At 69.9% G+C, this 57,671-nt stretch carries 45 protein-coding genes and 3 pseudogenes (1 of these 48 running past the window's edge); 26 read left to right on the top strand and 22 right to left on the bottom strand.

The features are described 5' to 3' along the window. On the top strand, positions 1-822 hold the 3' portion of the coding sequence (locus ACIRPT_RS37070; RefSeq protein ID WP_403835613.1) for a hypothetical protein. Its footprint begins 132 nt before the window's first position; only the last 822 of its 954 coding nucleotides appear in the window; its start codon lies off the left edge, out of view; it ends in the stop codon at positions 820-822. Positions 823-1,013: 191 nt separating this feature from the next. Here ACIRPT_RS37070 and ACIRPT_RS37065 read toward each other — a convergent pair. After that, positions 1,014-1,498: pseudogene (locus ACIRPT_RS37065) on the bottom strand (IS5 family transposase); the annotation flags it as partial. 209 nt (positions 1,499-1,707) lie between these two features. Between ACIRPT_RS37065 and ACIRPT_RS37060 the strand changes: the two are divergent. After that, on the top strand, positions 1,708-2,373 hold the full coding sequence (locus tag ACIRPT_RS37060; RefSeq protein WP_403835611.1) for a nitroreductase: 666 nt from the start codon (positions 1,708-1,710) through the stop codon (positions 2,371-2,373). Between the two features lie 31 nt (positions 2,374-2,404). Here the strand turns inward: ACIRPT_RS37060 and ACIRPT_RS37055 are convergent, their stop codons facing one another. Then, positions 2,405-3,625: an MFS transporter gene (locus ACIRPT_RS37055; RefSeq protein ID WP_403835609.1), complete on the bottom strand. Its 1,221-nt coding sequence runs from the start codon at positions 3,623-3,625 to the stop codon at positions 2,405-2,407. 67 nt (positions 3,626-3,692) lie between these two features. On the opposite strand from ACIRPT_RS37055, the gene ACIRPT_RS37050 reads away from it, so the two are divergent. Next, positions 3,693-4,850, top strand: a complete 1,158-nt coding sequence (locus ACIRPT_RS37050) for an ArsR/SmtB family transcription factor (protein ID WP_403835607.1) — start codon at positions 3,693-3,695, stop codon at positions 4,848-4,850. A gap of 58 nt (positions 4,851-4,908) precedes the next feature. On the opposite strand, the pseudogene ACIRPT_RS37045 reads toward ACIRPT_RS37050, so the two are convergent. Both ACIRPT_RS37045 and ACIRPT_RS37040 read right to left on the bottom strand, forming a co-directional pair. Then, positions 4,909-5,528: pseudogene (locus ACIRPT_RS37045) on the bottom strand (IS21 family transposase); the annotation flags it as partial. 70 nt (positions 5,529-5,598) lie between these two features. Then, a complete protein-coding gene (locus tag ACIRPT_RS37040) occupies positions 5,599-6,663 on the bottom strand; it encodes a LacI family DNA-binding transcriptional regulator (protein ID WP_403835605.1) in 1,065 nt (354 codons plus the stop codon). 435 nt (positions 6,664-7,098) lie between these two features. Here ACIRPT_RS37040 and ACIRPT_RS37035 point away from each other — a divergent pair, with 435 nt between their 5' ends. From ACIRPT_RS37035 to ACIRPT_RS37020, 4 genes are read left to right on the top strand one after another with little or no spacing between them, the layout of a single operon-like run. Beyond that, on the top strand, positions 7,099-8,403 hold the full coding sequence (locus ACIRPT_RS37035) for an ABC transporter substrate-binding protein (protein ID WP_403835602.1): 1,305 nt from the start codon (positions 7,099-7,101) through the stop codon (positions 8,401-8,403). A gap of 18 nt (positions 8,404-8,421) precedes the next feature. Then, on the top strand, positions 8,422-9,438 hold the full coding sequence (locus ACIRPT_RS37030) for a carbohydrate ABC transporter permease (RefSeq protein WP_403835600.1): 1,017 nt from the start codon (positions 8,422-8,424) through the stop codon (positions 9,436-9,438). After that, positions 9,435-10,268, top strand: a complete 834-nt coding sequence (locus ACIRPT_RS37025) for a carbohydrate ABC transporter permease (protein WP_403835598.1) — start codon at positions 9,435-9,437, stop codon at positions 10,266-10,268. Before ACIRPT_RS37030 ends, ACIRPT_RS37025 begins: the two co-directional genes overlap by 4 nt. 57 nt (positions 10,269-10,325) lie before the next feature. Then, positions 10,326-11,966, top strand: a complete 1,641-nt coding sequence (locus ACIRPT_RS37020; protein ID WP_403835596.1) for a glycoside hydrolase family 13 protein — start codon at positions 10,326-10,328, stop codon at positions 11,964-11,966. 391 nt (positions 11,967-12,357) lie between these two features. Here the strand turns inward: ACIRPT_RS37020 and ACIRPT_RS37015 are convergent, their stop codons facing one another. Next, positions 12,358-12,780 (bottom strand): ATP-binding protein, encoded by a 423-nt coding sequence (locus ACIRPT_RS37015; protein ID WP_403835593.1) that lies wholly within the window; start codon positions 12,778-12,780, stop codon positions 12,358-12,360. Positions 12,781-12,943: 163 nt separating this feature from the next. On the opposite strand from ACIRPT_RS37015, the gene ACIRPT_RS37010 reads away from it, so the two are divergent. From ACIRPT_RS37010 to ACIRPT_RS37000, 3 genes are all read left to right on the top strand, one after another. Further along, the gene (locus tag ACIRPT_RS37010) at positions 12,944-13,711 is read left to right on the top strand and encodes an IclR family transcriptional regulator (RefSeq protein ID WP_403835590.1); all 768 of its coding nucleotides are present in this window, start codon (positions 12,944-12,946) and stop codon (positions 13,709-13,711) included. 37 nt (positions 13,712-13,748) lie between these two features. Continuing rightward, the gene (gene glpK / locus ACIRPT_RS37005) at positions 13,749-15,263 is read left to right on the top strand and encodes a glycerol kinase GlpK (protein ID WP_403835587.1); all 1,515 of its coding nucleotides are present in this window, start codon (positions 13,749-13,751) and stop codon (positions 15,261-15,263) included. A gap of 138 nt (positions 15,264-15,401) precedes the next feature. After that, positions 15,402-15,755, top strand: a complete 354-nt coding sequence (locus ACIRPT_RS37000; RefSeq protein ID WP_403835585.1) for a hypothetical protein — start codon at positions 15,402-15,404, stop codon at positions 15,753-15,755. A gap of 95 nt (positions 15,756-15,850) precedes the next feature. Here ACIRPT_RS37000 and ACIRPT_RS36995 read toward each other — a convergent pair whose 3' ends face one another. The 6 genes from ACIRPT_RS36995 to ACIRPT_RS36970 form a co-directional block, all read right to left on the bottom strand. Next, a complete protein-coding gene (locus ACIRPT_RS36995; protein ID WP_403835584.1) occupies positions 15,851-16,750 on the bottom strand; it encodes a TauD/TfdA dioxygenase family protein in 900 nt (299 codons plus the stop codon). A 111-nt stretch (positions 16,751-16,861) separates the two neighbouring features. Continuing rightward, positions 16,862-18,217: an LLM class flavin-dependent oxidoreductase gene (locus ACIRPT_RS36990; RefSeq protein ID WP_403835582.1), complete on the bottom strand. Its 1,356-nt coding sequence runs from the start codon at positions 18,215-18,217 to the stop codon at positions 16,862-16,864. 41 nt (positions 18,218-18,258) lie between these two features. Continuing rightward, positions 18,259-19,224 (bottom strand): ABC transporter permease, encoded by a 966-nt coding sequence (locus ACIRPT_RS36985; RefSeq protein ID WP_403835580.1) that lies wholly within the window; start codon positions 19,222-19,224, stop codon positions 18,259-18,261. Next, entirely contained in the window at positions 19,221-20,072 is an 852-nt protein-coding gene (locus ACIRPT_RS36980) for an ABC transporter ATP-binding protein (RefSeq protein ID WP_403835578.1), read from the bottom strand. The genes ACIRPT_RS36985 and ACIRPT_RS36980 overlap by 4 nt, the downstream gene beginning before the upstream one ends. A 4-nt stretch (positions 20,073-20,076) precedes the next feature. Next, complete coding sequence (locus tag ACIRPT_RS36975) at positions 20,077-21,174, bottom strand: ABC transporter substrate-binding protein (RefSeq protein ID WP_403835575.1); 1,098 nt, start codon at positions 21,172-21,174, stop codon at positions 20,077-20,079. A gap of 422 nt (positions 21,175-21,596) precedes the next feature. Further along, positions 21,597-21,677, bottom strand: a complete 81-nt coding sequence (locus ACIRPT_RS36970; protein ID WP_403835731.1) for a putative leader peptide — start codon at positions 21,675-21,677, stop codon at positions 21,597-21,599. A 1,143-nt stretch (positions 21,678-22,820) separates the two neighbouring features. On the opposite strand from ACIRPT_RS36970, the gene ACIRPT_RS36965 reads away from it, so the two are divergent. Together ACIRPT_RS36965 and ACIRPT_RS36960 are read left to right on the top strand one after the other, a co-directional pair. Next, positions 22,821-24,203 carry an NAD-binding protein gene (locus tag ACIRPT_RS36965; protein ID WP_403835572.1) on the top strand — a complete coding sequence of 461 codons (1,383 nt, stop codon included), beginning with the start codon at positions 22,821-22,823 and terminating at the stop codon, positions 24,201-24,203. Between the two features lie 530 nt (positions 24,204-24,733). Further along, positions 24,734-26,983: a protein kinase gene (locus ACIRPT_RS36960; RefSeq protein WP_403835569.1), complete on the top strand. Its 2,250-nt coding sequence runs from the start codon at positions 24,734-24,736 to the stop codon at positions 26,981-26,983. Positions 26,984-27,406: 423 nt separating this feature from the next. Here the strand turns inward: ACIRPT_RS36960 and ACIRPT_RS36955 are convergent, their stop codons facing one another. Continuing rightward, the gene (locus ACIRPT_RS36955) at positions 27,407-28,300 is read right to left on the bottom strand and encodes an NADP-dependent oxidoreductase (RefSeq protein WP_403835566.1); all 894 of its coding nucleotides are present in this window, start codon (positions 28,298-28,300) and stop codon (positions 27,407-27,409) included. 70 nt (positions 28,301-28,370) lie between these two features. On the opposite strand from ACIRPT_RS36955, the gene ACIRPT_RS36950 reads away from it, so the two are divergent. The 4 genes from ACIRPT_RS36950 (at position 28,371) to ACIRPT_RS36935 (ending at position 32,412) form a co-directional block, all read left to right on the top strand. Beyond that, positions 28,371-28,946: a TetR/AcrR family transcriptional regulator gene (locus ACIRPT_RS36950; RefSeq protein WP_403835564.1), complete on the top strand. Its 576-nt coding sequence runs from the start codon at positions 28,371-28,373 to the stop codon at positions 28,944-28,946. A gap of 180 nt (positions 28,947-29,126) precedes the next feature. Further along, positions 29,127-30,830, top strand: a complete 1,704-nt coding sequence (locus tag ACIRPT_RS36945) for a cholesterol oxidase substrate-binding domain-containing protein (protein ID WP_403835561.1) — start codon at positions 29,127-29,129, stop codon at positions 30,828-30,830. Between the two features lie 68 nt (positions 30,831-30,898). Further along, complete coding sequence (locus ACIRPT_RS36940; RefSeq protein WP_403835559.1) at positions 30,899-31,213, top strand: LuxR C-terminal-related transcriptional regulator; 315 nt, start codon at positions 30,899-30,901, stop codon at positions 31,211-31,213. A 611-nt stretch (positions 31,214-31,824) separates the two neighbouring features. Beyond that, positions 31,825-32,412: a response regulator transcription factor gene (locus ACIRPT_RS36935; protein WP_403835557.1), complete on the top strand. Its 588-nt coding sequence runs from the start codon at positions 31,825-31,827 to the stop codon at positions 32,410-32,412. A gap of 73 nt (positions 32,413-32,485) precedes the next feature. On the opposite strand, the gene ACIRPT_RS36930 is transcribed toward ACIRPT_RS36935, so the two are convergent. The 5 genes from ACIRPT_RS36930 to ACIRPT_RS36910 all read right to left on the bottom strand — a co-directional run bounded on the left by ACIRPT_RS36930 (position 32,486) and on the right by ACIRPT_RS36910 (position 40,194). Next, entirely contained in the window at positions 32,486-34,345 is a 1,860-nt protein-coding gene (locus ACIRPT_RS36930; protein WP_403835554.1) for an ATP-binding cassette domain-containing protein, read from the bottom strand. Further along, positions 34,342-36,102: an ABC transporter ATP-binding protein gene (locus tag ACIRPT_RS36925; protein ID WP_403835551.1), complete on the bottom strand. Its 1,761-nt coding sequence runs from the start codon at positions 36,100-36,102 to the stop codon at positions 34,342-34,344. Before ACIRPT_RS36925 ends, ACIRPT_RS36930 begins: the two co-directional genes overlap by 4 nt. Before the next feature lie 128 nt (positions 36,103-36,230). Continuing rightward, entirely contained in the window at positions 36,231-36,359 is a 129-nt protein-coding gene (locus ACIRPT_RS36920) for a SapB/AmfS family lanthipeptide (protein ID WP_403514085.1), read from the bottom strand. Positions 36,360-36,420: 61 nt separating this feature from the next. Then, entirely contained in the window at positions 36,421-39,021 is a 2,601-nt protein-coding gene (gene lanKC, locus ACIRPT_RS36915) for a class III lanthionine synthetase LanKC (RefSeq protein WP_403835549.1), read from the bottom strand. A 504-nt stretch (positions 39,022-39,525) separates the two neighbouring features. Continuing rightward, on the bottom strand, positions 39,526-40,194 hold the full coding sequence (locus ACIRPT_RS36910; RefSeq protein WP_403835546.1) for a TetR/AcrR family transcriptional regulator: 669 nt from the start codon (positions 40,192-40,194) through the stop codon (positions 39,526-39,528). Between the two features lie 58 nt (positions 40,195-40,252). On the opposite strand from ACIRPT_RS36910, the pseudogene ACIRPT_RS36905 reads away from it, so the two are divergent. The 6 genes and pseudogenes from ACIRPT_RS36905 to ACIRPT_RS36880 all read left to right on the top strand — a co-directional run. Further along, positions 40,253-40,624 (top strand): annotated as a pseudogene (locus ACIRPT_RS36905) (MFS transporter); the annotation flags it as partial. Between the two features lie 86 nt (positions 40,625-40,710). Then, complete coding sequence (locus tag ACIRPT_RS36900) at positions 40,711-41,106, top strand: cupin (protein ID WP_403835728.1); 396 nt, start codon at positions 40,711-40,713, stop codon at positions 41,104-41,106. A gap of 262 nt (positions 41,107-41,368) precedes the next feature. Beyond that, entirely contained in the window at positions 41,369-41,710 is a 342-nt protein-coding gene (locus ACIRPT_RS36895) for a VOC family protein (protein WP_403835544.1), read from the top strand. A gap of 495 nt (positions 41,711-42,205) precedes the next feature. Further along, on the top strand, positions 42,206-42,694 hold the full coding sequence (locus ACIRPT_RS36890; RefSeq protein ID WP_403835725.1) for a hypothetical protein: 489 nt from the start codon (positions 42,206-42,208) through the stop codon (positions 42,692-42,694). 977 nt (positions 42,695-43,671) lie between these two features. After that, entirely contained in the window at positions 43,672-46,122 is a 2,451-nt protein-coding gene (locus ACIRPT_RS36885; RefSeq protein WP_403835722.1) for a DNA/RNA non-specific endonuclease, read from the top strand. A gap of 31 nt (positions 46,123-46,153) precedes the next feature. Next, complete coding sequence (locus ACIRPT_RS36880; protein ID WP_403835542.1) at positions 46,154-46,669, top strand: hypothetical protein; 516 nt, start codon at positions 46,154-46,156, stop codon at positions 46,667-46,669. A gap of 263 nt (positions 46,670-46,932) precedes the next feature. On the opposite strand, the gene ACIRPT_RS36875 is transcribed toward ACIRPT_RS36880, so the two are convergent. From ACIRPT_RS36875 to ACIRPT_RS36860, 4 genes are all read right to left on the bottom strand, one after another. Then, positions 46,933-49,029, bottom strand: coding sequence for a PQQ-binding-like beta-propeller repeat protein (locus ACIRPT_RS36875; RefSeq protein WP_403835540.1), 2,097 nt, complete (start codon positions 49,027-49,029; stop codon positions 46,933-46,935). A 37-nt stretch (positions 49,030-49,066) separates the two neighbouring features. Beyond that, positions 49,067-51,250, bottom strand: a complete 2,184-nt coding sequence (locus ACIRPT_RS36870; RefSeq protein ID WP_403835538.1) for a protein kinase — start codon at positions 51,248-51,250, stop codon at positions 49,067-49,069. A gap of 4 nt (positions 51,251-51,254) precedes the next feature. Beyond that, on the bottom strand, positions 51,255-52,082 hold the full coding sequence (locus ACIRPT_RS36865; RefSeq protein WP_403835536.1) for a serine/threonine protein kinase: 828 nt from the start codon (positions 52,080-52,082) through the stop codon (positions 51,255-51,257). A gap of 443 nt (positions 52,083-52,525) precedes the next feature. Beyond that, positions 52,526-52,966 carry an Lrp/AsnC family transcriptional regulator gene (locus ACIRPT_RS36860; protein ID WP_403835534.1) on the bottom strand — a complete coding sequence of 147 codons (441 nt, stop codon included), beginning with the start codon at positions 52,964-52,966 and terminating at the stop codon, positions 52,526-52,528. An 81-nt stretch (positions 52,967-53,047) separates the two neighbouring features. On the opposite strand from ACIRPT_RS36860, the gene ACIRPT_RS36855 reads away from it, so the two are divergent. Both ACIRPT_RS36855 and ACIRPT_RS36850 read left to right on the top strand, forming a co-directional pair. Then, on the top strand, positions 53,048-53,803 hold the full coding sequence (locus tag ACIRPT_RS36855; protein WP_403835532.1) for an AzlC family ABC transporter permease: 756 nt from the start codon (positions 53,048-53,050) through the stop codon (positions 53,801-53,803). Continuing rightward, a complete protein-coding gene (locus tag ACIRPT_RS36850) occupies positions 53,796-54,122 on the top strand; it encodes a branched-chain amino acid transporter permease (RefSeq protein WP_403835530.1) in 327 nt (108 codons plus the stop codon). The genes ACIRPT_RS36855 and ACIRPT_RS36850 overlap by 8 nt, the downstream gene beginning before the upstream one ends. A 74-nt stretch (positions 54,123-54,196) precedes the next feature. Here ACIRPT_RS36850 and ACIRPT_RS36845 read toward each other — a convergent pair whose 3' ends face one another. Further along, entirely contained in the window at positions 54,197-55,579 is a 1,383-nt protein-coding gene (locus tag ACIRPT_RS36845; protein ID WP_403835528.1) for a flavin monoamine oxidase family protein, read from the bottom strand. Positions 55,580-55,800: 221 nt separating this feature from the next. On the opposite strand from ACIRPT_RS36845, the gene ACIRPT_RS36840 reads away from it, so the two are divergent. Both ACIRPT_RS36840 and ACIRPT_RS36835 read left to right on the top strand, forming a co-directional pair. Next, positions 55,801-55,974, top strand: a complete 174-nt coding sequence (locus tag ACIRPT_RS36840) for a hypothetical protein (protein WP_403835526.1) — start codon at positions 55,801-55,803, stop codon at positions 55,972-55,974. Further along, positions 55,971-57,575 (top strand): cytosine permease, encoded by a 1,605-nt coding sequence (locus tag ACIRPT_RS36835; RefSeq protein WP_403835524.1) that lies wholly within the window; start codon positions 55,971-55,973, stop codon positions 57,573-57,575. The genes ACIRPT_RS36840 and ACIRPT_RS36835 overlap by 4 nt, the downstream gene beginning before the upstream one ends. Positions 57,576-57,671 lie beyond the last annotated feature (96 nt).

Genomic DNA, 57,671 nt, shown 5'->3' with positions numbered 1-57,671 from the left:
GGACTGCGAGAGGAAAACCGGGAACTACGCCGCCGCCAGGACCGGATGATCAGCGACCTCAACGAAACCCGGGCCGACTTCCGGGAGCTTCTGGACCTCGCTGACACCCTGCGCGCCGCCACCGCACCCCACACCGGGCCCCACCCCCCAAGCGACACACCGGAAGACCTTCCGGAAACGGCCCACCCCCAGCCCGCCGAGGATTCACGGAGACCAGCCGGCCACGATCCTGGGCCCGCACCCGACGAAACACCATCGGTCCAACACACCGAGCCCGACATCAACCAGCAGGGGGAGAGCATGGAAGGCACCGACCAGCAACCGCAGCCCAAGCCCGGAGACGACAACCAGAACCTCGCCCTCAAGAACGCGATCGAGGCCGCCTACCACGGCGTTCAACCTCCTGCGCAGCCGTCCACCGCGGCGCAACATGCCCCCTCGAGCGAGCCAGAGGACGTGAAGGTCGTGCACGGGGTCCTGCTGCTGAAGGCAGCCGGTGTCGCCTCCGCCGAGCTTGTCGCGCACCGTGACACCTGGGAGTGGCTATCCGCCCTGGCGGTCGGCCACGCTCACTTCCGCACCCCGCCCGCCGTCGAAGACGTCAAGGAAGGCCGCATTCAGACCGTGCTGTCCGGGCGCGCGCTCATCGCCCTCCTGATCGAGCTGTGGAATACCCGCCACGACGCCACACCACTGGAAGCCGACTGGGCGCTGGCGACGACCGCCTACAACCGTGTCTCGATCGAGCTCGCCGGCGTACGTGGCCAGGGCGAAACGATCCGCATCGTCCTGGACGACGGCCTCCCCCACAGCGACGACTGAAGGGCACACGCGGGCGGAGCACCCTGGAGGCCGCCCGAACCGATGCGGGCGGCCTCCATGCGTTGTGGTTTCTGCCGGAGTCCAATCGACGCGGTGGGCAGGGTTGTTCACGCAGCCACGACTCAGTGGGGCGAGCAGGGGATGCCGGCTTGGGCAGCTGGGCCACGGTGCACTAGGCAGTGTCCTGGCGATCACGAGCGGAGCCAGATGTTAAATGCGGCTGCGGAAACGGTGCCGGAGTAGACGTAGCCGCGCTTGTCGGACCTGGTCGCAACCGCGCGGCAGGCCTTCAGTTTGTTGATCGCTCGTTCGACGGTGTTGCGCTTCTTGTGGCGGTCCTTGTCGAAACCGGGCGGCCGACCGCCGGCACTGCCGCGTCTGACGCGGTTGGTGGCCTGGTCGGCCCTCTCCGGAGTGCCGTGCCGAATGCCGCGTCTGCGCAGATAACTGCGTGTTCGGCGGTTGCTGTAGCCCTTGTCCGCGCTGACGCGGTCCGGCTTGTGCGTGGCCTGCCGCAGGTCAGCCTCGGAACACGGATCTTGTCCATGACCGACTCGCATTGGGTACAGTCGGCTCCCTGCCCGGGCGTGATGACCAGCGAGAGCACTCGGCAGCGGCCATCTGCACCCAGGTGAATCTTGGTGGTGAACCCGCCGCGCGAGCGACCGAGCGCCTCACCTCCCGCACCACCTCCGCCAGACGGTCGATCAGTTCCGCCCGAGAAGCGGCGCTTGCCGCTCCCACTGGGCATCTGCCAGGTCACTCCTACTCGCCATAGTCAGCCAACGTCTGACTGGTCGTCGGAATGTCGTCCAACCCCCGGCGGTGATCGATGCTGACCGCTGAATACGGTGTGGGGCCCGGTTGACTGAAAGGACGCGAGGCGTGGACGTGTATGAGGCCGTGGACAGTCGCCGGGCCGTGCGGGCGTTCAGCGATGAGTCGGTGTCCAAGGAGGTGCTCGAACGAGTGCTGAACGCAGCGACGCGGGCTCCGTCGAGCGGGAACCTCCAACCGTGGCATCTGTATGTCGTGACCGGCGAGCCCTTGGCCGAACTGAAGAAGCACACGACCGGCAGAGCATTGGCAGGAGACCCGGGTGACGAGCGGGAGTATCCGATGTACCCGGCCGAACTGACCTCGCCGTATCTGGACCGCTTCTCCGCTGCTGCAGCTCAGCGGTACGAAGCGCTGGGGATTGAGCGCGACGACCCCGACCGGCCCCAGAAGATCGCTGCCTTGAACTCGGGGGCGTTCGGGGCGCCGGTCGTCTTGTTCTGCTACCTCGACCGAACGATGGGGCCCGGACAGTGGGGTGACGCAGGAATGTACTTGCAGACGGTCATGCTGCTGCTGAGGGCGGAAGGGCTGCACAGCTGCCCTCAAGTGATGTGGACCATGTACCGCAAGACCGTCAGCCGAACCGTCGGAGCCGGTGACGATCTCGTGCTGTTCTGCGGCATCTCAGTGGGATTTGAGAAGGAAGGCGTGCCACGGCTGCGTACCGGGCGGGCGGACATGACGGAAATGGTGAGCTTCGTCGGAGCGTGACCGCTGACGGCCGAGATCGCCAGGACACTGCCTAGTCTTTGGCGGCTGGCTCCGACAGGAAGCCGGGGCGTGTACCGGGGACGGCCGACTGTCGTTCCTCGTGCCTGCCCAGCGCCGCGAGAGTCAGGGTCGCTGTGACCGATGTGGCCGCCATCAGTGTCATCGCCGAAGCCGGGGAGGTCAGTTGGGCCAGTGTGCCCGCGAGGAGGGCGCCGATGCCTTGGAAGGCGGCCATGCCGGTGGCGTGCAGCCCGAGGGCCTGGCCCGCGAGGTCGTCGGGGGTGAGCGACATCAGGCGTTCCTGGAGGACCAGGCTCGCGGCGAAGCCGACGGAGGCGAGGGTGACTGCCACGGCCGACAGCGCCACTCCCGGCTGCAGGACGAAGAACAGGTAGGGCACCGCCAGCAGCAGGCGCAGCGGCGTCGCGAGGCGGGGACGCAGGACGGGCGGTACGAGACGGCCCACGGCCAAGTCGCCCGCGAACATCCCGAGCGCGCCGAAGGCGTAGAGCATGCCGGCGGCTTCTGAGGCGTAGGAGACGTACAGCGAATCGCTGCCGACGATGAGGCCGTTGGGGACCCACAGGCCCAGGTACGTCAGGCGGCGGTGGCGTGAGGACCACAGGAGGGCGTTGGCGCGCCAGGTCGCCGCGAGGGACGGCCGGCCGGCGGAGCGCGGTGGACGGGCCGTGAGCCCGAGGCGGGTGACGAGGGCGGATAGCACGTACAGCGCCGCCGCGAGGAGCAGGCAAGTCCGCGGGGAGAGGAACGCAAGGAGCGCGCCGCCCGTCGCGAAACCCGCCATTTGCGTCAGGCCCCAGAGCATGTTGAACACCGAACGGCCCAGGACATAGCCGTCCTTGGTCAGGATCTCGTTCAACAGGCCCCCGCGCACCCCGCCTCCCAGCGACGCAACCAGGCCCTGTAGGAGCACGACGGCGAAGACCGCCCAAACCGGCAGACCGGGTAGCGCGAGGACCGCCGTGGCGGCCGCGAAGGAGAGGGCTAGGGCGGACAGGACTGCGCGCGGGGGCAATCGGTCGGCGCCCGAGAGCAGGAACGCGCCGCCCAGCAACTGTGCCAGTTGCGGTCCGAACATACTCACCGCCGACAGGAACGGGGAGCCGGTGGCCCGGAAGACCAGTGTGGCGAGGGCCAGTCCGCCGATCGTCTGCGCCGCGGCGAAAGCGGCGAAGGAAAGCAGGAACGGGGTGAACTCCGCCGTGCGGAACAGGGATCTATAGCTGCGCATGATCCGGAGTCTCCGAGCGTCCCGGGGGCGTGTGTACTGTTTCGGCGACACGCGAAAGGTTGTCCGGATGGGCTTGTGGCAGATCGACACCGACACCCTGGCCCGCAGCCGGTTCGTGCTCTCGCCGTTCGCCGAGGCCTTCGCGGGCCTGAGACTGCTGTACGCGGGGACCGGGGCCCATCCGGGCGAGGATGCCTGGTTGCGCGCGCATCTGCCTGGCTACCGTGCACACCTCGCGGCCGACCCGGCTGCCGCGCCGCTCGTGCAGGCGGCCATCGGCACTTCCTGGATCGCCGACTTCTTCTGCCCTACCTCCTGTGTCGGAGAGAGCTTCGAGGAGACCGCGGCCCGGGTGCGGACGGCCGATGCCGGGGAGGCACGGGCCAACCTCCGGGTGTCCCTGCAGGGACCACTCCCCTCCGTCTTGGAGCGGGACGACCTGCCCGAGCGGGCGACCGCGCTCCTGACGTACGTCTGGGAGGAGACCGTCCGGCCGGACTGGGAGCGCCGGCGGCGCGTCATGGAGGCCGACATCGCCGCGCGGACCGCACGAGTCAATCAGGGGGGCTGGGCGGCCGTCCTCGACTCGCTGAAGCCGGGGATGCGGTGGCTCGGGGAGAGCCGCTTCCAGGTCAACCACAACGCCTATCCGCCGCGGGAACTCGCCGCCGGGGCCCAGCTGCTCTTCATGCCGGTCACGCCAAGGACCAGTTGGGTTTCGTGGGAGGGACGGGAGCGGTACGCAGTCGTCTACCCGTGTCTCGGGGTGCTCTCCGAGGACCATGACCGGCGCCCCGTCCCGGCCGGGCTCGGGGCGCTCATCGGGACCGCGCGGGCCGGGTTACTGACGCTGCTCGGGACGCCCATGAGCACGACCCAGCTGGTCGCCTTGACCGGGCGGGCGCTGGGTTCGGTGGGCGGGCATCTGCGTGTGCTGCTCGATGCGGGGGTGGTAGAGCGGCGGCGGGCAGGGCGGTCGGTGCTGTACGTCCGGACGGCGGCAGGGGAAGTGCTCTTGAACGCATCCGGATCCGGTACCGGTGATCAGGGGCCGGAACCGGGGATCCACCGGGTGTCCGACACATCACGAACTCAGGGCGGAGAGCGCCTGCATACGGCCGGGGGAACACCTGACACATCACCCGGTCTGGGGCTGGTGACACGCTCGTTAATGGCACCCCAAGGTGCACCACATGGAGCAGATTCAGTGAGACGTGGTGAGTAAAGCTGCAGGCTCAGGCAGATCGGATATCTCGTGCCTGGTCTCGCCAGTCTCAACGAGACTGGATTGCGCAGTGGCCGATCACCTCGCCATGCGTGCCGTGGGACTTCGCCCGGCGCAACGGCACCCAGGCGTTGGAAGCGGAGTCCAGTTCCTCGATGGACGAGAAGGACCGCCCGGCGCGACGTGGCGGCGGACCACGGTCTTGGTGCGGTCGTGGACGATCGACATCGGAACCCCGCCGAAGTGGGCGAACGCCTGCCGGTGGCAGTCGAAGAAGGTGGCCAGGTCCTGGCTGGTGGTGAAGCAGCAGAACGGACCAGGCGAGTAGGGCAAGGCCATGTGGGACGAGTAGACCTTCGGAATGCCGACATGGGCGAGGATCTGCTCCTCGTCGCCCATGTCGGCTTGGGCCTGCGCTCCGGGCACGCCCCCGAGCCTGCGGTGCAGACCGGCCAACTCGCCCGGACTGATGCCCAGCTCCTTCGCGATCCGCAGCCGGGCCTCCTGCATAGAGAGCTTCACCCGCTGGCAGATGCCGGTGAAGCCGTGCTCGGCCACCAGCCGCTCGTGAACCACGGCCCCCTTGATCAGAATCTCGGACCGCAGCATCGCACCGATCAGCGGTGCGACCTCATTCACCTTCCGCCGACGGCCATGTCCGGGCGCAGCCCGGCGAGGCGAGCGACGTCGCCGGGCAGGCCCGAGCCGTCGGTGCGGCGTGGTGAAGGTGCCGGGATCGGCGGGGCGTTCAGGCCCCCGGCTCTCCCGCCCCGCTGCCCGTCTCTTCGCCGCCGGGCAGCGGGACCGTGCTGCCCCGGGGGATCAGCCGGGTGGGCAGGACGATGTGCTGCCCCGGGTCGGCGTCCGGGTCGTCGAGGAGGGACCGGGCCAGTTCGCCGACGGCGCGGCCGATGTCCTCAGGGGACTGGGCAATCGTGGTGAGGTCGGCCCATTCGGCGATCGGATGGTCGTCGAAGCCGAGGACGGAGATCCGTTCCGGTACGTCGATGCGGGACTTGCGCAGCGTCCGGATGACGGAGGCGGCGAGCTCGTCCTGCTCGGCGAAGATCGCCGTGGGCGCGTCCCGCAGGCTCAGCAGCTCACCGATGGCTTCCGCGATGCTGCGCTTGTCGGCGACGGGGGCGGCGACCACGAGCTCGTCGTCCAGGGGGACACCCGCCTCGGTGAGCGCCTGCTGGTAGCCGATGAGCCGTTCGTTGGAGCTGAAGGCGAAACCGCTGGCGCCGATCGTCTGGAAGAAGGCGATACGGCGGTGCCCGAGATTGAGCAGATGCTGGGTGCCGCGGCGTGCGCCCTCCACATCGTCGACATACACGCTCGGGCATCCCTCGGCGTGCTGGCTGACGTAGATCACCGGCATCTGGAGGTCGTCCAGCCGCGCGGTCTCCTCCTCGGTGAGGTCGAAGGAGAAGACCAGCAGTGCGTCGGCATTCCGGCGGGCCGGCAGCCGCTCGAAGAAGTCGGCGCGCTCAGGCATGTCCGGGGTGATGTAGACGAGCAGGTCCATGCCCGCCGCTCGCAGTTGCGGCCCGAGGGTGGATACCACCGAGCCGATGAACCAGGAATTGAGCGTCGGCGTGAGTACCGCGACCACCCCGGTCTTGCCGGTGACGAGGCTGGCGGCCTGCCGGGAGACCGCGAAGTTCAGCTCGCGGGCGGCCTGTTCGACGCGCGCACGGACTTCGGCCGAAACCGTGGACAGGCCGCGCAGCGTGCGCGAGACGGTGGAAGCGGAGACCCCGGCCCGCTCGGCGACGTCGGCCATCGTGGGGTGCCGTTGAGCTGGAGGCATGAGCGGACGGTAGCACAGCGAGCACAGACGCTAGGCGATGGATGACAGCGCTGTCATTACGGTGGGAGGCGGGATTCATGGGGTCGTTCCTGGTGAAAGCTGCAGGGTGCACGCGAATGGCCTGCGGATTACCGCGACGTAACGCATTGACTTCCCCTACGTGGACTCCTAGCTTGAAAGCGCTGTCACGGAGAGGTCGAAGCAAATCGTTCGGAGCGAACCTCTGACGCTTTGACCTGCGATTTCATCATGCTTGATGAGGGCGGCAGCGCAGTCACGGCGCATCTGCCGTGTTTTCATGTCCCTCTCTCGCCTTCCCGTCATATTTCCCTCGATGTCGCCCGGCCTGCTCCCCGCTGCCGTGGTGACCGGCTCGTCGCTTCGTGCCGCTCGGCCCGGAGCGACGAGCCGTACCGCTCGACCAGGAGAGACAGAGTGAAGACCAGGACCACAAGAGCGCTGAGCGCGGGTGCGGCTCTCGCCGGGCTGGCGTCCGTCGCGGCCTGCGGCGGCAGCGGCGCCGTCACCGCGGCGGGCGGCACGCCCTCCTTCGACGGGCGCGGCCCCATCACCTACGCCGCCGGCAAGGACGCCAGCGGTGTCATCCAGTCCGTGCTCGACCGCTGGAACAAGCTGCACCCGAAGGAGAAGGTCACCTTCATCCAGCTGCCGACGGACCCCGACGCCCAGCGTCAGCAGATGATCCAGAACGCGCAGACGAAGTCCGATGCCTATACGGTGCTGTCCCTCGACGCCGTGTGGACCTCGGAGTTCGCCGCGCACCGATGGGTCGACCGGTTGCCGGAGGGTCGCTTTCCGCTGCGGCAGATGCTGAAACCGATCGTGGAGACCGGCGAGTACCGCGGTGGCCTGTACGCCGTCCCGATGAGCTCGGACGGCGGGATGCTCTACTACCGGACCGATCTGCTCGAAAAGGCCGGTATCGCCGAGCCGCCGGTCACCTGGTCGCAGCTGAAGGCGGACTGCGCCAAGGTGAAGAGGCTGCCCGAGGCGAAGGGCGTGTCGTGTTACGCCGGGCAGTTCCAGAAGTACGAGGGCCTGACGGTCAACTTCGCGGAGGCGGTGAACTCCGCCGGCGGCGTCGTCACCGACCCCAAGGGCCGACCGCACGTGGACAGCCCGCAGGCGAAGCAGGGCCTGGACTTCCTGGTCGACTCCTTCCGGGACGGCACGATCCCCAAGGACGCCCTCACCTACCAGGAGGAGGACGGCCGCCGCGCCTTCCAGGCCGGGAAGCTCGTCTTCCTGAGGAACTGGCCGTACATGTACTCCCTGACGTCCAAGAAGGACGGCTCCAGCAAGGTCGCCGGCAAGTTCACCACCGCGCCGCTGCCCGGCCTCGACGGCCCCGGCACCTCCAGCCTCGGCGGCCACAACCTGGCCCTGTCGGCCTCGGCGGAGAACAAGGCCACCGCGATCGACTTCATGAAGTTCTTCGCCGGCCAGGAGATCCAGCGGTTCACGCTGTCCCGCGCGCCGGGTGCACCGACCTACCACGCGCTCTACGACGACCCGAAGCTGATCAAGCAGTACCCCTACCTCCCGACCCTCAAGAAGTCGGTCCTGCGCGCCGTGCCGCGGCCCCGGGTGTTCCAGTACGGCGATGTCACCGCGGCGGTCCAGCGGGAGGGCTATGCCGCCCTGACCGGCGCCAAGAGCAGCGCGCAGGCGCTGAAGGACCTCCAGAGGACCCTTCGGCAGCAGCCCGCGACGGACTGAGGAGACGAGGAGTACGCCATGGCGACCACACACACCACGGCAGCGCCCCGGGCCCCGCTGTCCGTACCGGCCAGACCCCCGGGACGACGGCGCAAGGCCACCTCCGGGTCCGGACGGCTCGCTGCCCTGCTGATTTCCCCGACACTGCTGGTGCTGACGATCGTGGTCCTCTACCCGACGATCGTGGCCCTCAAGGACTCGCTGTTCGGCACCCCCGGACTCGACCCGAAGACCGGATTCGTCCGGGACACCGATCCGTTCGTGGGAGTCGAGAACTACACCGCGATCTTCGGCGAGGCGAGCGCCCGGTTCTGGAACGCGTTCTGGAACACCACCTTCCTCACCGTCACCACGGTCGCCCTGGAAGCGGTCATCGGAGTGGCGATGGCGCTGGTCATGCACCGCGCGTTCCAGGGCCGGGCCCTGGTCCGGGCCGGCATCCTGGTGCCGTGGGCGGTACCCACCGCCGTCAGCGGTCTGCTCTGGCGGTGGATCTTCAACAGCGACGGCATCGCCAACGCCGTCACCGGCCAGCATGTGCTGTGGACGACCGAGGGCTTCCACGCCAAGGTCGCCGTCATCATCGCCGACGTATGGAAGACCGCGCCGTTCATCGGGCTGCTCGTGCTGGCCGGACTCCAGGTGATCGACAAGGCGGTCTACGAGGCGGCCAAGCTCGACGGGGCGAGTGCGTTCCGCCAGTTCTGGCACATCACCCTGCCCCTGGTGAAGCCCGCCCTGCTGGTGGCCGTGCTCTTCCGGACGCTCGACGCGCTGCGCATGTTCGACCTGCCGTACATCCTCATCGGTGCGCAGAAGACCTCCGTGGAGACGCTGTCGATGCTCGCCCAGGACCAGGCCGCGAACGTACGGTTCGGGCCCGCCGCGGCCTATGCGGTGATCCTCTTCGTCTATGTCTTCCTGATAGCGCTGGCCTTCGTCCGGCTGCTCGGCGCCAATGTCGTCGGGGACGCCGACGCGGCCCCCAAGCAAGGCCGGCGGCGCTTGCGCCGGCATACGGAGGTGGCGGCATGACGAACTCGCTGAACTGGCGCAAGTGGCTGCTGTACGCGGGAGTCGCCCTGGTCGTCGCCTACTGCCTCGCACCGTTCTACTGGATGCTGGTCTCCAGCTTCCGCCGTACGTCGGACATCTTCGACAACTCGCTGATCCCCACCCGGATCTCCTTCGAGAACTACCTCGCGGTCCTCGACCCCTCCCAGTCCTTCACCCGCGCCCTGCTCAACAGCGTCGTCGTGGCGGGCATCACCACCGTCCTGGCACTGATCCTCGCCACTTTCACCGCTTATGCGATGGCGCGGCTGGAGTTCCGGCTCAAGCGGCTGGTGCTCACCCTGATCATCGCCACCTCGATGTTCCCGGTGGTGTCGATCGTGGTCCCGCTGCTGAAGATGTTCGTCGACTTCGGCTGGATCAACAGCTACCAGGCGATGATCGTGCCCGGCATGTCCTTCACCCTGCCGCTCGCGGTGTGGAACCTCACCGCGTTCTTCCGGCAGATGCCCGACGAGCTGGAACATGCGGCCATGGTCGACGGCTGCAGCCGCGGCCAGGCCTTCCGCAAGGTCATCATCCCGCTGGCCGCGCCCGGCATCTTCACCACCGCGATCATCACCTTCATCGCGTCCTGGAACGAGTTCCTGATCGCCCTGTCGATGACGAACAAGGCGGAGATGCAGACCGCACCCGTGGCGATCTCCAAGTTCTCCGGGGCCACCCAGTTCGAGACGCCGTTCGGCAGCCAGATGGCTGCCGGGGTCCTCGTCACCGTCCCGCTCGTGATCATGGTGCTGATCTTCCAGCGCCGGATCGTCGCCGGCCTCACCGCCGGCGCGGCGAAGTAGCCCGCCCACCCTCCGTACCGCTGACCGCACACTCTTCCCCAAGGAGTACGCCCGACCATGCCCAGCACCGCACCCTGGTGGCGCAGCGCCGTCATCTACCAGGTCTACATCCGCAGCTTCGCCGACGGGAACGGCGACGGGATCGGTGACATCGCAGGCATCCGCTCCCGCCTCCCCTACCTCAAGTCGCTTGGTGTCGACGCCATCTGGATCAACCCGTGGTACAAGTCGCCGATGGCCGACCACGGATACGACGTGGCGGACTTCCGGGAGATCGATCCGCTCTTCGGCAGCGTCGCGGAGGCCGAAGCGCTCATCGAGGAGGCGCATCGGTACGGCATCCGCGTCATCCCCGACATCGTGCCCAACCACACCTCCGACCAGCACGCATGGTTCCAGGCCGCGCTGGCTGCCGGACCCGGCAGCCCGGAGCGCGAGCGCTATGTCTTCCGGGACGGACGCGGCCCCGACGGTGCCGAGCCGCCCAACGACTGGAAGTCCTGCTTCGGCGGCCCGGCGTGGAAGCGGCTGCCCGACGGTCAGTGGTACCTGCATCTCTTCGCCCCCGAGCAGCCGGATCTCAACTGGAAGAACCCCGAAGTACGCACCGAGTTCGAGGACATCCTGCGCTTCTGGTTCAGCCGGGGCGTCGACGGCTTCCGCATCGACGTGGCGCACGGCCTGATCAAGCACCCCGAACTCCCTGACCTGCCGGTCCTCCCGGAATCCGACTCCCCGGAGGCCCAGGCTCCGGTCGACCACCCGCACTGGGACCGCGACGAGGTGCATGAGATCTACCGCTCATGGCGCCGGGTGGCCGACGAGTTCCCCGGCGACCGCAAGTTCGTCGCCGAGGCATGGGCGCCCAACCCCGAGCGGCTCGCCCGCTACGTACGCCGGGACGGCCTGCACACCGCCTTCAACTTCGATTTCCTGATGACCAGTTGGGACCCCAAGGCGCTGCGCGAGGTCATCGACAGTTCGCTCGCCTCCCTCGGCTCCGTCGGCGCACCCGCCACCTGGGTGCTCTCCAACCACGACGTCGTACGCCACCCCAGCCGCTTCGGCCGCACGGTGGTCAGGAGGTGGACCGCCAACACGCCCTACCGACCCGAAGGCCCTCTCGACCTCCCACTCGGCATCCGGCGTGCCCGCGCCGCCGCCCTGCTGATGCTCTCCCTCCCCGGCGGCGCATACGTGTACCAGGGCGAGGAACTCGGCCTCCCGGAGGTCGAGGACCTGCCCGAGGACGTGTTGCAGGACCCCATCTGGGAGCGCTCGGGACACACCGACCCGGGCCGGGACGGCTGCCGTGTCCCGATCCCGTGGTCCGGGCAGAAGCCACCGTTCGGCTTCAGCCCCGACGGCGCCACCGGTACGCCCTGGCTGCCCCAGCCGGCTGACTGGCACACCCTCAGCGTCGAGGCACAGACCGGCGACGAGACCTCCATGCTGGAGCTCTACCGTCGTGCCCTGCACCTGCGCCGGGACCATGCCGCCCTCGGCGACTCCCGCCTGACCTGGCTGGACACCCCGGCCGGAGTACTCGCCTTCACCCGCGATCCGGGCTTCGCCTGCGTCGTCAACCTCTCCTCCGAGCCGTACCACATCCCGGAGCACGAGACGGTACTGCTGGCCAGCGGTCGCATCGAGGACGGCCAACTGGGGGCGGACGAGGCGGTCTGGCTGGCGCTGTAACGGCGTAACAGCGCCAACCACCACCGTGGGCGATCGACCGCTCCAGCCGGCCGGTCGCCCACGGAGCCGGCACTCGCGTACAACACCCACCTCTGTGCGTACAGCGCTCGGCGGCGCAACGTCACCATGCGGGCCGCGTCCTGCAACGACAGCGCTCCGGCCACCTTGGATGCGGCGATTCCGCCCTCCGAATGACCCACCACCGCGATCGGCTCCACGCGGAGGCGTCGACACCGGAGCTCTCAAGGCCGCGTTGCACTGGGAGTAGGGTCCGCCGTCGACCCCGAAGGGAACGTGAACTCCGTGCGTCCGGGACGGCGCCCGTTGGGGACGCCGCCCGCACGCGCTTCGTGGGGCACGCGTTGCCCCGGGCCGGCCGGGGCCTACCGGCTCACGCTGCGAGGAGTTCCGCCCACCGTGTGATACCGCCCGCATGGACCCGCGTGCCGCACTCGGCCGACAGGGCGGTGACGATACCGAGTCCGCGGCCGCGCTCACCCGCGCAGGGCTCGACCACCGGCCGGCCGCCCGCCGCCGCAGGCCCCGCGTCGGTGACTTCGACCCGCAGGGCGTTACGCCCGTCGACGGTCAGCGAAAGCCGCAGCACCGCCGGCGGCAGGGCGTGGACGACCGCGTTGGTGATCAGCTCCGAGATCACGAGGAGCGCCTCCTCGGCGAGGTCCGGGGCCAGGTTCCAGTCCGCCAGGACCGTACGCGCCCGTCGGCGTACGACCGAGACAGCCTCGGGGATGTGCGGCAGCGGAAAGACATATTCGACCGCCTGCCGAACCACCGCATCAAGCCGTGCCGTCATGCTGCCTCCTCCGAGGCCCCCTACCGGCTGGACGCCGGGCTTGAGAGGGACGCTAGGAGGGATGGCGGAGGCGGTCAATGAACGCCGGTCGGCATTACCGAACGCCAGCCTGCGGGAAGCCATCCGTACCGGCAGATGCCGACCGCGGGACTACCATTGCCTCATGGCCGGCCCGGTCCAGTCGATCGAGCGGGCGGCGGCAATCCTGCGTCTGCTCGCCAGTGGGCCCCGTCGGCTTGGGCTGGGTGAGGTGGCCGCGTCGCTCGGATTGGCGAAGGGCACCACCCACGGCATTCTGCGCACCCTCCAGAACCTCGACTTCGTCGAGCAGGACCCGGCGACCGGAAAGTACCAGCTCGGGGCCGCGCTGTTGCACTTGGGCACCAGCTACCTCGACGTGAACGAGCTGCGATCCCGGTCCATCAACTGGGCCGACGCCCTGGCCGCTCGCAGCGGGGAGGCGGTGCGCCTGGGCGCGCCCCTGGAGGGCCAGGTGCTCATCGTCCACCACGTCTTCCGCCCCGACGACACCCTGCAGACCCTGGACGTGGGCGCGCTGCTGCCCCTGCATGCCTCCTCGCTCGGCAAGGTGCTGCTGGCCTTCGGCAGTGTGCCCCTGGAGCCGGCGGTGGAGGCCGGACTGGAGGCGTACACCCGGCACACCCTGGTCGCCCCGGAGCGCCTCACCCGGGCGCTCACCGAGGTCCGTGAGCTGGGGTGGGCTGCCGAAGTACAAGAGATGATCACGGACGAGGCCGGCATCGCCGCGCCGATACGGGGCCACGGTGGCCTCGTGGTGGGGGCCATCGGCCTCTCCGGCACGGTCGAGCGGATCTGCGACTCCAAAGGGGTTCCACAGCCGACCCTGGTGACCCAGGTCCGCCACGCGGCCCGGGCGATATCCAGAGATCTGGGGGCCGCCCGCTGGTGAACCCGCCGCCCTTGTGCACCGCAACGGAAGGCTGATCATGGTTGAACGGTATGTGATGTCCATCGACCAGGGCACCACCTCCACCCGATGCATCCTGTTCGACCACCAGGGGCGGCTGGTGTCGGTCGCCCAGCGGGAGCACCACCAGCACTTCCCCCAGCCCGGGTGGGTCGAGCACGATGCCGTCGAGATCTGGCACACGCTCCAGCGCGTGGTCCCACAGGCGCTCTCCGACGCCGGTGTCGCCCCCGATGAGGTCGCCGCCATCGGGATCGCCAACCAGCGCGAGACGACCGTGCTGTGGGACCGGCGTACGGGCACCCCGCTGGGCAGGGCGATCGTCTGGCAGGACACCCGTACGGCCCCGATGGTCGAGGAGCTCAGAAGCCGGCCGGGGGACGAGTTCTTCCTCCGGCGCTGCTGCCTGCCCCCTTCCACGTACTTCTCCGCCCCCCGGATCAGCTGGCTGTTCGACCACATCGACGGGCTGCGGCAGCGCGCCGAGGACGGCGAGGTGCTGTTCGGCACGATGGAGAGCTGGCTGATCTGGAACCTCACCGGCGGGCCGGCCGGCGGTATGCACCTCACCGACGTCACCAACGCCAGCCGCACCATGCTCATGAACATCAGCACCCTCGACTGGGACGAGGAACTGCTGAAGTTCTTCGGGGTCCCCCGCCCGATGCTCCCGGAGATCCGCTCCTCGGCCGAGACCTACGGCGCCGCCCGTTCCGTCCTTCCGGGCGTGCCTATCACCGCGGCACTCGGTGACCAGCAGGCGGCGCTGTTCGGACAGACCTGCTTCGCCCGAGGCGAGGCGAAGTGCACCTACGGAACGGGCAGTTTCCTGCTGCTCAACACCGGCACCGACCTCGTAAGATCCCGGCACGGGCTGCTCACGACCGTCGCCTACAAGATCGAGGACCAGCCCGCGGTCTACGCACTCGAAGGCCCGATCGCCGTCACCGGCGCGCTGGTCCAGTGGTTCCGCGACCGGCTGGGGCTGATCAGCACCGCTCCCGAGATCGAGACCCTCGCACGCGCTGTCGAGGACAACGGCGGCTGCTACATCGTCCCGGCGTTCTCCGGCCTGTACGCGCCGTACTGGCGCAGCGACGCCCGCGGCGTCATCGTCGGGCTCACCTCGTACATCACCAAGGAGCATCTGGCCCGAGCCGTGCTGGAGGCCACCGGCTGGCAGACCCGGGAGGTGGTCGACGCCATGAACGCCGACTCCTCGCTCGCCCTCAAGGTGCTCAAGGTGGACGGCGGCATGACGTCCGACAACCTGCTCATGCAGTTCCTGGCCGATGTGCTCGACGTGCCCGTGGTGCGCCCCATGGCCGTCGAGACGGTCTCGCTGGGCGCCGCCTACGCCGCCGGGCTCGCCGCCGGTTACTGGCCCGACCTGGAGGTTCTGCGCCGCAACTGGCACCGGGCCGCCCAGTGGCTGCCGGACATGGACCCCCATCGGCGGCAGTCGGAGTACGAGAACTGGAAGCGGGCGGTCGAGCGCTCGCTCGGCTGGATCGCGCCGCCGAACCCGACCTGACGGCTGATCTCCCCGACTCGGGGCGCGAGCGAACCGGTCACCGGCGGGCCATACCGGCCGGCGTTCCCGCAAGGGCATGAACTGCAGCCGTTCGGAGCCATCGCGGTCGCTCCAACGCCCGGTTGACTTCGTTCGGAGATGACGCTGGACAACTATGGTGTCCGCGAGGAGAACTGGCGCGAGGCGCTGAATCCGCACAGGACCAGGACCAACGGCTTGCCAGCGCACCGGCAGAGTTCGCCCAGTCGGAGTCACCACGCTCTGTCGGCCGAGGCGGCGGCAGCCCTGGCCGCGGACCCTGAACGGCGCCGGTGGAACCAACGATCGGTCAGCTCCGCTCAGATGGCGAGGGAATACGGCGTCACCGACATCGACGACAGACAGCCGGACAGCCGGCTGGACCGCCTCGGCGGCGCCGGCGGACCGTGTGGAGGGGCCTGCCTGCACGCCGAAGGGATTGGTGCTCAGGTACGCCCGGTGCCGGGGTCGTAGGAGCGGTGGAGCGCCGGCGTGCCCGCTCCAGGGCCCCCTGGAGGTGCCCCAGGAGGCCCTGGAAACGGGACTTCGCGGTCGACGGACCGTCGGTGTCAGGCCGCAGCAGGGGTGTAGTGCCCGGCGTCACCGCCTTCGAGGGCGCGACTGGCGGTGCCGTCGATGCCCACCGGAGCGTCACCGGCGACGGTCACCCGGTGCAGCAGGCGCGGCAGGTCGCCGTAGTCGTCGGGGGCGTAGTGCTGGGTGCTGCGATTGTCGAAGAGGACGAGGTCACCCGGTGTCCAGGCCACCCGGACGATGTTCTCCGGCCGCGTCACATACGACTGGAAGATACGTAGCAGGTCCCGGGACTCCGAGGGGCCGAGGCCCTCGATGGTCTGCGCGAATCCGCCGATGAAGAGACCGCGCTCCCCCGTCTCGGGGTGCACCCGTACCACCGGGTGGGCTGTGCGGTAGGTGCGCGAGACGAACCGCTTGCGGTGCTCGGCCGCCTTGTCGTTCTTCGGGGCGGCGTAGTCGTAGTCGTTGGTGTGCACCGCCCACAGCCTGTCCGCCAGCTCGCGCAGCGGCTCCGGCAGGTCCTGGTAGGCAGCGGCCGAGTTGGCGATCAGCGTGTTGCCGCCATAGGGCGGGACGACGATGCTGCGCAGGGTCGACACCTTCGGGGGTGTGCGGACGAAGGTGACGTCGGTGTGCCAGTGGTTGGCGCGGATGCCCTCGTCCCCGTCGACGGGCAGGATGTGGGGCTGCCCGTCCACGGACGGGACGGTGGGGTGGGCGGTGGTGAGTTCGCCGAAGAGGGAGGCGAAGCGCAGCTGCCCCGCGTCGCCCAGCTGCTGGCCGCGGAAGACCAGCGCCTTGTGTTCCAGCAGAGACGCGTTGATCTCGGCGACGATCGCCGGGTCGAGGTCGACGGAGAGGTCGACGCCGACGATCTCGGCGCCTATGCGCCCGCCGATCCGGCGGATGTCGAAGCCTGTGCTGGTGCTCATGTGCGGTTCCTTTCGGGTGGTTCGGTACTTTCAGGAGCAGGATTTGTGCGGTTCAGGAGGCAGGGTTTCGGCGGTTTCAGGAGCTGATGGGCAAGGAGGTGCCGAGGCTGGTCATGCCGGCTGTCCCTCGGCGGTGGCGGAGGAAGCGAGCCGGCCTTCGGGGCGGGGCAGGCCGTAGTGATCCCGCAGGGTGCGGCCGGTGTACTCGGTGCGGAACAGGCCCCGGTCCTGGAGGATCGGCACGACGTGGTCGACGAAGTCCTCCAGGCCGCCCGGCAGCTGCGGCGGCATGATGTTGAAGCCGTCGGCGGCTCCCTGCGTGAACCACTCTTCGAGCTGGTCGGCGATCTGCTCCGGCGTCCCGGCGACGACCCGGTGACCGCGCCCGCCGCCGAGGCGCGCGATGAGCTCGCGCAGGGTCAGCCCGTCGCGCCGGGCGAGTGCGGCGACCAGCGTGAAGCGGCTCTTGTTGCCGTTGATGTCCCGCTCCTCGGGGAGATCGGGCAGCGGCCCGTCCAGCGGCAACCCGGTCAGGTCGGTGCCGAGCATTCCCGACAACTGGGCGAGTCCGTACTCCGGCACCTGGAGGTCGGTCAGCTCCTGCTCAAGGGCGCGGGCCTCCGCCTCCGTCGAGCCGATGACCGGGCAGATCCCGGGCAGGATCTTGAGGTCGTCCTCGGAACGTCCGTAGCGGGCGAGGCGGTTCTTCACGTCCTTGTAGAAGGCCTGCCCGTCGGCGAGGGTCTGCTGTGCGGTGAACACGGCCTCGGCGTACTGGGCGGCGAACTCCTTGCCGTCCTCGGACGAACCGGCCTGCACCAGCAGCGGGTAACCCTGCGGGCTGCGCGGCACGTTCAGCGGGCCCCGTACGGCGAAGTGCTCGCCGCGGTGGTCGACGGGCCGCACCTTGTCGGGGTCCGCGTAGATCCCGTGCTCGCGGTCGAGCAGGACCGCATCGTCCTCCCAGCTGTCCCAGAGCTTGGTGGCGACGTCCACGAATTCCCGGGCCCGGTCGTAGCGCAGGCCGTGTTCGAGGTGTTCGTCCTGCCCGAAGTTGCGGGCCTCGTCGACCGTGCCGGAGGTCACGATGTTCCAGCCGGCGCGCCCGTCGCTGATGTGGTCGAGGGAAGCGAACTTCCGGGCGGTGTGAAAGGGCTCGTTGAAGGTGGTGGAGACGGTGGCGATCAGGCCGATGCGCTCGGTCACCGTCGCCAGAGCGGACAGCAGTGTGAGCGGTTCGAAGCCGCCGAGCGCGTTGTGTTCGACCTTGCCCCATAGGGCCAGGCCGTCGGCGAAGAAGATCGAGTCGAGCTTGCCGCGTTCGGCGGTCTGCGCGAGGTGCTGGAAGTAGCGCCGGTCGGTGATGCGTTCGGGCTGGGTACGCGGATGCCGCCAGGCGGCGTCGTGGTGGCCGGCGTTCATCAGGAAGGCATTGAGATGAAGGCGGCGGGGGCTCTCTGCGGGCATGGAAGGTCCTCCTGGTTCCTTGCGCGGGGCGGATACGGACGTCAGCCCGTCACGGCGACACGCCAGGAGCTGAGCCGCTTCTCCACGGCCACCAGCAGCTGGTTGAAGGCCACGCCGATGACGGAGATCGTGACGATTCCCGCATACATCTGTGGAATGGCGAAGTTGTACTGGGACGCGTTGATCAGATAGCCGAGACCGGCCTTGGCGCCGATCATCTCGGCGGCGACCAGGACGACGATGGACACCGCCCCGGCCAGCCGGATCCCGGTGAAGATCGTCGGCACTGAGGCGGGCAGGATCACCTTCTGGAACAGCCGCGGGGCGGACAGGTCCATGGACTTCGCCAGCCTCAGCAGGGTGGGGTCGACGGTGCGTACCGCGCTGATGGTGTTGAACAGGATCGGCCATGCGCACGCGTACACCACGATGGAGATCTTCGATGTCTCACCGATGCCGAGGAGCAGCACGAACACCGGCAGCAGGGCCAGGGCGGCGGTGTTGAGAAAGACCTGGAGCAACGGGTTGAGGAGATCGGCGACGGGCCGGTACCAGCCGATGAGCAGGCCCAGCGGTACGGACACACCGACGGCTATGCCGAACCCGCTGAACGAACGCACCAGGCTCGCCTGTGCGTTGTCGGCGAGCTGACCATTGGCCACCAGTTCCCACCAGGCCTCGGCTACCTCGCTGAACGGCGGCAGGAAGGTCCGGTCCACCAGGCCGAAGCGGGGCGCCAGCTCCCACGCGAGCAGCAGGGCGACGATCGCCGCGGACTTGGTGGCGCCGGTCAGTACCGCACGCAGGATGCGGGGCAGTACGGGCGGCCGGTGTAGCCGTGACCTGCTCAGCGCGGTCGGCAGGACGGTCCCGGGCGCCTCGGCGGATGCCGATGGCGTGGCGGTCGACGCCGACGCCCTACCGGTAGTCGGCGTGGAGAGCTCCTCCGGGGTCTTGGGCCCCTCCAGGGCCGTGCGGCGAGTGTGTGAACCGCTTGCGAGGCTCATACCGGCGCCTCCTCCTTCTCCAGCAGTTGGGCCCTGGTCACCTCGTCGTGCAGCAGCGTCCAGATCTCGTGTCGGTACCGTGCGAACTCGGGGCTGGACCGTAGGTCGTCCGTCTCCGTGCGGGAGTCGAAGCCGATCGGCACCGTCTGCTTGATGCGACCCGGCCTGGAGGTCATGACGGCCACCCGCTGGCCCAGGTAGACGGCCTCCTCGATGCCATGCGTGATGAAGACGACGGTCTTTCCGGTGCGCTCCCAGATGCGCAGCAGCTCGTCCTGGAGCGACTCCCTGGTCTGGGCGTCCAGTGCGGCGAACGGCTCGTCCATCAGCAGGACGTCGGGGTCGTAGGCGAGAGAGCGGGCGATGGCCACGCGCTGGCGCATGCCACCCGACAGCTCGTGCGGGTGGCGGTTCTCGAATCCGGAGAGCCCGACCAGGTCCAGGTACTCGCGGGCACGTGCCGCGCGCTCACGTCGTGGGACGCCGGTCGCCTCCAGGCCGAACTCGACGTTGCCCAGGGCGGTGCGCCAGGGCAGCAGGGCGTACTGCTGGAAGACGATGCCGCGGTCCAGGCCGGGCCCGGTCACCGGTGTCCCGTCCAGGAGAATCCGTCCGGTGGTCGGCCGGGCGAGCCCGCCCAGCAGGTCCAGAAGCGTGGACTTACCGCAGCCACTGGGGCCGACCACGACGACGAACTCCCCGGTGCCGATCCGCAGGTCGACTCCGTCCAGAGCGGTGAACTCGCCGTCGCCGTACGCTGATTCGGGGCTCTGGGCCCGCCCCTTCTTGGCAGGAAAGGTCTTGCGCACCCGCTCGAACTCGATCTTGGGCGTGATGGATCCTGACATGGAATCAGCTCCCGCTCTTGGAGGCCGGCTTGGTCTCGGACGGCTTGTCCTGCCGCTTGTCCTGCCGTCCGTCCTTCCGGCTGTACGCGTTGAATTCGTTGGTGTACAGGTCCGAAGCCTTGACCTGGCCCTTCTCGATGTCACCGCGTTTGGCGAGCCAGTCGATCCACAGCTGGAGTTCCTTGTCGGTGATGCGCCCGGCGGTCTCGGCGACGCCGAAGGACTTCCAGTACTTCAGCGGATCGGTGTTCTCGTTGCGGCCACGCTTCTTGACGATCTCGATCTGCCGGTGAATCACCTCTTCGCGCGGTCTGCCACGGGCCCACTCGATGGCGCGCGCGACACCCGTGACGAAGGTGCGTGCGGTGTCGGGGTTTTCCTTCAGGAACCGGTCGTTCACCACATACGTACCGGCGGAAAAGTTGCCGAGCAGCTGGTAATCGGTGAACAGCGGTCTGATGCCGCCGGCCTGTAGCGCCTTGTCGCGCAGGATGTCGCCGAGGACGCCCACCTGGATCTGCTTCTGCCGCAGCGATTGCTCGGTGTTGACCGGGGGCACCACCAACGGCTCGGCCCTCTTGATATCCGCCTGCGACAGGCCGTGGCGTTGCAGGTAGATGTCGAGCATCGCCTCGGAGTGCGCACCGAGGGTGTTCATCCCGACCTTCTGGCCAATCAGGTCACGGGCCGAGTGGATCGGGCTGTCCTTGAGGACGTAGAAGCCGTTGTAGGCAGCCTTGTCAACGCCGTAGTAGCTGATGACCGCCGTGATGGGAGCCTTTCTCGCGGCGAGTTTGACGACGGCTCCGTTGAACGCGCCGCCGAAGTCGACCTGCCCGGTGGCCGCCGACTGGATGTCCTGCGGCCCGCTGATCGTGTTGCCGACCCACTTCAGCTTCACGTCCTCCAAGAAGCCGAGGTCCTCGGCCAGTTCGGGCAGGATGACGGATCCCGCCCAGCCCTGGTATCGCAGGGTCTTGGCCTGGCCCTTGGCCGAGCCGCCGCTCCCCGTGCCGCAGCTCACCGCAACCGTCGAGAGGCCCAGCAGGGTGAGGAACTGTCGTCGGCTCGATGGGGTGGTCAGCTTGCTCATGGAGCTCATGGAAGGGTCCTGTTCGAGTCGGTGGGTGGAGTGCGGCGGTACGCGTACGCGTCCGCTGCGGATGTGGGCGGGAAAGGCGGGCAGCCGGAGCCGGCCGGCCGCGGGACGGCGGAGGTAGCGGTGACCGGTGCGTGGTGACCGAGTGCCCGCCTACCCGCGTGCCCCGGCTGCCCCAGTTGAGCTTTCCGTGACCGGCAAGAGCCGCAGTTCCGCTTCCGGCGGGCGGAAAGACAACCGAGGTGCGCAAGCCCAAGAGAAGTGGAAAGGGTGAGGGGAAACGAGGCGGCTCGGGCAGCGGACCCGGCGGATTCCGGGTGGGTACGCGGGGTACGCGGGGATTCACCGGGTGACGGGAAATCCCCGACCAGTAAGTGCGCCGGAATCAGAGCTCGCTCAGGAGCTGACGCCGGTCGGCAGCCCTATCAACCGGCGACACAGATGGCACTGGCCTGGCGTCGCAGATCGACGTGCAGGCGTGCGGTGAAGTCCTTCGAGTGGTTCACACTCGGGAGGCTGACAGCGAAATTCAGCCACGTCAATGCGGTCACAGCCCTTGTCTCACTTTCTGATTCTCCCGCCACGCGCGCGCAGCATTTCGTTCACAATCGCCGCAGCGCACAGCCCCTGCGGACCCAGATCGGCACAGGTGCGTGGCCCTGTTCCGGCAGCCGACAGCCCCGTGCGTGGTGGGCGACCTCCGCTCCTGACCCTCGTGGTACGTCTGGCGGAGCCGGCCGCGGCCGCCATGGCAGATCGCACGGGCCGGGCGTGGGCGGTTTCGCCGACCGCTCCAATCTCCGCTGCAGCGGTTGAGCATTTGTCTGAATCCAGAGGCCGGGAGCGTGGCATCTGCCCATGGCGCGAGAGCGGCACCGCTCCTACCTTCGGCATACGCGAGATTTCGCGCTGGGCGACCCCCGGCGTTCCTCGACGGCCAGGTTGGTCCTCCCCGGGGCCAGTGAGTCCTGGCCTCTCGTACCGCTCTTGGCGTTTCTGCCGCACGTGAGTCCGCGGTCCGGACGACTGCTGTTGCGATGGGGCGCGGTGGCGCGTGTGCCTGCCCTTCACCTCAGCAGGCAGCTCATCTGGGCTGCTCATCTGGGCTGCTCGATTCGCAGGCATGCGGTGCTTCGCAACCGCCTGAGACATCGCGCTTCTGCTCCATGAGAGCTGCCTGCGCAGGCGGCGCAACCTGCTCTGCCGAGCGGCCTGCAAGCCTGCGCCACGTTTCCCGCGGCCCCTCTGCGCGGATGAGGGACGTGCCCGGGCGCCGGCGAGCCCAGGCGGATCCCGTCATGGGCCGGAGTGCCGCGCCACCATCCGATGGAAGAGACCAATGAATTGGGAAGAGTCCAATGAATCCTGCGGGCAGGCACTCCGTCTCGCTCACCGGCACCATCCGCAGCCATCCGGTCGCGGGCGGGCGGTCCGCTGATCGGAGCGACTCCAGGTGCCACTGCGGCCGATTGCTCAGCAGCTGCGGTGGCTGCCAGACCCTCCGATGCCTCGACTGCGACCCCTACCGTTCTGATGACTGCACTGTGACCTCTGAGCGTTCCCGCGACGGTCGCTCCATCGAGAAGCCCGCGCCGAACGCGTTGGGCGCTCCGCTCCCCGGGGGCGAAGCACCGGAGCGGCACTTCGTCGTGATCGGCAGCGACGTGGCACGCAGGGTCTGTGGTTCCCTGCGATCGTCGGGACACTTCGTGCGCCATCTTGCGCAACCCACGGACGAAGAGCTCCGCCGGGCGCTGAACGGGGAGGTGGCCGGCGTCGCGATCCTTCTCGACGACGACGTTGAGTCCCTGCGCTACGCGCTCGCGGTCGAGCACATCCGTCCGGGCGTGACGCTGGTGGTGACGGTCTTCGACCGGACGGTCGCCGAACAGCTCACGCAAGTGGTCCCGAACTGCCAGGTCACCTCGCCGGCCGAGGTCGCCGCTCCTGCCCTGCTGGCCGCCTGCCTTCAGCCCGAGCTGTTGGCCCTCATCCGAACGCCTTCGGGCCACGCCGGCGCCCGCTGGGAGGGAGACACGGTGCGCCTCGAGCCGTATCGGCCACCCCGGTCCATGAGGTACCGGGCCCGGCTGGGGAAGATCAGGGGGCAGCTGCGACCGCACGACGGCAGCTCGCGGATTATGCTGATCGGCCTCGCCGGGCTGCTCACGGTGCTGCTGGCGGACTGGATCTGGTCCGTGACCCTCAATCATCGCCCGCCGGTGGAAGCGCTCTTCGAGGCGGTGCGAACGGTGTCCACGGTCGGCCCCACATCCGCGCATGGCTCGAACGCCTACCTGGTGTTCGCCAGCCTCGCGATGCTCGTCACCATCGTGTTCACCGCTGTTTTCACCGCCGGCGTGGTCGACCTTCTCCTGGCCCCGCGCTCGATCGGAGTGGTGGGCCCCCGGGCGCTACCCCGGGCCGGCCACGTGGTGGTCGTCGGGCTCGGCCAGGTGGGACTGCGGCTGTGCACCCGGTTGCAGGACCTCGGCGTCGGCGTGATCGCGGTGGAACGCGACCCGGCGGCCCCCCACCTCCGGCTGGCCAGGGCGCTCGGCGTGCCCGTCGTCATCGCCGATGCCACCGACAGGTTCGTGCTGCGCAAGCTCAGCCTCCACACGGCTCAGGCCATGGCCGCCGTCGCCTCCGACGATCTCGACAACATAGCGGTCTCCGTGGCCGCCCGGGCGGTCGCTCCCGACCTGCGCATGGTCATCCGGGCGGGCGACCACGAAGCCATCGCCGAGACCCAGTCCCTGTTCAGCATCGGCATCGTCCATGACCTGGGCAGTTTGAGTGCCGCGTTCACCTCCGCGAGCCTGACCGGCCTCCGGCCGCGCGGCGTTCTCGCCCACGGCAGACAGCTGCTGGTGGAACGCACGGATGGGACGTTCATGCAGTGGCCGCACACCGTTCGCTGCGATCACCAACAGGACAGTCACGCCGAGGCGGACAGCGCCGTCCGCACATCTGCCCACGCTCGTCGCCCGGCTCTCAGAGAAAGCGGAGAAGGCCGGTCATTCGGATGAGCGTTCTCCGAAGGGCTCGGCCCTCAGCAACTCCGTAGGGGTTGAGCAGGGCATGGCGCCCGGTATCGGAGCCACCGAGCACCCGGAGCCGGACACCGTGACAACCCCGTCGCCGACGCCAGCCCGCCCCTGCCCGGTCCTGTGCTTCCACGCCTCACCACGCTCCGGCTTCATCACAGGAGCCGGGTCGCGGCTGACGGCGGCTTCACCGCGGTCCAGTGCCGCATCGCATCAGGCAATGTGTCTCTGGCGACCCGCGAGCGGACCGCATACGTCGTCCGTCGGGAACTCATCGACGTCACCTGCATCCAGCGGAACAACCGGCCGGGACCCGAGGCGGCGATAATCGCCCGTACCGCCCCCGCCCGCAGATCGCCGCGGAGAAGACGCAGCACCTCGAGGAGGTGCTGCGGAAACTGACGGAGCGGGGGGAAGGTCAGGCACAGGCGCTGGAGCGGCTAGTTTGTGTGCAGGACTGGTACGCAGGCCCGTGGTGGCAGAGGTGCACGGGGGACGGGAGGTCAGGAAGAGTGTCGCTGCGCGAAGGTGATCCAGCCGAGATCGGCGGATATCCACTTGAGGCCCGGCTCGGCTCGGGTGGCATGGGCACGGTCTTTCTGGCCCGTACGAGTTCAGGGCGACCCATCGCGGTCAAACTGATCCACCCGCAGTACGCGGCGGACGACGAGTTCCGCACCCGCTTCCGGCAGGAGGTGGCGGCGGCGAGACGGGTGAGCGGCGCGTTCACCGCCGCCGTGGTCGACGCTGCCCCTGAGGCCGAGCAGCCGTGGATGGCGACCACCTATATCCAGGGGCACACGCTCACCCGGCACATCGCCACGAAGGGCCCGCTGGGCGGAGCGGAGCTGAGGAGGCTGGCCATCGGGCTGGCGGAGGCGCTGCGGGACATCCACCGGGTGGGGGTCATCCACCGTGACCTGAAGCCCTCGAACGTCGTGCTCTCGCCCGAGGGCCCACGCGTCATCGACTTCGGCATCTCGCGCGCCGTGGACCAGCAGACGCTGACGGTTACCGGGCGGGTCATCGGTACGCCGCCCTTCATGTCGCCGGAGCAGTTGCAGGCGCCGCGCGATGTGGGGCCGCGGTCCGATGTCTTCTCGCTGGGGACGCTGGTTGCGTACGCAGCGACGGGCTACGGGCCCTTCGACGCGGACAGCCCCTACATAGTTGCGTATCAGGTGGTGCACGGGGAGCCGTCGCTGGAGGACGTGCCGGTGGCCTTGCGCACGGTCGTCGAGTCGTGCCTGGCCAAGGAGCCCAACGGGCGCCCCTCGGCGGACGAACTCCTCGTGCTGCTACGGGACCTGCCGGCGGACCTCGGCCAGGCGTACGCGAGCGGAGCTGAAGCGGGCCGCACCCGCGACATGATCACCCAGCATCACTTCGCGACGCCGGCCACCCCGGCGCCGACTGCCCCGACCACCACCCCGGCCGGTCCCGATACGGGGAGCGCCGACACCTCCATCGGCCGCCGACCGCGTCGCCGATGGCGTCCCGTGCTCGCGGCCGCGGTCGCGGTCACGGTGGCAGCGATCGGTGGAGGAGTCGCCGCGATGACGGCGGGCGGCTTTGGGGGGAACAGCGGCGGCGACAAGGGCAACAGCCTTGCGGCCCCGGGTGCCGCACTTCCGGACGGCTTCAAGCCGTGGCACAAGACCGTGCCGGGCGGTCGCGAGGACATACCCGACGAGCTGCGTTGCGTCGCGCGCGGCGACGCGCTGTTCTGCGGGGGCGGCAGTGTCGTCGCGACCCGTATCAGGGCCAGTGACGGCTCGCGGGTGTGGACGGCGAAGAGCCCCGGCGTCCCCATCGACGGCATGCACCTGGTGGGCGCCACGGACGACACGGTGGTCGGTTACCGATTCGCCGCCCAGGACGCCCCACAGGACCCTCGCAGCGAGGTGGTGGCCATCGACGCGAACAACGGCCGGGAGCTGTGGTCCGTGCCGTCCGGCGCCCAGTCGGCGGCCGTCACGGGTCGGACTCGGGACGCCGTTGTGGTCGGCTCCGACGTCGTGACGGTCGACGCTTCCAACTCCCGCCTCGAGGCCCGCAACGCGCACAGCGGTCAGGTCACATGGACGTCGTCATTCCCTGCGGGTACGCAGTGCGCTCCCGTCCCGGTGGGCCCAAAGCTCTTCGCGATGTGCGCGACGGATGCGGAAGTGGACGCCTTGGCGGTGCGCCACCCCACCCTGTACCCGGTCGACCGCGCCTCGGGGACACCGGGCAGGCCCATCGCGGTCAACGGCCCCGCCGTGCCGATGGGCGTCGCCAACGGCAGACTCGTACTCCTGCAAATACACATGGGGGGAACGGAGCTGGACCGCTACAACGGGGTGGCACGGGTCGACCCGGCCTCGCAGAAGGTCACGTACTCCCGACTGGCCACGACATACGTGGGGACGCCCGGCATGGTGGACAGCACCGTCTACGTGAGCGGGCACACCGGTCTCATCACAGCACTCGACCCCGCGACCGGCCGGAAGAAGTGGTCGCGGCAGACTGGCGTGGAGGGCGCGTCGGGTCCTGTTGGGGGAGCCGACGCACTGTATTTCAGCTCGACCACCGGCCGGGTGGTCGCGCTGGCGCCGGACGATGGCAAACCCCTGTGGACAACAGATCCGCAGGCCGATGGTTTGACGGGCGATCTGGGCGCAAGCCCGCGTGTGACTCTTGCGGGGCGTGCGGTGATCGTGGCCGCGGCCAAGAACACACTCTTCGCTTTCGACGCGCAGAAGCCGCCGAAATCGGGCTGACCCGGGTGGCTGGACGGCGGCTGCAACATCGCCATGGAGTACCGCGGGAAGCGCCGCCGCCGGCACCCGTACCAGGATCCGGGCCAGGTGCGGACCAACTCGGCTTCGCATCGGGCATTTCCACCCGTTGCTACGGGTCAGAGCAGGGGGCGGTCGCGTACCACCAAGAGGCGAAGAACCTGCTGGTCGCATGGTCGTGTTCTGGGTCGTGTTCTGGTGCAGCTATCCGTCCCGAAGAGGAGCGTCTCCGCACCGAGCGGCGACCGGCCCATCCGGGAACGCCGACGGCCTGAGCCGGATCTCGGCGGAGGGCGCCGCGGTCGCCCTGGTGGGCGAGGCGTCGCCGCCCCGGCTTCGCCGACGACGCTTCACCACTCGCTAGTGACCGGCCGTTCGGCGCGGGGGCGCCGGGCGGGCGGCGGCTCAGATGACCAGGACCCGGCGCCCCCGGGTGTGGCCGGCGCGGCTGTCGGCGTGCGCCGCCGCTGCCTCGGTGAGCGGGTACGACTTCTCGACCGGGATGTGGAGCCTGCCCCGGGCGATGAGGTCGACGGCCTCGGCGAGCGCGTCCGGCACGCTCCCGGCCACGCCGGAGAACCGGACGCCCAGCCGCGGCGCACCGAGGTCGGCGATGGAGACGACCTTGCGCGAGTCCCCGGTCAGCTCGACGAGTTCGCGGATCACGCCCGAGCCGACCAGGTCGAGGGCCGCGTCGACCCGGCCCAGGTGCCGCACCCGTTCGACCCAGCCCTCGCCGTAGGTCGTGGCGAGGGCGCCCAGGCCGCGCAGGTAGTCCTGGTTCGCGGCCCCGGCCGTGCCGATCACCGTGATGCCGCGCTCGCGGGCGATCTGCAGCACCGCCGACCCGACGCCGCCGGACGCGCCGCTGACCAGCAGCGTCTGCCCGGGCCGCACGCCGACCTCGCGGATGATGCGCAGCGCGGTCTCCACCACCGACGGGTACCCGGCCGCCTCTTCGAAGGTCAGTCCCACGGGTATGCGCGCCCAGGCCGACAGCACGGCGAATTCGGCGTACGTGTCGGCGCCTTCGCCGAACACACGGTCGCCGACCTCGACCCCTTCGACGCCCTCGCCGACCTCGTCCACCACCCCGGCGGCGTCCAGTCCGACCCCGGCGGGCAGCTCGACCGGATGGGCTCCCAGGACTTGGCCCTCCCGAATCCTCCAGTCGACGGGGTTGACACCCGCCGCTCGTACGGCGATGCGTATCCGACGGGGGCCCGCGTGGGGCTCCTCGGCTTCCACCAGTTGCAGGACCTCAGGACCGCCGAACTCGGCGAAGCAAATTTTCCTCATGGGGTCGAAAGTAACCATAACCGTTAGCGTTTCACAATCGTTAGGAATTAGTACCTGGTAGTGTCATGGCATGACCGAGCCGCCCGGACGCCGCGAACGCAAGAAGGCTGCGACCCGTCAGAAGATCGCCGACACCGCGCTGCGGCTCTTCCTGGAGCGCGGGTACGACGCCGTGGGCATCCGTGACGTGGCGGCCGAATCCGACGTGGCCGTCACCACGGTTTTCTCCCACTTCGCCTCGAAAGAGGCCCTGGTGTTCGAGCGCGACCAGGACTTCGAGCAGCGCCTCACGCGGGTGGTCACCGACCGGCCCCCGCACGAGCCACTCATCCCGGCGCTGCACCGCGAGGTCCAGGCCCTGGTGCGGCACTGCACGGCGGAGGGCAGCGCCCCCGTCCGACGCATGATCGAGGGATCACCTGCTCTGCGGAAGTACGAGGAGTCGATGAGCCTGCGTCACGCGCAGGCTCTGGCAGCGGCCCTGGCCGCCGATCCCCACCTGTCCCGGAGTGCGACGGCCTGCCGGGCGACCGCGCGGTTCACCATCGACGCCTATGCGCTGGCCTGCCAGGCGGACGATCCCGGGGCCACGGTGGACGAGGTCTTCCGGATGATCAACGGGGCCTGGGAAGCCACCGCGCCCTGAGCCGGGGCGGCGGCCCGCTCCAGCCGGCTCACCCGCCTGTCACCGCACGGCCCTTGCGTCTGACGGCCCGTCAACCTAACCTTCCGGCACCCCCACCGCACCGGGGCGCTCGTACGGTCTCATCCCTACGGTCCGTGCGCGGTGCAGCGAGGCGGCGCACCGCGCGCCGGAAGGACAGTCATGTCCGACGACAGCGCTCGAAGAACCTCCCTCACCCGCCGCGCGCTCCTGACCGCGACCGCCGCCGCGGGGCTCGCCGCGGCGGCCGGTCTCCAGCCTTCCCATCGCATCCCCGCGGGCAGCGCCGCGGCCACCCTCACTCCGCCAGCCGGCTTCCCTGCCGGTATCCCGCTCTCCCAACAGGCCTTTCGCAACTGGTCGTTGGAAATCATCGTCGAGGACGTCTGGACGGCTTCGGCCCGTACCCCCGACGACGTGGTGACCCTCGCCAACTGGGCTCACGAACACGGCTACCGCCTCCGGGCCCGGGGCAAGGGCCACACCTGGTCGCCGCTGGTGGTACCGGCCGGCGCCGATACCTCCCGTACCGTCATCGTCGACACCACCTCCCACCTCACCGCGGTCAGTGTGCGCGGCGGCGACCCCGGGAGCGTCACCGCGCAGACCGGAGCCACCCTCGACACCATCCTCGCCCGCCTGGAGGAGTCCGGGCTCGGCCTCGCCACCACCACGGCGCCGGGCGACCTCACCATCGGCGGGGTGCTCGCCATCGGCGGCCACGGCACCGGGCTGCCCACCACCTCGGAACACCCGCCCGCGGGCTCCGGCTTCGGCACCCTCAGCTCCCTGGTCACCTCTCTCACCGCCGTGGTGTGGAGCGCTGCGGACGGCCGCTACGTCCTCAAGACCTTCACTCGCGCCGACCCCGGCTTCCGTGCCTTCCTCGTCCACCTGGGTCGCGCCTTCCTCACCGAAGTGACCATGACCGCGGCGGCCAACACGCGTGTGCGCTGCCAGAATTGGTACGACGTCAACGTAGGCACCGTCTTCGGTCCCCCCGGCACGGGCGGCCGAACGATCAGCTCCTATCTGGAGGGCACCGGACGCGTCGAGGCGATCTGGTTCCCGTTCACCGATGTGCCGTGGCTGAAGGTGTGGAGCGTGGCACCGGCCAAGCCCCTGCTGGCCAAACAGATCGACGCGCCCTACCCCTATGCGTTCGCCAACCGTGTCACCGAGGACATGTCGGCGTTGCTCGGAGAGATCGCCGCCGGCGGGGGCGACAAGACGCCTGCCTTCACCAAGCTCGCCATGGCCATCGTCGGATCGGGGCTGATCGTCACCGGCACGTGGGACGTCTGGGGCTGGTCGAAGAACAGTCTGCTGTACGTCGAACCCACCACCCTGCGGATCGTCGAGGCCGGCTGGGCGGTACTGACCTCCCGGGCACAGGTGCAGCGCGTGGTGAGCGACTTCTACGGTCACTACCGCAGCGTGCTGGCAGCGCACCAGAGCCGCGGCTCCTACCCCGTCAACGGCCCGATCGAGCTGCGCATCACCGGCACCGACCCCCACGACGGCCCCTTCCTCTCCCCGGCCCTCGCCCGTCCCGACCACCCCGAGTGGGACACCGTTGTATGGCTCGACTTCGCCACCTATCCCGGGACTCCTGGCGCGGCCCCGTTCTTCCACGAGATGGAACAACGGATCTGGCAGACCTACACCGGTTCGTACGCGACCGTGCGCCCCGAGTGGTCCAAGGGCTGGGCCTACACGGACAGCGGGCCGTGGACGAACCCTTCCGTGCTGGGCAGCACCGTGCCGGCCGCGTTCGATGACTGGCGCACCGCCCAGGACACCCTGAACTCCTACGATCCGGCGCGAGTGTTCTCCAACGCCTTCCTCGACGCCCTGCTGCCGTGAGTCACGGCTGTCCCACCGCACGTGCACAGGGGTGAGCGGCGCCCCATGTCCCGGGCCGGAGCCCTCCTGTGCGCCGGCCCGGATCGTCCACAGCGCCGCTTCGCGGCCAGGGCACTTCGGGAAGAAGGCAGGAGTCTGGGAGCCACTTCCTGGTCGCTCAGGTGGCCGGCTACGTCACGCGTCTGGGCGGTCATCACTCCCCGGGGCATCGCCACGAGCCCCATCCCGCCCTGTCGGCCAGTCAGGAACGTATTCTGTCCCTGCTAGCGGCCGACCGCAGCAACGCGGGCATCTCCGCCTCGCTGCACCTCTCCCGTCAGACCATCGGCGACCACCTCAGCCGCCTCCGGGCTCTTGGACGCTGCCCAACAGGTACGCGCTGATCGTTCGCGCCTACTCGCTCGGCATCCTCGCTCCGCAGACCTGGCCTCCGCGCGCGGCGACCGCCGACCCTCACGGACGTCAACGTGACGGGCCGGGCAGCCGACCAACCCAGCAACGGTCAACTGGCACCTGCGCCACACCCGTAACAGGCGCAGGAAACAACCCGCTCAGCGGCCATCGCACGGATGGCGGAAATTGCTCCGTCTTTCGTCACATGCGCTTTCCGGAAACATGCCTCTTGGTGTGTGAAGTTCCTACGACACCGCCATCCCCCGCGCACGCGCGGATCGGCCGTGACCACTTCGTCCGCGCACCGGCCAATCGGCTTACCGGCGGTTACAGTCCACCAGGCGAATGGTGGGGGCCGGGCGACGTTACAAGGATGAACGAGGCAGCGTCCGGGCGTGATGACACGTTTTCCAGTCAGATCCAACGAAAGTCCATCTGGCGGGAATGCCAGCCATGACAATTCAGCAGGGCACCGATCGGGGCTGAAACCGTGTGCTGCGGCAGAGGCCCATGGGGTAGACGTCGCCACATCGCCTGGTGTTGCACGGGCGACGCTCGGCAACGGGGGCAGACACGCAAAAGCAGAAACGAAGGGGCGAACGTGATCCGGGTCTTGGTGGTGCACGAAACGCGGCTGCTGCGCTCGGCTCTCACCGCGCTGTTGCGCGACGAGGAGGGCATCGACGCCGTCGCCGCCTGCTGGAGAACCGCACCCGGGCGGGCCCGCTCCTTCCGACCTCAGGTGTGCGTCGTGGACGTGGACTGCGCGGGTTCGGTGTCATCGTCGGACCATCCGGGCGGCCCGGGGTGCGCGTTGCTGGTTCTGGCCAGTGCCTGCCGGCCCGGCACGCTACGCAGGGCCATCTCCGCACGCGCTCGGGGCTTTGTGGACAAAGACGCCCCACCGGCCCGGCTGCTGCACGCCATAAATCTGGTGGCGGCCGGGAAGCGCTATGTCGACCATTCGCTCACACCGGATTTCCTGCAGGCCGCCGACATGCCACTGACACCACGTGAGTTGAGCGTGCTGTCGCTCGCCGCAGGAGGCGCTTCCGTCTCCGAGATCGCCCGTGAACTGCATCTGAGCGAGGGGACGGTACGTAATTACATGGCGGCGATCAATCGCAAAATCGGTGCTCGAAACCGGGTGGACGCCATACGCATATCGCAGAGCGCAGGCTGGGTCTAAAGGCAGGCTGCTTATGTTCCTGGTGCGCCCTGGCCTTGCGCAAGGTCGCGTCACGGATTTGCGCAAAGTGGCTTCATCCGCCTGGAGGGCGTGACTTTGCGGCGGGTCCCGCACTGCGTTCAAGCTTGGCCGGCTGCCAGCTTCCTGCCAGGTCGCGATAGAGGGCCGAGCAGCTGAGCAGTTCGTCATGGGTGCCGCAGGTGGCTCGGGCGCCGTCGAGCACCAGGATCCTGTCGGCCCGGCGGGCCGAGGTGATCCGGTGCGCCACGACGATCAGAGTTCCGGGGCGCTCCGCGAAGGCGCGTTCGGCCCGCATCTCCGCCGCCGGGTCAAGGTGACAGGTCGCCTCGTCGAGGAGGACGAGCGGGGCGGGTGACAGATGGGCCCTGGCCAGTGCGATCAGCTGCCGCTCGCCCTGAGACAGGGTGATCGGGTCGAGCTGCGCGTCCAATCCGCCCAGCCGGCACACCAGTTGACCCAGACCGACGGCGTCCGATGATCTCTGCAACGCGGACGTCGGTGCGCCGTCGGGGCACAGATAGCGCAGATTCTCGCGCAGGGTTCCGGAGAAGACATAGGCCTGTTGCGGGATGAGGACGCGCGGCAAGGACGGGCCGGATCCTGCGCGGACCGGGCGGCCGGCCACGCGTATCTCGCCGTGGGCGGGTTCGAGCAGGCCGGCGACGAGAGCGGTCAGGGTCGACTTTCCGATGCCGCTCGGCCCCACCACGACGAGGTGCTCGCCCGGTTCGACGGTCAGGTCGAGGTCGTGCAGCACGGGCTGCGCAGCGGGTCCGTAGGCGAAGGTCACCGCGCGCAGTTCGACGCGGGGGCCACCGGGCGCGGCGGGGACGAGGGATGGAACGGGGGCGAGGGAGGGGGCTGCGACCAGGGGCGCAGTATCCGGTGTGGTGGTGGAGAGCGGCGCTGCGGTGGGGGGCGGCTCTGCGGTGGCGGTGGTCTCCGGGTCCTGGGCGGGGCCGGTGGTGAGCCGGTCGAGGACGACGAGCAGCCGGGTGCCGGCCGAGCCGAGGGCATTCATCAGGGTGTGCAGTGCGGGCAGCAGGGACTGGGTGAGATAGGTCAGCGCGCCCAGTACGACACCAGCGGTGAGCCCTTGCCGCAGCAGCCAGGGCGCGGTGACCAGCAGCAGCAGGATCGGCAGTTGGCCCGCCAGGCCGAGCGCAAGACAGCGGACGGCGGCCCAGCCCGCCAGCTGTCGTGCCGCGCGGGCCTCGTCCTCGATCAAGCCGTGGGCCCGCGCCGCGATCGGCTGCTGCGCACCGCAGGCCACCACGTCGCGCAGCCCTTCGGCGACAGCCCCGAACTGCGTCGACAGATCCTCGTCCGCCTGCAGAAAGGCGCGCTGGCGGGCCGCCATCGGCCGGAGGGTGGCCAGGAAGAGCAGCAGCCCGGCGGCCAGCGGAGGCATGACGATCAGCAGCAACAGGGGGGCCAGGGACAGGAGTCCGAGCACCGCACCGGCAGCGGTGAACACGAAGGAGCGGGCGACCAGGACCAGTCCGGCGAAGCTGTCCCGGGCGATCTCGGTCTGGTTGGTCAGCCGGGAGACCACGGCGCTGTCCGCCGCGCGAGCCGGATGCGCCACCGCTTGCGTCAGCGAGCGCGACACCACCTGACGTATCAGGCTGTCACGCAGCGGCTCCACGAGGTCGGCAAGGCCGCGGAAGACTCCTCGGCCGGCCAGGCCGCCGGCGACGACGGCGAGCGCGGAGACGGCCAGCCAAGCGAGCCCGACGCCCGTATCGCCGGTCAGAAAGCCCTGATCCAGGGCCTTTGCCACGCCATAGCCACTGAGGAAGGTGTGTGCGGACTCCAGCAGTGACCAGCCGGCCAGCAGCAGCAGTACGCGGGTCCGGCGGCGGAGAAAGCGCATCGCCCGGGGCCGCAGTCGTGCCGTCGGCGTCGTCATGCGACGGTCCGGGAGTCCGCGTCGTCGGTATGGGCGAAGACCGCTCGGTAGTCGGCATCCACCCAGAGACGGTCGTGCGGGGCGACGGCGCGGAGCCGGCCGTTCTCCATCCAGGCGACGAGATCGGCGCGGGCGGCGGAGGAGACGCGATGCGCGATCAACAGCCGGCTGCCGGTCCTTACGTCATGCACCAGGGCCCGGCTGACGTGGAGTTCCGTGACGCTGTCCAGGCTGGAAGTGGCGTCGTCCAGGATGAGCAGACGGCCGGCATGGGCGAAGGCCCGTGCCAGGCCGAGGCGTTGGATCTCCCCACCGGACAGCGGCGCCCCGGCGAGCGGCGTGCGGTACCCGTCCGGAAGCAGCCGGACGAACGAGTCCGCACCGGCCGCGCGGGCGGCGTCCTCGACCACATGGGCCGGTGGCTCGTAGGGGCCGAAGCCGATGGCGGCTCCTACCGTGGCGCCGAACAGGGCGGGGCGTTCGAAGGCGTAGCCGATCTCGCGGCGCAGCTGGGATGGATCGGCCTCGTCGAGCGGTACGCCGTCCAGCAGTACCTGTCCGCTGTCAGGCTCGGTGAGCCGTCCCGCGACGGCGGCGAGCAGCGACTTGCCCGAGCCCGAGCGCCCGACGACAGCCATGGTCGTGCCCCCTGGCACCACCAGGTCGATGCCGCGTAGCGCGGGGGCGCCGCCGCGGACGACGGTGACCCCGCGCAGTTCGAGCCGGCCGCAGCCGTCGGCGGGCAGCGGCCGGGAGCCGTAGGCCGCCGACGGCAGGGCCAGCAGTTCGCCGATGCGGTGTGCCGCGGCGCGGCTGCGCACCAGGGCGTTGAGCTGTCCCATCACCCCGCCCAGTCCGGCGGTGAGGGCGGCGTACCGGGAGGCCGCCAGCAGCTCGCCTACGGACAGGCCGCCGTTCGCCAGCCGGAGTCCCCCGACGGCGAGGACGGTGGTGGTCAGCAGCGGCACCAGGATGCTGCTGCCGACCACGGCGCGACCGTATACCTGCCACATGTGCCGTCCCTGCGCGCCCAGTTCGGGAAGCGGTGCCAGGACCCGGGCCCGCTCACGCTCCGCGGTTCCGGCCGCGGCGATGGTCCGGGCGCCGCCGAGCGCCTCGACGAGCCGGGTCGCGATGTCCGCCTGGGCGCGTTGATAGCGCCGGACGCTGTCGGACGATCCGCGGGCGAAGACGCTCAGCAGCCGGGTCAGCAGCGGGAGCCCGGCAAGGAACACGGCGGCCAGCCAGATGTCGGTGAGGGCCAGGGCGATCAGGGCGCCGACCGGAGTGACCAGGGCGGCGAGACCGGTGGCCGCGGTGGTGGGTGCGGTCCCGGCGTCGGCGGCGTTCCCGGTGAGGCGGGTCACCAGGTCACCGGGGGTGAAGCGGTCGGCGACACGGTTCGGTGCGAGGGACATCAGACGGTCGATTCCGCGCCTGCGGAGCCAGGCGGTGCTGCGGGCGGTGGTGACGCCGCCGGTCAGCGCGACCAGTGCGTCGAGGAGCACTTCGGCGAGCAGCAGCGCGGCACAGAGAGCCAGCGCACCGTGGAGGCCCGGATGCGCGCCGAGCACGAGGTCGAGGGTGTGACCGAGTACGGCGGGCAGGGCGACGGCGGAACCCGCGGACGCCACGCTGAAGAGACAGACGGCGGTGGCGCGTGCGCGGCTGTGCTGAAAGGCTCCGGTCAGGACAGGGCGGACACCGGCGTCCGGCCTGCGCCGGGCGGCCGACGGGGGCCCGGGGGTGCGGGGCATAGGGGTGGGGACCTCGCCTCCAAAGGGACGTACACGGGTGGCTGTGGCAGGCCCCGGACGGTGGTGCCGCCCGGGGCTCGCCCATGACTTTCGCGCTACGGATGCCGAAGCTCCGTGGCGCCGGAGAGTCAGTTACAGGTGGTGACGCTCAGGCTGCTGTTGCCGCAGAGCAGCAGGCTGGCGCGGCTGCCGGTGTGGAGCTCCTCCGTGGCCTCGGCCTCGGGGGTTTCCATCGTCTGCAGGTCGAGAAGGGTCATCGTGGTTCCTCTCCTTCATGGGGACGGGGTGTTTCTCGATCGGCCCCGGACGGGGCCGGCTTCAGGGCCGCCGCGGCGGCGGGAGGAAGGGCAGGTGCACGGGTGTGTCGTGCAGCGCGCTGCCCAGTGCGAGCAGACATCCGGCGGTGCCGGTGCTCAGGTCCATGGAGAGCCGCATCATCTGCTCCCCGGCGAAGGCCAGGTGCCCTCGATAGGGGACGGCGCCCCAGGAAAGGGAGTCGATCTGGCGGTGGAGATCGGCGGCGTGGGTCCCGGGGCCGCCGATCGTGGTGCGGCTGAGGTGCAGCACCATGCCCGCCGCGCCGCGGAACAGGCCGGGCTGGGCATAGAACTTGGCTTGGGCGGCCTGCACGATCTCGGCCCGCGCGCGTTCGAACGCGTCGTCCGGACGGTGGGCGAGGAAGTCGTCGAGCACCATGCCGATGCCGACACTGCCGGCGCCGAGGTAGGGCATGGTCCGCCGGCCTTCGTCGACCTGGAGTGCGCCGCCCGCGGCTCGGACACACCGGGCCAGGTCCCGGCGCAAGGCGTCGGCGGCCAGATCGAGCAGCGCGGGGTCGCCGCGGCGCTCATACAGGCGCAGGAAGAGCAGTGCCGCTCCGCTGTCCCCGTGCAGCAGCCCGGCCCGGGGCCGCGCACCGCCTTCGGCCGGCGGCGCGGCAGTGCGGAGCTTGTCTGCCACGAGCTGGGCACAGTGCAGGGCACGCTCCTCGAGGAAGCGTTCGCCGGTGGTGTGGGCCAGAGAGTCGAGTGCCAGGCCGATGCCGGCCAGTCCGCTGTGCAGGTCCGGTGCGATGTCCTGCCAGCTCTGGGCTTCGATGGTGTCGATGAGGTCCAGGGCCCGTTCCCGGTGTCCGAGCCGGTCCAGGACCCAGGCGACGCCGGAGAGGCCGTCGTAAAAGCCGAGCGAGCTGCCGGTCGCGGGGGTCTTCGTCCTGCGCAGCAGCCACTCCTCCGCCTCCGGGCAGCGCTCCGCGCCGGTCTCCGCCAGGGCGTACAGCACCCCGGCCGCGCCGTAGGCGAAGCAGCTGCCACCGCTTGCCTTGGCGAACTGGGCGATGTCGCCGGGGAAGAAGCGGTCCTCGCGATCGGGAGTGGCGGAGGCGAGCACAGCGCGGGCCATGGAGTCGCGGCTGTGCGGCCAGTCGCCGAGGGCTACGGGTAAGTAGTCCGCTCCCTCGCGCCGACCCGTGTGGCCGGAGTCGCTCGCCGGCTGGTGGCCCCGGAGGATTTCGGCCACTGCCTCGTCGAGGTAGTCGCGGGGCACCGGGAACTGCGCGGCGGCGATCTGCGCGAGGTGTGCCGCCTTGCCGCGGTCCACCGCGAAGAGGCTGGTGAGCGGGAGGAACAGCGCCAGGCGCAGGCAGGCCAGGGCGTAGTGGTCGACGTCGGATCCTCTGCGGTCCGCGGGAGCGACAAAGCCCGGGTTGGCGATCACCTGGCGGCTGGATGCGTCGTCGACGGCAGCGGCCTCGAAGTCCAGGAGCACCACGGAGGACTCGTCCTCGGACATCATGATGTTGAACAGATGCAGATCATTGAAGACGACGCCACGGGAGTGGATCGCCTTGACCGCATCGGCCACCAGACCGTGGACACGCATGGCCCACTGGGTGTACTCCGCGAGCCGCTCAGGGGTCGGATCAGCCTCGATCAGCGGGTGGCGGTGCGCGAAGAAGCTGTTCAGCGGCCGGCCTTCGATGAATTCCAGTACGAGGAAGGTGTGGTCGCCGAGGGTGAACCAGTCGTGCACCTCGGGGGCGCAGCCGAGCCCCGAGAGCCTCTTCAACGCGTCCCGCTCGCGCTCCAGCCGGGTCACGGCATCCGCTTCATCGGCGGCCAGTCCGGCGTGCGGCCGCGCCTCCTTGAGCACCACCCGTTGGTCCGTCCGCAGATCCCGGCCGACGTAGACCCCGCCCCCGTTGGAGAAGTGCAGCGCCTGCTCGATCTTGTACGGCAGGTCGGCGACGGTAGTGGCAGAGCGGGCGGCCAGATGCGGCTCGAGGAAATCCGGGAGGGTGACCCACTCCGGGACGCGGAACGCGGGCTCTCTGAGGTCGGGGACCAAGCGCCCGTGGTCGTCCTCGATCGCGGGGCGGAGTTCGCCCCTGTCGTCGTAGCAGTGCCGCTCGGTGAAGCTGCCGTAGCGCACATACACCGGACCGGCGCCCCAGCGCAGATCGCTGAGGATGTACGGCCCCGGTTCGCCGGCGAGCAGTGCGTCCAACTCCTCGGCGATGAGGCGGCATTGCTCCTCGTCGGCCGGGTAGACGGTGAGGAACTTTCCGCTGGCGCCGCGGTCGGCGTACTTGGCGTTGCGGGTGTGCAGCAGATACCGGCTCGGCATGCATTTGAAGGCCACCGAGCGCGGGACGCAGTAGTCCCAGACCTTCGTCAGCATCCTTTCGGCGTTGTCCAGGCAGGCCGAGATGTGGATCTTCCATCCCTGGCTGGGGAGTTCATGGTCCGCCGGCCGGAACGCCAGCCAGTCGCCCGAACGGTGGCGCTGCCAGCCCTCCGGCAGCTCCCGGCTCAGCGTCGCGTAGGGAGCTCCACGCCCCTTGCCGGTCGTCGACAGCCGGTGGGGAGCGTCGTAGAACTGCCGGTCGGCGTCGCAGAAGACGGCGTACCCCTTGTTCATCGCACTCCCTCGGGTCTGGTGACAGGCATGACGCTGTCATGGCGCAGGGACGGCAAACAGTCATGTCTGTCATGAAGAACCCGTGAGAAATGCATGTTTGCTGCGAATTTGCCAAGGGGTGATCGGTGCCCCCACGCGAGCACCTCACCATTCGGATATTCCTTCTCGGGTGCAAACCCTGTCGGCTCATCACGTGTCGAGACCGGTGCTGTCAGTGCTCGCCCCTGCAGTTTCCGCATGGTCACGATGCCCACCATGGTCACTGAGACACAGCCGGAGCCCCCCATGGCAACTGCTTCAGATCTGGATCGACGATCCGCCGTACCAGCTACCGCTGTTGGAGAAGGCGCGGGACGGCGATTGGCCTGGATCCGCGCCGCCGACCGGCCCCGGAAAGTCCGGGTTCATTGGACGCCCGCGGCGCCTGTCGTCATTCGATCGCTTGGCGACGCTTGAGAACCGTGGTGTCCGGTCAGCGGCCAGGCGCATGGTCGGCGCGAGTTGTCAGTGGCTGGCGAGGAGGCCGTCCATCAGGGCTCGGAGTCCGTCCAGGTAGGTGTCCTGGGCGGTCAGTGGTGCCCAGCGGTCGGCGACCTGTGCCAGGCGGGGTAGTTCGCTCGGGTCGAGGTCGGCGAAGACTTGCTCCCGGTAGGTTGCACGGTCGTCGTCTGTGCGCCGTCGGGCCGCTGTTGTCCGGACCAGGATCTCTCCGGCGGTGTAGTACCAGATCGCGCGGTAGCCGTGCACGGCCTGGTCGGCGGAGAGGCCGCATTCGACCAGGCCGTCGACGATCTGCTCGACGAACCACAGCGCGGTCGTGGACATCAGGTCGTCGGCGGTGAGTGCCTCCACGATCCAGGGACAGGCGGCGAGCGCCTCATGGATGGCGGTGGCGGCGGCGACGATCCGGTCGCGTGGGCGGGTGGGCAGTTCGCGGCGGTGCAGGGTTCGTGCGGCGTAGTCGTCCAGCAGCAGGACGAGCAGTTCTTCCTTGTCGCGGACGTGGTGGTAGAGCGCCATCGGTGTACTGCCGATTTCCGTGGCCAGCCGCCGCATGGTCAGCCGGTCCACTCCTTGCTCGGCCACGATCCGGCGGGCTGTCTCGATGATCTCCTCGCGGGAGATACGGGGAGGTCGGCCCAGGGATTTGCGCGGTGCGGACGGTTGCGGCATGCCCCCATCATCCCCCAGATGTCGACAGCAGCCGCCCCCTGAGGCTAAGTTTTCTTACATGTATAGAAACTCTCCTGGGAGACCCGGCGTGGTGCTGGCGGCAGCCGCCGTCGCCCAGTTCGTCGTTGCCCTGGACATGTCCGTGGTCAACGTCGCCTTACCCACGATCCGCACCGACTTGGGATTTGCGCCGCTCGACTTGTCGTGGGTTGTCCACGTGTACGCGCTCACTTTCGGCGGGTTCCTGCTGCTGGGGGGACGCGCTTGCGACCTGCACGGCACGCGTCGGATGTTCGCGCTGGGGCTGACCGTCTTCGGGCTGTGCTCGCTGGTGGGCGGGCTGGCCCAGGCTCCCTGGCAACTGATCGCCGCCCGCGCCGGGCAGGGCCTGGGCGCCGCCATCTTCGTGCTCGCGGCGCTCGTGGCCATCGGCCTGCTGCCACGCCGCCGAGCCGTCACACCTCTCCCACAACCCACCTCTCCCGCAGACACCCAGATGGAAGGAACACCGTCATGATGACGACCACCACCGTCGACCTGTTCGCCTCGGCGCTGCACTTTCACCCCGACGGCGACGTCCAGGCCGTCGAACGGCAGATGACAAGCAGCGGCTCCGGCGCCTGGCAGATCGCCACGTTCCACGTGGAGACCGACGCCGATGTGCATGCCGACCACTGGGAGATGCACCCGGAAGCCGAGGAAGCGGTGTGCTGCCTGACCGGCGGTGTCCGCCTCTACTTCCGTTCCGACAAGCCCGGTGGCGCCGAGGACATGGTGCGGCTGCAGGCAGGCACCGCCGTGATCGTCCCCCGCGGTCGCTGGCACCGCCTGGAGCTGGAGGCCCCCAGCGATCTGATGTCGATCACCCTTCGCCACGGCACCCGCCTCGAAAAGCGCGCCAACACCCACTGACCGGAAGGTGGCCCGGCAGCGTATCTGCCGGGCCACCACGAACCTCGCCCGAAGACTTGGCCGCGCCTGGCCCGCCGGCACAAGGTGTTCATCGCGCTTGCCGGGGACATCGCGCGCCCGGCCGGACCCCACGAGTGACGATCGTCCGGGACGGCACCCGCGCGGCCGGGGCACGGGCCGGGCGGTCAGGTCCAGGTCGAGGCGCCGCATGGGAAATCATGCCGATCGCCCGGATGGGCTCTCGGGCTGCGATGATGTGATCATGACGATTGCCTCGGTGGTTCTGCGACGACGTGTGGATGACCTCGAATCGGCCCTGGCCTTCTATGAAGGGCTGACTGGCGAGCCGGTGGCTCGGTTTGAATTCGCTGGGCTGAAGTTGGCAAGCACGGGCCCCTTCCTCCTCTTCATGGGGCCTGACGAGGTCGCGGAGCGGTTTGCCGGGGTGGCGGCCACGTTGTCCGTCTCGGATTTGGACGCCACGGTCGCGGCTTGCGAGGCGGCTGGGGCTGAGGTGATCGCGGCTCCCGCGGTCACGCCGAACGGACGCAGGGCGGTGCTGCGACACCCGGACGGCGGGGTCTTCGAGTACGTGGGCCAGTGACCTGAACGGAGATCGGCCAGGGTGGGGGCGGAGCAACTCGCCGGCTCCTGGAAGCCATCACGTCGGCAGAGGCCGGAGCCGTTCGGGCTTCAGCCTCGGCACTGATCGGTGAGGGATGGTCAGGTGCCTGTAGTGGCCATGTCCTTGAGGGCGGAGGTGGCGGCGGTCAGCGGCAGCAGGGCGAGGGCTGTGGCGGCGAGGGCACGTGCGGTCGTTTGGATCACGGTGCGTTGACAGCGCCGGGCCGTAACCACCTGTGGGGAAATGCCGGGGGTGGTCACCTGGGGAGCGACTGGTCGTACCGGCACCGCCAACCCATTCGTCGGCCCGGGAGTTGGGTAGGTCTCAGGAGCCTGACGTTCTCTGAACAGCTCGGGGCCGCTGTTCCCGTTTCCGCTTGACGTCCACCGCCGATGGGCGGGGTCCGGCGGTGAGCCGACCGGGAGTCGGCCGTGGACTTCGCTGGGGATACGGCAGAATCCCGCTGTGGCATCGATGGAGGTTCTGGCCGGCTTGGAAGCGGGCATGGCAGCGCTGTCCACGCCGATGCGGGTGTACGTGGCGGCCGGACGGTTCACCGAGCCGGAGCCCGACCTGCCCGAACTGGCGGCCCGGATCCGCGCGCTGCTGGCCGTGATCGCGGCCGACGAGGCATGGCAGCGCTTCCTGCCCGGATACGCCCCACCGTCTGTCCGGGCGATCTGCGCTGCCTTGGAACCGGTGGAGGTGCACGAGGCCACCGCGTTCCTCGCCCGGGTCGCAGAGGTGGACCTGGTCTGGCCGAGTCACCGGCACCTGCCCGCCGACGCGGCCGAGCGCGCCGCGGGCCGCGTGGTGTCCCTGCTCGGACCAGAAGCCACATGGTGGACCAACCACGACGCCGAATGCGGCGCCGTGAACGGGCTCACCCCGGTCTTCGACAGCCTGCTCGCAGGGACGGACGGTGAGCACTTCGCGCTGGCCCTGCAGATCGCCGACGACTGAGCGCCGGCCCTGTACGGGGGATCACCTCGATCTCGCCGACGACGAACGGGTCGCGGGCCGTGCGTTCCAGGTCCGGGCGGCCCGGCGGACGATGTCCGACCTCCCCACCCACAGAACACCGCTGCAACGGACGCGGCTACACCGAGGTGAGCAGATCGCCACGTTCGAGGGTCACGCGCAGCCCGTGAGTAGTTCTCCGCGTCGGCTTCGATAACCCGGCAGGACAGTGTTCACGCAGCTGCCGTAGAGGCTGAGGCCGAGGGCGCCGAGTTGGCCCCCACGCCCTCACCGTAGTGCCGGCGCAGTTCGCCGCGTTGCCCGGAGAAGGTCCAACCGGCGAGCCGATGGCGGGCCTCGGCGACGTTCAGCCGGGGACCGGTCATCGTTTCGTTGCAATCCCCAAGTCCGGTGCATGCAAGGCGTGTTCACGCTGTAGAACGTTCGCGCAGGGTGCCGTATCTTTCCATCGCCTTGACCAGCAGAAGCCACTTGGGGGAGTCACTGTGGGGGACCAACAAAGACAGTCGGGGTCCGACGACCAGGACATAACCGACGCACGGTCCGGCCCCGACGAGCCGGTGCCCCCGACACCGCAACCCCCGGGCGCCGTCCCGCCGGCACCGAACGCACCACCCCTCCCGCCGGGCCCGCCCGCCACAGCCCCGCCCGAGCCCCCGGCGGCGCCTCCCACGCCGGCCCAACCACCCGCCGCGCCCCCGCCGCCGACCCGGCCGCCCGCGGTGCCTGCGCCGGTCCAGCCGCCGCGGTCGGCCGGCGCATGGCTCCGACGAGGGCGCGCCCTGCCGGTCCTCGCCGTGGGCGTGGCATTGATCGTGCTCGCGAGCCTGGTGTACGTGCTGTGGCCGAGCGGGTCGAGCGGGTCCGGATCCCACCAGGAAGACTCGGCCCCTCGTGTGTCGCCGACCCATCGGGGGGCGTTGGCCGCTCGGGCGCTGAGTGCCCTTCCGGCCGTGAACATGTCGACGGCCTTTGCCCCCGTAGAGCACGCGCCGGTGACGCACGCGGACCTGACGGTGACCGCGTCGGGGCAGGCGTCGGGAACCCTGAGCGAACCCGTGGCCGGCAAGTCCGCCATGGCGTGGTCCGGTAACCGGCTCTACCTGAAGGGCGACTCGGACTTCTGGGCGCAGCAGAACCCGTTGTACGGCACGGATCTGACCAGCACCGGCCACTGGATTGCCCCGAAGAAACGCTCCGGCTACTACATGCTCGACCGGTTCGCCGTGAACGCCGGTTCCCTGACGCCGAAGTCACTTGCCGCGGTGGTCACGCAGGTCACCTCCGATCCCGAAGCCGTGGAGCAGAAGGCGGGAACAATCGAGGGGCACAAGGCGGTCTCGTACACGGCGCAGGGCTGGACCGTCGTACTCGCCGACGATTCGCCCTACACCGTGCTCGCCATCGGCGGGGATCCCAGCCACCAAAGCCCGGTCAAGCCCGCTGCCTGGCATTCGCCCCGGCGCACCAAGGGCAGGGCGGAGTCGGCCGACTACCGCGCCACGGCCACGCCCGCCGGCTACGCGGACAGCGACTACAGCTCGTACCTCCTGATGGCTCCGAAGCCGGCGACCGCCGAGCAGACGGCTGCGGTCCGTTCGACCGCCGCTTCCGCCGCGGCCACCGCTGTCGCGCCCGCCACGTCGTCCGAGGTGGTCTCCAAGTCCATGGGGCCGGACTTCACCATCACCAACAACAGCGCGTACCTGTGCACGAGCAACCCGTGCTCGTACTCCTTCACGGTCACGAACAGCGGGGACGAGGCGGGCGCGGCCACGCTCTATCTCAGCCTCCCGCGAGTGCCGGACCAGCCCCACCCCCTCGGCACCCTGCAGCCCAAGCAGTCCAAGGGCGTCAGCGGCACCCGGCCCAACATCGCCGTCGGTACCGGGCGGACCGTGAGGCACACCGACTACGCCTGGGTGTACTCGACCGCCGAGTACGGATCGGACCCCAAGGTGGGCAGCCGTCTGCACGCGCGCAACCTGCGGCCGGACGACTTCTCGGTCGGCACTCCACTGAAGCCCACCGCGGCGAAGCTGCTCGACCTGATGACGAAGGACAGGCCGACCGGCGACACGGCAGCCGGTGACAAGGCACTCGATGCACTCAGGGGGGCCAACAACCAGGGCGAGTTGCCCGATCTGGGGACGATCGTCGACTCCCACCGCCTGGAGAACCCCGAGGACCTGCGCGAGATCATCCCCACCACCGACAAGGTCGAGAACCAGCGTGTGCTGCAGCAGGTCGCGCAGTTGCTGCGTACCGATCGGCAGGCGAGGGTCACGTGGGCCGGACCGTACAAGGCCGGCGGTAAGACCTACCGGGCCGATTACTTCTACACGACCACCCGCCAGGGCCAGGAGATCAAGCGCGCCGTGCGGGCGAAGACCGTGCAGAGCCCGGGGCAGCTCGGGTCGCAGATGAGTCTCGGCGCCGAGCAGCTCAACGGTGAACGACAGGGTTCCGCGAACGCCGGGAGCACGAAGGCACCGCCCGGCTTCCAACGGATGCTGCAGATCAACCTCGAGCCGGGCGTGGGCCCGCTCCTGGCACTGGCCAACACGACCGGCCTGGAGCAACTCCTGTCGACGGGAGCGCAGTTCCGGCAGGCGCGGGAGAGCCTGTGCGAGCCGAACGGCGGCGGCCCCCGCGTCGACCGCCTCGTCATCGTCAACGAGTCGGGCACGCACCAGTGGACGGACCTGCGCAGGATCGGCGCGCGCTGCTCCGGGCCCGGCGGGGCTCCGGCCTCTCCCAGCGCATCGAGCAGTGACAAGCCCCGCGACAAGCCGACCTGCCTGACACAGCGGCGCCCGCAACCTCTCGCCGAGTCCAGCGGGTCGGGCTGGATCTCCTACGCCCCCACCGGGCTGCGCAACCGTGCCACCGCAGCCACCGCGTGCCTGACCCAGCAGTTCGTGGACGACCATCCGGGATCGGACACGAAACAAGACATCCGCCCGCCCGGCTACGCCTGGGCACAGCGATACGCCCGGCACCTCCGCGCCAGGCCCGACAAGTCGGTGAACAACTGCCACCTCCTCGGCAAACAGCTCTCCGGATCCGGGACCGACCTGAGGAACCTGTCGACCTGCGGCCGGGACGCCAACGCCTTCCCGAAAAAGGGCGAACTGCCGGCCATGGACAACATGCTTCAATTCGAGAACCAAGTACAGGCCCAATTGGAAGCGGGTGAGACCGTTCTGTATTCCGTAAAACCAAGGTACGCGGGAAATCGCGTCACGCCCGAGGCCTACAGGATGACCGCCACCGCCTGGGACCGCGACGGGAAGCTACTCGGGACCACCACACGCGAAGTGGTGAACCTGATGAACACGCCACGGGGCTGGCACAACTTGGGCAAGGTGGTAGATTCGCGCACCGGCGAGGACGTTCCCACGTCATGACCAACGGATCCAGTCCCGACAAGAGGACACCATGCACTGGGCTGTGGAAGAACTGAGCCATATCATGCCGCCGCCCCCGGGCGGCGGCGACCCGGTCGACTGGGACGCGCTGCGCGTCGATACGGGATGGGAACTACCGGCCGACTATCGCGACTTCGTCGCGGTGTATGGAATGGGGACGATCAGTGACTCCATCGGCATCTCCACGCCGCGCTTCGAGGGCTCTCCGTACGAGGACCACCTGCTGTTCCGCGCCGAGCAGCGGCTCGCGGACGGGGAGCTGACCTGGGCGTCGAACGAGGCCGGTGACGACTTCCTGTGGCGATGCTTTGGCGCCCCAGAGCGGTGGGAGGTGATCGTCCGGCCCAGGAGCCGTCGCCAGGACCACGCATACGACATGGGAATGGCTGAGTTCCTGCTGCGCCTGGTACGAGGTGAGATCCATCCACCTCTTGAGGCCGAACTCGCAATGCCAGCCACATTCGAATCATGGCGTGAAGAAGAAAAGCGTCTACTCGACGACGACGGCAATCTTGAAGGCTTCTGATTGCCCTGCGCTCTCGCCCTCTCGCCCTCTCGCCGCTCCTCGGAGCGCGAGCGAAAACTGATCGTCGCTCTTGGACGTAGTCTGGACGGAGATTTGGATGGTCCACCTCACGATGGATGAGCCGCTCTCGTAGCTGGTGACACCTCATTAGGTCTATTGGGTCCATACCGCCCTGTCGGCCTGGCCTCTCGGACGGACCATCAGCCATCAAGGCTCGGAAACTGCACCCCGACCGGTAGGAGAAGGAAACCGCTGGTGCAGTTCTAGTACACCGGCAGCGCCAGCAGAGTCGCGCGGTTGAGGACGAAGAGGCGGTTGTCACTGGCGGCGATGGAGCGGGCCTGGCCACCGGAGAGGGCGTACGTCTGGGGCTGGCCCTCTCCGGAGCGCGGCAGACCGCTCACCCCGGTTTCGCTGCTCTCCACGACCCAGACGCTGTTCGCCTGGACGACCGGTGGCCGCCATGGCGGGACGACGCCGCCGACCATCATCGGGCTGCCGGCCTGGCTGCCGTCGGAGTGCAGCGACTGCAGCGCATCACAGTCCAGCGCGTACACCACGCCGCCGGCCACGGTGGGCGGGCCCCATCCTCCGGCGCCCCGGCTGGGCGGTCGCAGCGGGTTCTGCGCCCACAGCTCGCGGCCGTCGGCTATCTGAACCGCAGCCAGACTGGTGCCGCCCAGATAGACGGTGGTGCCGTCGATGGCGGGCCGCAGCGCTCCTTCGGCCTGCCCCTTGCGGACCCATGCTCGGGAACCGTCCTTCGCTCGGACCGCGGCCACGTCCCCCGTCTCCGTGCAGAGCACCAGATGGCCGGCGCCGAGGGCCGCGGCGGGGTGGCCGCCCGCCAGCGACATGGGTGGCCGCCGGGTCCACCGCACCTTCCCGTCGGTCCCCACGCAGCGCAGCCGGCCATCGGTGGTCAGCAGGTAGACGGCGTGGGCGTCGGCGGCCAACAGGGCACCCACCTGTGCATCCACCGTCCACCGGGGGGACCCGGTGGCGGCCACCCAGGTGCGCAGCGTCCCTTGGTCGTCGGCGGTGGCCACCAGCCGGTCCCCGATCGACAGATAGCCGGCGTCCGCCTTCGCATCGCCGATCCGCCACCGCTCCCGTCCGTCGGTGACCCGGCGCGCCGCGACGCCGCCACCGGAGGCCGCGTACACCACCACATCGCGTACCGGCAGCGGAGCCGGGGACCCGGCGTCGGCCACGTTCTCGACGGGGCCCCACAGCGGGGTCGGGGAGCCTTCGGCGGAGCCGAGCGGCGCGGCCCGCACCTTTGCGGCCGGCGGGATGTCGAAGGGGTCGGACGGGGCGTCACCGCCGTGACCACGGCTGAGCCACCAGGCGGTGCCGCCGCCCGCCGCGGCCAGCAGCGCTCCGCCGCCGGCGGCCGCGGCCAGCAGCCGCCGCCGGGTGAGGTGGGAGGCATCGGCCGCGCCGCCCCCGACCGTGGTCGAGGGGCCGGCCGGACGTTCCGTCAGGCGGCGTGCCGCCGCTTCCCGTTGCCGGATCTCCTGTCCCAGCCGACCGGCCTTCCACAGGCGTTCGGGCTTCTGCGGCGCCCCTGCGACGTCGGCGACCTGGGTGGGCAGCGGGCGTGCCGCCGGGTCCTTGGCGAAGCAGGGTGTGATGAGGTATCGCAGGCCCTCGGGAACGGCCTCCAGATCGGGGCTGCCGTGCACGACCTCGTACAGGACGGCCGTGATCTCGGCGCCGGTGTACGCCGGCCGGCCGGAAGCGGCGAAGGCGAGGACGGCGCCGAGGGAGAAGACGTCGGCCGCCGGTCCGACGCGCCGGCCCAGGACCTGTTCCGGCGCGCCGTACCCGGGGGTGACCGGGATCTGTCCGGTGCGGGTGAGGGTCAGTCCGTGTTCGGGGCGGGCGATGCCGAAGTCGATCAGGCGGGGGCCCCGTGAGGTGAGGACGACGTTGGGGGGCTTCACATCCCGATGGACCAGCCCCGTGGCGTGCACGTCCTGGAGGGTGCGGGCCAGTGACCGCGCCAGCTCCCGCACGGCGGAGTCGTCGAGCGGCCCGAAGTCCTTGACGGCGTCGTCCAGCGTCGGGCCGGCCAGGAACTCCGTGGCGATCCACGGCCTGCCGCCCTCCAGTTCGGCGGCCAGTACGCGCGCCACGCCCTCGCTGGTCACCGCCCGCGCGGTCCGTGCCTCCCGGAGGAAGCGCTCGGCCAGGTGCCCGTCGTGGGCGAGTTCCGGCAGCAGGACCTTCACCGCGGCGGGGCGTCCGGAGGCGTCCGCTCCGAAGTACACCTTGCCCATACCGCCCTCGCCGAGGACTCCGTGGAGGCGGTAGGGGCCCAGGCGCAGCGGATCTCCCTGGCCAAGGGGTTTCACGGTCGGTCATCTCCTGGATCGGGAACGGAGCGGAACATCAGGCGAGCGGGAGGGCGATGGTCCGCTTCTCCTGGCGGACGTACAGCCGGCCGCCCTTGGGGTCCGCGGTCAGGACGAGCGGCTTGGTCTCGTACGTCCACACGGCCTCACGGGCATGCATGTCGACGGCGCGCAGGCCCTTGTCGTCGGCGCAGTAGGCGTAGCGCTTGCCGATCGCCGGGGCCACCTCCCGCTGGTTCTTCCTGCCGGACAGCCCCTTCTCCTGCCAGTTCAGCGTGCCGGAGAGGGCGTCGACGGCGATCAGCCCCCGGTCGGCCTCGACACAGTAGACGACTCCTTCCTGGACGACGGGCGCGCCGTAGCGCCGCTCTTCTCCCGCGCTGTCGCCGACGTCGCGCCCGTTCCCGAAGAGCCACTCCAGCTCGCCGTCGGACAGCCGGCGGGCGGTGAGGTATTTGTCGCCCAGGTAGACGTTGCGGTCGTCGGCCACCAGCCGGGTCGGCGGGGTGCCGTCGAACGTCTCGGACATCTCCCAGAGTTGGCGGCCGTGGCCCTTGTCGTGCGCGGAGAGTCGGAAGAAGTGGGAGTCCTCCGCCGGGCTCCCGCACAGCACCACCCGGGACCCCACCACGCCGCCGCACAGCACGGGCGGGACGCCCCCGGCCCGCGGCTCGTCCACCGGGCTGCGCCAGCGCTCCTTGCCGGAGTCCAGGTCGGCCGCGACCAGGTACCAGCGCTTGCCTGAGGCGGACCGGGCCACCAGGTACGCGATGCCGTCGACGACGCACAGCAGCTGGTTGAACTGCTCCTTGCCATCGAACGCGGAGAGTTCGGCCAGCGGCTTACCCAGGTAGCCGTTGGTCTGCGAGACCTCGCACACCGCCAGCGACGCCGCCTTCTCCTTGTACCCCCGCAGGGCGTACACGCGGGTGCCGTCGGTGGCCGACCGCCAGGGGTCCTCGATGTTCGCCTGCCAAGTCGACTTGCCCGACTCGGCGTTGATGCCGCACAGCACGATCCCGGCGCGCATGACCAGGTTGCGGCCCGCGCTCATCACGTCGCCCCCGGAGTCCGGGCACCACATGCTGGCGCTCCACAGCGGTGCCGGGGGCTTCGGCCGGTCCACGGCGTCCTTCTTCTTGGCGCCGCCCCCGCCGCCCCCGGAGTCCCCGAGGAGGGCCCAGCCCCCGCCGCCGAGGAGCCCGCCGCCCAGGAGGGCGCCCCCGGCCACGGCCAGCAGTCGTCGTCGCGAGACGCCCGGTACGGGGGCGGCCTCGGGCCGCGGCGCCTCGGCGGGCACCGGCGGCGGCAAACGGTGCGGCGGCTCGCGCCACACCTCGTCACTGCGCCGGGCGATCTCCCGCAGCACCGCGTCGGGCAGCAGGTCCGCGAAGCCGCGGCGGTCACCCACCGCGTCTCCGGTGCCGCCCAGTGCGGCGTACAGCTCGGCGGTGGACGGGCGGTGCGCGGGGTCCTTGGCCAGGCAGCGGGCGAGCAGGGGGCGCAGTCCTTCGGGAACCCTGCCCAGGTCCGGCTCACCGAACCGGACGCGGTACAGCAGGTCGGTGGGGGCCCCACCGCCGAACGGGCCGAGGCCGGTGGCGGCGAAGACCAGCACCCCGGCCAGGGCGAACACATCGCCCGCCGCCGCGTGTTCCAGGCCCGATGCCTGCTCGGGCGACATGAACGCCGGGGTGCCCACGGCGCTGCCGACGCTCGTCAGGTGCTCCTCGCCGAAGGCCCGCGCGATGCCGAAGTCGATGATCCGCGGGCCCTGCGCCGTCACCAGGACGTTGGACGGTTTCAGGTCGCGGTGCACCACCTCCGACCGGTGAAGCTGCTCCAGCCCTGCGGCGAGCAACGCGCCGAGGGCGCGCACGGCCGGCTCCGGCAGCGGCCCGCCCGCTTCGACGGCCGTGTCCAGCGGCGGGCCGAGGACGTACTCCGTCGCCAGCCACGGGGTCGGTGCCTGGGGGTCCGCGTCGACGACCGCCGCACCGTGACCGGAACCGATGACGCGTGCCGCGTCCGCCTCCAGCCGGAAGCGGGTGCGCAGCGTGGTGTCCGCGACCAGACGGGTGTGCAGCGTCTTCACCGCGACCGTGCGCCCGCCCGCCGAACGGGCCAGGTAGACGGTGCCCATGCCGCCGCCGCCGAGGCGGGCGAGGATCCGGAACGGCCCGACGGTGTACGGGTCGTCGTGCAGAAGTGGGGAGATCATGGCCTCAGCGCTCTTGGGTGGGGAGTGCGGCGGCGAGGACCTCCGCCGACTGACGGGACAACGCCTCGACGACACGGCCGGGCAACGACACCGGCTCCGTGGAGCCGGCCAGTGCGCCGTACGCCGCGCCCGGCAGCAACTCCGCCAGCACCCTTGCCGGTTCGGGCCGGCCCTCCGGGTCGCGCGAGCGGCAGGCCGTGATGATGTCCCGCAGGCCGGCGGGGATCTCCTGCCTCTCGGGCACGGTGTGCCCGGTCGCCGCGTACGCCAGCACGGCGCCCAGGGCGTAGACGTCCCCGGCCCGGTCCACCGGGCCGCCCGCCGCGATCTCGGGCGCCAGGCAACCGGTCTCCGGCCCGGTCACCGAAGCGGCGGAGACTCCCGCCACCGGGTTCGCGCGCATCGCGCCGAAGCAGCCCAGGAGCGGTCCGCAGACGGTCAGCAGCACGCCCTCGGGGCAGACGCCGCCGTGCACGACGCCCAGGACATGGGCCGACGCCAGGGCTTCGGCCAGCGTGCCGCCGAGCGTACGGACCAACGGTTCCGGCAGCGGGCCGCCGTGCGCGGCCAGGACGGCGGGCAGCGGCAGTGCGGGCCGGTAGGGGGAGGCGTGCCAGGGAAAGGCCGACGTCCCCCCGAGCTGGGCCACCGGCCAGAACCCGGGCTGGGTCAGCCGGGCCGCCTGCTGTGCCTCGGCCCCCCACCGCGCCGGGTCGCCGCCGGGTGGCGGTAGACACGCCAGCACGGTGCGCCCGCCGTCAGCGCTACGGGCCAGATAGCGGCGTTCCGGAACGCCCCGGCTGACGTCGGCGTCAAGACGCGCCAACGTCACAAAGTCCCCGATCCGTGCAGGATCGTCCTGCCGGAGCCTCTCCACTCGACTTCTCCCCCATCAGGCTCGTTACGGGCGTGAGCCTACATACGGCGGTGACGCGGCTGAAACGGGGGCGGCATTCGGGGCGACGGACACCTACCCGCGTCCGCACTGCATGTGGTGCCCGGGAAGGCGAGCCGGTCTCCCGCCGCCGGGGTGCGGTGGATCCGCGCGAGGGCACCACCGGTGATCTCCTTCGCCGCGCAGTCGGTGAACCAGCGAGCCCGGGCCCGCTCCCCCTCTCGGTGGGACGTGGACGAGCGGCCCGTTGTCATCAGCGGGGCTCTGCTCCCATGTCTGCTACAGCCTCGAAGCCGGATCGCCCAGGGCCCGGACGGCGCAATGTGGACCGTCCCCGCCACGGGTTGAGGAGCCATGCACCCGCCGAGTCGTCCCAGGCCTCAGTCGTCGGTCTTGATCTTCTTCATGATCAGGTGGGAGTCGACCCGGGCGACCGCGCGCAGCCCCATCAGCTTGGTGGTCAGGAACGTCTCGAAGACGGTCGGGTCCTCGACCGCGACGCGAACGAGATAGTCGGGCCGGCCGAACAGCCGGTGGAACTCGATCACCTCGTCGTAGGAGGCGATCGCGGTCTCCAGTTCCTCGACGGTCTGCAGGTCGTTGACGCGGATCTCCACGGCGACCATGACCTCGAAGCCCCGGCTGGCCGCCGCGGGGTCGATACGGGCCCGGTAGCCGGTGATGATCCCCTCGTCCTCCAGGCGTTTGACCCGGCGCAGGCAGGGCGGAGGGGTGAGCCCGACCCGTTTGGCCAGCTCGACGTTGGTCAGTCGGCCGTCCTGCCGGAGCTGAAACAAAATCTCGCGATCGATGTCGTCCATAGCCATTTCATTGCCAGTGTCCAGAGCTCCTGAGAATAATTCGACACCATATTACGCGGGGAACCACCTAAAATTACTTATATGACTGCACCACCGGTCGCCGACGCGACAGGCCGCTCCCGCCCCGCTCCCCCGCCGTCGCCGGCGTCCGCGCCGCCCTCCGACTTCCGGGCGGCGGTGAAGGACTCCAGCTCCGTGGGGCTGGCCCTGTTCCCGCTGGGGATCGCCCTGGGGGTACTGGTGGTCCATGCGGGCCTGGCCTGGTGGTGGGCCACCGCGTTCACCGCCGTCGTCTACGCCGGATCGCTGGAGTTCCTGCTGGTCGGCCTGGTCGTCGCCGCCACACCGCTGGCACAGGTCGCGCTCACGGCGTTCCTGGTCAACTTCCGGCACGTCTTCTACGCGCTGTCCTTTCCGCTGCACCAGGTCAAGGGCCGCTTCGGCAAGGCGTACAGCACCTTCGCGCTGACCGACGAGGCGTACGCCCTGACCACCGGGCAGGCGGCGCGTTCGTGGAGCGGGCGACGGATCGTGTGGCTCCAGGTGCTGTGCCAGCTCTACTGGGTCGCGGGGGCCACCGCCGGGGCGCTGTTCGGGGCCGTCGTCCCGGCCCGGTTGGCGGGTCTGGACTTCGCGCTGACCGCACTTTTCGTGGTGCTGGCCGTCGACGCGTACCGGGCCCGGCGCGACATCCCCACCCCGGTACTCGCCCTGGTCTGTGCGCTGGTCGCCCGGTTCGTGGTGCCCGGACAGATGCTGCTGGCCGCCCTCGGCCTGTTCACCGCCGGCCTGCTGGCCCGCCACGCCCTGTCGAAGAGGGAGCACGCTCGTGCCTGATACGCCCTATCTGCTCGCCGCCGTGGGCGTGTGCGCCGCCGTCACCTGGGCGCTGCGGGCCCTGCCGTTCACCGCGCTGGCACCACTGCGGGCCAGCGCCGCCGTCCACTACCTCAGCGCCCGCATGCCCCTCGGTGTGATGGTGATCCTCACCGTCTACACGCTGCGCAATGTGTCGGCGGTCCAGGCGCCGCCGGCCGCCCTGGCCCTCGGTGCGACCCTCGCCCTGCACCTGTGGCGGCGCAACGCCGTCCTGAGCATCCTCGGCGGTACCGCGCTCCATGTGCTGCTGGCGAGCACGGTCTTCGCCGTCTCGTGACACCGGCTGGTTCGCCGCCACGGTCCGTGGGCGGTTGTGCCGAGCCGTTGAGGGACGGCCGGTCAGCGGACCGTTCACCCCGGCTCCCCGAGCGAGTCGGCCACTTCGAGTGCGGCGCGTTCTCCAGATGCGAGGGCGCCGTCGATATAGCCGTGCCACACCTCCGCGGTCTCGGTCCCGGCCCAGTGGATCAGGCCCGTGGGGGCACGCCAGCCGTCCGCGCCGTGGGCGTACCAGGTGCCGGGCGTGGGAACGGCGGCGTAGCCACCACCGGCCCAGGCGTCGGCCGGCCAGATCTTCTCGGTGTAGTCGAGGGGCTCGGCGGCCCGGTGGCCGAAGAGTTCGGTCAGTGCGGCCAGTACATCCGACCGGCGTGCCGCGTGCTGCGCGGTGTGCCAGCGGCGCAGGCGGTCGCCGTAGACGAAGGCCACCAGGACTCCGGTGGCCGCATCCTCGGGGGAGTTGTCGAAGACGACGCCCACGGGGTGGTCGCCGTACAGCGTCGCCTGGCCCGAGAGTCCCGACTCCCGCCAGAACGGCGTCGGGTAGACGGCGTGGATCTTGGCGACCTCGCCCATGGGGCTGCGGTGTATCCAGCGGCGGCGGGCGAGGGGTAGGGCCGGGGTGAAGGAGAGGGCCGCGGTGGCCTCCGGTGGCGTCGCCATGACGACCCGGCGGGTGCGTACCGTCCCCGCGTCGGTGTGCACGAGGGCCTCGCCGGCGCGCTGCTCGACGCCCAGCACCCGCCTGCCAAGCCGGAGCGCCGGGCCGAGGTGGGCCGCCGCGGCCCGCGCGGGAGCCTGGGCGCCGGCCGTGAAACGGCGTTCCTGGGCGCATCCCTCGGTCTCCATCAGCTGCTCGAAACCGCCGGCGGCGGCGAGATAGAAGAGCAGGTGGAAGAGGGACAGGTCACGCGGTTCGCACGACCAGACGCCCTGCACGGCGAGGGCCATCCGCCGCCGGGCATCGGCCGAGGAGATGGTCCGTTCGAAGAACGAGTGCGCCGTCTCGCTGTCCCACGCAGCGGCCTCCGGTGTGCTCGGCGGATCGTCGAGGCGGATGCGGGCGGCCAGGGCATCCAGCCGGTCGGCGGCGGCGAGGTACTCACTCATCCCGGGGCCCTGCTCGGGGCCGGCTCCGGTGTAGGGGCAGCGCGTCCCGTCGTGCCAGAGCTCCAGATGGTGGCCGGTGTTCCAGGTGGGGAACGTGGTGCACCCGAACCGCTTCGCGAAGGCGAGCAGCCGGCGTTGCGTGGGCCCCACCCACTGGCCGCCGTGGTCCAGCACCGTGCTGCCGCGCCGTTCCGAGAGCACCCGACCGCCGACCCGGTCCGATCCCTCCAGAAGCAGGGCGTCGATGCCGCGATCACGCAGATGCACGGCGGCGGACAGTCCGGCGTAACCGGCCCCGACGATGACGACCGGTGCGTGGGCGGGCAGTGCGTCATGGGAGTCCATGGCGGGCATCCTGCTGATAGTTGACTGTTGAGTCAATCAGCGTGACGTCGGATTCTTCGGCCGGTCGGAACGGATCCGTGGCGCGTATGACATCCGGACGCAGTCCGCAGCGGTGGACCAGGAGACTTGAGGAATCCCTTGATCCCGCCATTGACACGGCGTGAGGTGCACCTCACCATCACATAACTAATCCGCCAGTCAACCAACAAGGAGTGGCCCGTATGGACGCCGCCGACACCTTTGACGCGGAACTCGAACACAGACTGCGCCTGCTGGAGGATCCGCACAGCGACGAGGCGGTGCTCGCCCCACTGCCCGCGCGTGATCTGTGGCTGGCCGTCGTCGGCCTCGTCGTCCTCACAGCGGTCATGCTGTGGTGGGGGTACCCCGGATGACCGAGGCCGGGACGACGTCCTCCCCCGCGGCGGCCGGCACCGACGCAACGCTGAACGAGCTGCCGCTGCTGCGCCGCGAACGGATATGGGGCTTCTGGGGCTATTCATCGGTGAACGTCGGACTCGCCATCGCCACCTGGGCGTTCCTTCAGGGCGGGGCGGTCGCGTACTACGTCGGCGCCAAACCGGCGATCGCCGGCATCGTGATCGGCTACGGCATCAGCGTGCTACTGGTGTCGCTCGCACCCTGCATCCCCTCCGGCCGGTACGGCATCGAGCAGTTCGTGCTGCTGCGCAGCGTGTTCGGCGAGGGCGGATCGCGCCTGCTGATGGTCGTCATGTCGGCGCTGCTCGCCGCCGCATGGTCGTCGGTGCTCGCCATCATGTGCGGGCACGCCATCGCCAATGTCTCCAACGAGGTGCTCGGCACCCATATCGGCCACGGCGGCATCATCGTCAGCGTGATCGCGCTGGCCGTCGTGGTGGCGTCCTGGCTGGCCCTGGCGCGCGGCCCGGTGTCCATCGAGTGGGTGAACAAGTTCGTCGCCCCGGGGCTCGTACTCGTCACCGTCGGAATGCTGGCGCTGGTCCTGTCGCACACCGGCTGGCCGGAGCTGTCCGCGAAGCCGCCTCTCGCGCCCGAAGGCCATGACGGGTTGCAGAACTTCATGCTGGCCGTCGAACTCAACATCGCCGGCGGATTCGCCTGGTGGCCCAATGTCGGCAACCTCGCCCGGCTGGCGCGCTCGACCCGTGCCGCGTTCTGGCCCAATGCGCTGGGGCTGTTCCTCGCCTCGGTCGTCGCCGCGGTGGTCGGCGTGTTCGCCGCGCTCACGCTGTCGTCGGAGGATCCGACGGTGTGGATGGTGCCGCTGGCGGGCGCGGCGGTGGGGGTCGTCGCCCTGGCCTTCGTCGGCTTCGCCAACGTCACCAGCATCGTGTCGCAGGGCTACGCCTCGATGGTCGCGCTCAAGGGCAGCGGAGGCCGTCTGCTGCGCAAGGTCCCCTGGGCCGTACTCGCGGCCGGCATCCTCAGCCCCGCCGCCGTGGTGGTCTTCTTCCCGGCCGCCGTCTACGACAACTACGCCCGCTTCGTGTCGTGGGGGGCAATCCTCGTCGCTCCGCTGTGCGCGGTCCAGATAGTCGACTTCTTCGTACTGCGCCGCGGTCGGCTGCGGGTACGCGACCTCTATCTCCCGTCGAGGACGTCCTGTTACGGCTTCTGGCGCGGCTACAACCCGGTGGCGTTCACCGCGGTCGCCGCGGGCGCCGTCACCTACGCCCTGCTGCTCGACCCCGTCACATACGAGCCGGCGCCGGCCTTCCGGTATCTGACGGCCTCACTGCCGTCGTTCGCGATCGCCGGGGTGCTGCACTACGTCCTCACCCTGGCGTGGGTGCGGCGGCGCGGGCTGGGCGGTTACAGGGAGGGAGGGGGGAAGGCCCGGGAAGCCGCGGTGAATGCGGCCGTCGGACCGGTCGGGTCGGAGGGGTCCGACGGGTCGGACGGATCCGACCGGTCGGACGGGTCGGACGGGTCGGACGGGTCGGACGGGTCGGACGGGTCGGACGGGTCGCGACCGCAGTCGGCGCCTCGCTGACCTGACTGGCGCACCAGTCAATCTTGCTATGCTGCCGGGCCCGTCCCAAGAAGGGCTGCCAGCATGCCGAGACCGAGCGTCGAAGCCGAACGCCGC

It is taken from the genome of Streptomyces sp. NPDC101227 (assembly GCF_044767545.1).
Lineage (GTDB): Bacteria > Actinomycetota > Actinomycetes > Streptomycetales > Streptomycetaceae > Streptomyces.
The sequence above is the reverse complement of the archived record's forward strand: the minus strand, read 5'-3'. Positions and strand labels throughout refer to the sequence as shown.

Bases quoted from the DNA above. Each gene is read 5' to 3' on its own strand.
- ACIRPT_RS37055 (WP_403835609.1), bottom strand. From the start codon at position 3,625: ATGCGCAGCTATAGATCCCTGTTCCGCACGGCGGAGTTCACCCCGTTC.
- ACIRPT_RS37050 (WP_403835607.1), top strand. From the start codon at position 3,693: ATGGGCTTGTGGCAGATCGACACCGACACCCTGGCCCGCAGCCGGTTC.
- ACIRPT_RS37040 (WP_403835605.1), bottom strand. From the start codon at position 6,663: ATGCCTCCAGCTCAACGGCACCCCACGATGGCCGACGTCGCCGAGCGG.
- ACIRPT_RS37030 (WP_403835600.1), top strand. From the start codon at position 8,422: ATGGCGACCACACACACCACGGCAGCGCCCCGGGCCCCGCTGTCCGTA.
- ACIRPT_RS37025 (WP_403835598.1), top strand. From the start codon at position 9,435: ATGACGAACTCGCTGAACTGGCGCAAGTGGCTGCTGTACGCGGGAGTC.
- ACIRPT_RS37020 (WP_403835596.1), top strand. From the start codon at position 10,326: ATGCCCAGCACCGCACCCTGGTGGCGCAGCGCCGTCATCTACCAGGTC.
- ACIRPT_RS37015 (WP_403835593.1), bottom strand. From the start codon at position 12,780: ATGACGGCACGGCTTGATGCGGTGGTTCGGCAGGCGGTCGAATATGTC.
- ACIRPT_RS37010 (WP_403835590.1), top strand. From the start codon at position 12,944: ATGGCCGGCCCGGTCCAGTCGATCGAGCGGGCGGCGGCAATCCTGCGT.
- glpK (WP_403835587.1), top strand. From the start codon at position 13,749: ATGGTTGAACGGTATGTGATGTCCATCGACCAGGGCACCACCTCCACC.
- ACIRPT_RS37000 (WP_403835585.1), top strand. From the start codon at position 15,402: ATGACGCTGGACAACTATGGTGTCCGCGAGGAGAACTGGCGCGAGGCG.
- ACIRPT_RS36995 (WP_403835584.1), bottom strand. From the start codon at position 16,750: ATGAGCACCAGCACAGGCTTCGACATCCGCCGGATCGGCGGGCGCATA.
- ACIRPT_RS36990 (WP_403835582.1), bottom strand. From the start codon at position 18,217: ATGCCCGCAGAGAGCCCCCGCCGCCTTCATCTCAATGCCTTCCTGATG.
- ACIRPT_RS36985 (WP_403835580.1), bottom strand. From the start codon at position 19,224: ATGAGCCTCGCAAGCGGTTCACACACTCGCCGCACGGCCCTGGAGGGG.
- ACIRPT_RS36980 (WP_403835578.1), bottom strand. From the start codon at position 20,072: ATGTCAGGATCCATCACGCCCAAGATCGAGTTCGAGCGGGTGCGCAAG.
- ACIRPT_RS36975 (WP_403835575.1), bottom strand. From the start codon at position 21,174: ATGAGCTCCATGAGCAAGCTGACCACCCCATCGAGCCGACGACAGTTC.
- ACIRPT_RS36955 (WP_403835566.1), bottom strand. From the start codon at position 28,300: ATGAGGAAAATTTGCTTCGCCGAGTTCGGCGGTCCTGAGGTCCTGCAA.
- ACIRPT_RS36950 (WP_403835564.1), top strand. From the start codon at position 28,371: ATGACCGAGCCGCCCGGACGCCGCGAACGCAAGAAGGCTGCGACCCGT.
- ACIRPT_RS36945 (WP_403835561.1), top strand. From the start codon at position 29,127: ATGTCCGACGACAGCGCTCGAAGAACCTCCCTCACCCGCCGCGCGCTC.
- ACIRPT_RS36930 (WP_403835554.1), bottom strand. From the start codon at position 34,345: ATGACGACGCCGACGGCACGACTGCGGCCCCGGGCGATGCGCTTTCTC.
- ACIRPT_RS36925 (WP_403835551.1), bottom strand. From the start codon at position 36,102: ATGCCCCGCACCCCCGGGCCCCCGTCGGCCGCCCGGCGCAGGCCGGAC.
- ACIRPT_RS36920 (WP_403514085.1), bottom strand. From the start codon at position 36,359: ATGACCCTTCTCGACCTGCAGACGATGGAAACCCCCGAGGCCGAGGCC.
- lanKC (WP_403835549.1), bottom strand. From the start codon at position 39,021: ATGAACAAGGGGTACGCCGTCTTCTGCGACGCCGACCGGCAGTTCTAC.
- ACIRPT_RS36910 (WP_403835546.1), bottom strand. From the start codon at position 40,194: ATGCCGCAACCGTCCGCACCGCGCAAATCCCTGGGCCGACCTCCCCGT.
- ACIRPT_RS36900 (WP_403835728.1), top strand. From the start codon at position 40,711: ATGACGACCACCACCGTCGACCTGTTCGCCTCGGCGCTGCACTTTCAC.
- ACIRPT_RS36895 (WP_403835544.1), top strand. From the start codon at position 41,369: ATGACGATTGCCTCGGTGGTTCTGCGACGACGTGTGGATGACCTCGAA.
- ACIRPT_RS36890 (WP_403835725.1), top strand. From the start codon at position 42,206: ATGGAGGTTCTGGCCGGCTTGGAAGCGGGCATGGCAGCGCTGTCCACG.
- ACIRPT_RS36885 (WP_403835722.1), top strand. From the start codon at position 43,672: ATGTCGACGGCCTTTGCCCCCGTAGAGCACGCGCCGGTGACGCACGCG.
- ACIRPT_RS36880 (WP_403835542.1), top strand. From the start codon at position 46,154: ATGCACTGGGCTGTGGAAGAACTGAGCCATATCATGCCGCCGCCCCCG.
- ACIRPT_RS36870 (WP_403835538.1), bottom strand. From the start codon at position 51,250: ATGATCTCCCCACTTCTGCACGACGACCCGTACACCGTCGGGCCGTTC.
- ACIRPT_RS36860 (WP_403835534.1), bottom strand. From the start codon at position 52,966: ATGGACGACATCGATCGCGAGATTTTGTTTCAGCTCCGGCAGGACGGC.
- ACIRPT_RS36855 (WP_403835532.1), top strand. From the start codon at position 53,048: ATGACTGCACCACCGGTCGCCGACGCGACAGGCCGCTCCCGCCCCGCT.
- ACIRPT_RS36845 (WP_403835528.1), bottom strand. From the start codon at position 55,579: ATGGACTCCCATGACGCACTGCCCGCCCACGCACCGGTCGTCATCGTC.
- ACIRPT_RS36840 (WP_403835526.1), top strand. From the start codon at position 55,801: ATGGACGCCGCCGACACCTTTGACGCGGAACTCGAACACAGACTGCGC.
- ACIRPT_RS36835 (WP_403835524.1), top strand. From the start codon at position 55,971: ATGACCGAGGCCGGGACGACGTCCTCCCCCGCGGCGGCCGGCACCGAC.